60 protein-coding genes (1 of these 60 only partly in view) are annotated in these 55733 nt (G+C 58.8%); 13 read left to right on the forward strand and 47 right to left on the reverse strand.

Annotated elements, in window-relative coordinates; genetic code table 11:
- Positions 1 to 36 precede the first annotated feature (36 nt).
- From PA598K_RS07715 to PA598K_RS07775, 13 genes are all read right to left on the reverse strand, one after another.
- Positions 37 to 744 carry a Cthe_2314 family HEPN domain-containing protein gene (locus PA598K_RS07715; protein ID WP_128656376.1) on the reverse strand — a complete coding sequence of 236 codons (708 nt, stop codon included), beginning with the start codon at positions 742 to 744 and terminating at the stop codon, positions 37 to 39.
- A 125-nt stretch (positions 745 to 869) separates the two neighbouring features.
- A complete protein-coding gene (locus PA598K_RS07720; RefSeq protein WP_307719871.1) occupies positions 870 to 1796 on the reverse strand; it encodes a COX15/CtaA family protein in 927 nt (308 codons plus the stop codon).
- Positions 1797 to 1966: 170 nt separating this feature from the next.
- The gene (locus PA598K_RS07725; protein ID WP_128656378.1) at positions 1967 to 2311 is read right to left on the reverse strand and encodes a thioredoxin family protein; all 345 of its coding nucleotides are present in this window, start codon (positions 2309 to 2311) and stop codon (positions 1967 to 1969) included.
- A 26-nt stretch (positions 2312 to 2337) separates the two neighbouring features.
- On the reverse strand, positions 2338 to 3936 hold the full coding sequence (locus PA598K_RS07730; RefSeq protein ID WP_128656379.1) for a copper amine oxidase N-terminal domain-containing protein: 1599 nt from the start codon (positions 3934 to 3936) through the stop codon (positions 2338 to 2340).
- Between the two features lie 243 nt (positions 3937 to 4179).
- On the reverse strand, positions 4180 to 5829 hold the full coding sequence (locus PA598K_RS07735; protein ID WP_128656380.1) for a putative polysaccharide biosynthesis protein: 1650 nt from the start codon (positions 5827 to 5829) through the stop codon (positions 4180 to 4182).
- Between the two features lie 26 nt (positions 5830 to 5855).
- The gene (locus tag PA598K_RS07740; protein WP_128656381.1) at positions 5856 to 6338 is read right to left on the reverse strand and encodes a DUF456 domain-containing protein; all 483 of its coding nucleotides are present in this window, start codon (positions 6336 to 6338) and stop codon (positions 5856 to 5858) included.
- 32 nt (positions 6339 to 6370) lie between these two features.
- Complete coding sequence (locus tag PA598K_RS07745; RefSeq protein WP_128656382.1) at positions 6371 to 7135, reverse strand: Cof-type HAD-IIB family hydrolase; 765 nt, start codon at positions 7133 to 7135, stop codon at positions 6371 to 6373.
- A 200-nt stretch (positions 7136 to 7335) separates the two neighbouring features.
- Entirely contained in the window at positions 7336 to 8316 is a 981-nt protein-coding gene (locus tag PA598K_RS07750; RefSeq protein ID WP_128656383.1) for a metal ABC transporter substrate-binding protein, read from the reverse strand.
- A 30-nt stretch (positions 8317 to 8346) separates the two neighbouring features.
- Positions 8347 to 9222, reverse strand: coding sequence for a metal ABC transporter permease (locus PA598K_RS07755; protein WP_128656384.1), 876 nt, complete (start codon positions 9220 to 9222; stop codon positions 8347 to 8349).
- Positions 9222 to 9986 (reverse strand): metal ABC transporter ATP-binding protein, encoded by a 765-nt coding sequence (locus tag PA598K_RS07760; protein ID WP_260405308.1) that lies wholly within the window; start codon positions 9984 to 9986, stop codon positions 9222 to 9224. The genes PA598K_RS07755 and PA598K_RS07760 overlap by 1 nt, the downstream gene beginning before the upstream one ends.
- Before the next feature lie 339 nt (positions 9987 to 10325).
- Positions 10326 to 12359, reverse strand: a complete 2034-nt coding sequence (locus tag PA598K_RS07765; protein WP_128656385.1) for a peptidoglycan D,D-transpeptidase FtsI family protein — start codon at positions 12357 to 12359, stop codon at positions 10326 to 10328.
- A gap of 25 nt (positions 12360 to 12384) precedes the next feature.
- Positions 12385 to 13527, reverse strand: a complete 1143-nt coding sequence (locus PA598K_RS07770; protein WP_128656386.1) for a transglutaminase domain-containing protein — start codon at positions 13525 to 13527, stop codon at positions 12385 to 12387.
- A gap of 72 nt (positions 13528 to 13599) precedes the next feature.
- Positions 13600 to 14052 (reverse strand): hypothetical protein, encoded by a 453-nt coding sequence (locus PA598K_RS07775; protein ID WP_128656387.1) that lies wholly within the window; start codon positions 14050 to 14052, stop codon positions 13600 to 13602.
- 220 nt (positions 14053 to 14272) lie between these two features.
- On the opposite strand from PA598K_RS07775, the gene PA598K_RS07780 reads away from it, so the two are divergent.
- Positions 14273 to 15418: an MFS transporter gene (locus PA598K_RS07780; protein ID WP_128656388.1), complete on the forward strand. Its 1146-nt coding sequence runs from the start codon at positions 14273 to 14275 to the stop codon at positions 15416 to 15418.
- Between the two features lie 78 nt (positions 15419 to 15496).
- Positions 15497 to 15871, forward strand: coding sequence for a toprim domain-containing protein (locus PA598K_RS07785; RefSeq protein WP_128656389.1), 375 nt, complete (start codon positions 15497 to 15499; stop codon positions 15869 to 15871).
- Here the strand turns inward: PA598K_RS07785 and PA598K_RS07790 are convergent.
- On the reverse strand, positions 15862 to 16788 hold the full coding sequence (locus PA598K_RS07790; protein ID WP_128656390.1) for an AEC family transporter: 927 nt from the start codon (positions 16786 to 16788) through the stop codon (positions 15862 to 15864). The two genes, PA598K_RS07785 and PA598K_RS07790, sit on opposite strands and share 10 nt — an antisense overlap.
- Before the next feature lie 22 nt (positions 16789 to 16810).
- Complete coding sequence (cyoE, locus tag PA598K_RS07795) at positions 16811 to 17671, reverse strand: heme o synthase (protein WP_128656391.1); 861 nt, start codon at positions 17669 to 17671, stop codon at positions 16811 to 16813.
- A gap of 300 nt (positions 17672 to 17971) precedes the next feature.
- Between cyoE and PA598K_RS07800 the strand changes: the two genes are divergently transcribed.
- Together PA598K_RS07800 and gerQ are read left to right on the forward strand one after the other, a co-directional pair.
- On the forward strand, positions 17972 to 18394 hold the full coding sequence (locus PA598K_RS07800) for a cell wall hydrolase (protein ID WP_128656392.1): 423 nt from the start codon (positions 17972 to 17974) through the stop codon (positions 18392 to 18394).
- A gap of 30 nt (positions 18395 to 18424) precedes the next feature.
- A complete protein-coding gene (gene gerQ, locus PA598K_RS07805) occupies positions 18425 to 18937 on the forward strand; it encodes a spore coat protein GerQ (RefSeq protein WP_128656393.1) in 513 nt (170 codons plus the stop codon).
- Here gerQ and PA598K_RS07810 read toward each other — a convergent pair.
- Positions 18929 to 19201 (reverse strand): hypothetical protein, encoded by a 273-nt coding sequence (locus PA598K_RS07810; RefSeq protein WP_128656394.1) that lies wholly within the window; start codon positions 19199 to 19201, stop codon positions 18929 to 18931. The genes gerQ and PA598K_RS07810 overlap by 9 nt on opposite strands.
- Positions 19202 to 19362: 161 nt before the next feature.
- On the opposite strand from PA598K_RS07810, the gene PA598K_RS07815 reads away from it, so the two are divergent.
- Positions 19363 to 20352 (forward strand): metal-dependent hydrolase, encoded by a 990-nt coding sequence (locus PA598K_RS07815; RefSeq protein ID WP_128656395.1) that lies wholly within the window; start codon positions 19363 to 19365, stop codon positions 20350 to 20352.
- A 103-nt stretch (positions 20353 to 20455) separates the two neighbouring features.
- On the opposite strand, the gene PA598K_RS07820 is transcribed toward PA598K_RS07815, so the two are convergent.
- Entirely contained in the window at positions 20456 to 20677 is a 222-nt protein-coding gene (locus tag PA598K_RS07820; protein ID WP_128656396.1) for an alpha/beta-type small acid-soluble spore protein, read from the reverse strand.
- A 143-nt stretch (positions 20678 to 20820) separates the two neighbouring features.
- Between PA598K_RS07820 and PA598K_RS36025 the strand changes: the two genes are divergently transcribed.
- Positions 20821 to 20997, forward strand: a complete 177-nt coding sequence (locus tag PA598K_RS36025) for a DUF5325 family protein (RefSeq protein ID WP_185601686.1) — start codon at positions 20821 to 20823, stop codon at positions 20995 to 20997.
- Between the two features lie 11 nt (positions 20998 to 21008).
- On the opposite strand, the gene trpS is transcribed toward PA598K_RS36025, so the two are convergent.
- Entirely contained in the window at positions 21009 to 21995 is a 987-nt protein-coding gene (gene trpS, locus PA598K_RS07825; RefSeq protein WP_128656397.1) for a tryptophan--tRNA ligase, read from the reverse strand.
- Positions 21996 to 22452: 457 nt separating this feature from the next.
- Between trpS and PA598K_RS07830 the strand changes: the two genes are divergently transcribed.
- The 4 genes from PA598K_RS07830 to PA598K_RS07845 all read left to right on the forward strand — a co-directional run bounded on the left by PA598K_RS07830 (position 22453) and on the right by PA598K_RS07845 (position 25463).
- Positions 22453 to 22857: a hypothetical protein gene (locus tag PA598K_RS07830; RefSeq protein ID WP_128656398.1), complete on the forward strand. Its 405-nt coding sequence runs from the start codon at positions 22453 to 22455 to the stop codon at positions 22855 to 22857.
- Between the two features lie 233 nt (positions 22858 to 23090).
- On the forward strand, positions 23091 to 24188 hold the full coding sequence (locus PA598K_RS07835) for a permease (RefSeq protein ID WP_128656399.1): 1098 nt from the start codon (positions 23091 to 23093) through the stop codon (positions 24186 to 24188).
- A gap of 23 nt (positions 24189 to 24211) precedes the next feature.
- Positions 24212 to 25147 (forward strand): TIGR03943 family putative permease subunit, encoded by a 936-nt coding sequence (locus PA598K_RS07840; protein ID WP_128656400.1) that lies wholly within the window; start codon positions 24212 to 24214, stop codon positions 25145 to 25147.
- A 91-nt stretch (positions 25148 to 25238) separates the two neighbouring features.
- Positions 25239 to 25463, forward strand: a complete 225-nt coding sequence (locus tag PA598K_RS07845; RefSeq protein ID WP_128656401.1) for an alpha/beta-type small acid-soluble spore protein — start codon at positions 25239 to 25241, stop codon at positions 25461 to 25463.
- 220 nt (positions 25464 to 25683) lie between these two features.
- On the opposite strand, the gene PA598K_RS07850 is transcribed toward PA598K_RS07845, so the two are convergent.
- The gene (locus PA598K_RS07850) at positions 25684 to 26094 is read right to left on the reverse strand and encodes an O-methyltransferase (RefSeq protein ID WP_128656402.1); all 411 of its coding nucleotides are present in this window, start codon (positions 26092 to 26094) and stop codon (positions 25684 to 25686) included.
- A 232-nt stretch (positions 26095 to 26326) separates the two neighbouring features.
- On the opposite strand from PA598K_RS07850, the gene PA598K_RS07855 reads away from it, so the two are divergent.
- Positions 26327 to 27580, forward strand: a complete 1254-nt coding sequence (locus tag PA598K_RS07855) for a methyl-accepting chemotaxis protein (RefSeq protein ID WP_128656403.1) — start codon at positions 26327 to 26329, stop codon at positions 27578 to 27580.
- 174 nt (positions 27581 to 27754) lie between these two features.
- On the opposite strand, the gene PA598K_RS07860 is transcribed toward PA598K_RS07855, so the two are convergent.
- The 20 genes from PA598K_RS07860 to PA598K_RS07955 form a co-directional block, all read right to left on the reverse strand.
- On the reverse strand, positions 27755 to 28405 hold the full coding sequence (locus PA598K_RS07860) for an SGNH/GDSL hydrolase family protein (protein WP_128656404.1): 651 nt from the start codon (positions 28403 to 28405) through the stop codon (positions 27755 to 27757).
- Positions 28406 to 28443: 38 nt separating this feature from the next.
- Positions 28444 to 29400 (reverse strand): alpha/beta fold hydrolase, encoded by a 957-nt coding sequence (locus tag PA598K_RS07865; RefSeq protein ID WP_128656405.1) that lies wholly within the window; start codon positions 29398 to 29400, stop codon positions 28444 to 28446.
- 134 nt (positions 29401 to 29534) lie between these two features.
- Complete coding sequence (locus tag PA598K_RS07870; protein WP_128656406.1) at positions 29535 to 30287, reverse strand: CAP domain-containing protein; 753 nt, start codon at positions 30285 to 30287, stop codon at positions 29535 to 29537.
- A gap of 186 nt (positions 30288 to 30473) precedes the next feature.
- Positions 30474 to 30995, reverse strand: coding sequence for a DUF2179 domain-containing protein (locus PA598K_RS07875; RefSeq protein WP_128656407.1), 522 nt, complete (start codon positions 30993 to 30995; stop codon positions 30474 to 30476).
- A complete protein-coding gene (gene thpD, locus PA598K_RS07880) occupies positions 30992 to 31891 on the reverse strand; it encodes an ectoine hydroxylase (protein ID WP_128656408.1) in 900 nt (299 codons plus the stop codon). Before thpD ends, PA598K_RS07875 begins: the two co-directional genes overlap by 4 nt.
- 62 nt (positions 31892 to 31953) lie before the next feature.
- Positions 31954 to 32337 (reverse strand): ectoine synthase, encoded by a 384-nt coding sequence (locus tag PA598K_RS07885; RefSeq protein ID WP_128656409.1) that lies wholly within the window; start codon positions 32335 to 32337, stop codon positions 31954 to 31956.
- Between the two features lie 30 nt (positions 32338 to 32367).
- The gene (gene ectB, locus PA598K_RS07890; protein ID WP_128656410.1) at positions 32368 to 33675 is read right to left on the reverse strand and encodes a diaminobutyrate--2-oxoglutarate transaminase; all 1308 of its coding nucleotides are present in this window, start codon (positions 33673 to 33675) and stop codon (positions 32368 to 32370) included.
- Between the two features lie 68 nt (positions 33676 to 33743).
- Positions 33744 to 34247 carry a diaminobutyrate acetyltransferase gene (ectA, locus tag PA598K_RS07895; protein ID WP_128656411.1) on the reverse strand — a complete coding sequence of 168 codons (504 nt, stop codon included), beginning with the start codon at positions 34245 to 34247 and terminating at the stop codon, positions 33744 to 33746.
- Positions 34248 to 34272: 25 nt separating this feature from the next.
- Entirely contained in the window at positions 34273 to 35028 is a 756-nt protein-coding gene (ehuA, locus tag PA598K_RS07900) for an ectoine/hydroxyectoine ABC transporter ATP-binding protein EhuA (protein WP_128656455.1), read from the reverse strand.
- A 179-nt stretch (positions 35029 to 35207) separates the two neighbouring features.
- A complete protein-coding gene (gene ehuD, locus PA598K_RS07905) occupies positions 35208 to 35873 on the reverse strand; it encodes an ectoine/hydroxyectoine ABC transporter permease subunit EhuD (RefSeq protein ID WP_221414106.1) in 666 nt (221 codons plus the stop codon).
- Between the two features lie 3 nt (positions 35874 to 35876).
- A complete protein-coding gene (gene ehuC, locus PA598K_RS07910; protein WP_128656412.1) occupies positions 35877 to 36530 on the reverse strand; it encodes an ectoine/hydroxyectoine ABC transporter permease subunit EhuC in 654 nt (217 codons plus the stop codon).
- A 3-nt stretch (positions 36531 to 36533) separates the two neighbouring features.
- Positions 36534 to 37430, reverse strand: coding sequence for an ectoine/hydroxyectoine ABC transporter substrate-binding protein EhuB (ehuB, locus tag PA598K_RS07915; protein WP_128656457.1), 897 nt, complete (start codon positions 37428 to 37430; stop codon positions 36534 to 36536).
- Between the two features lie 564 nt (positions 37431 to 37994).
- The gene (locus PA598K_RS07920; RefSeq protein ID WP_128656413.1) at positions 37995 to 38807 is read right to left on the reverse strand and encodes an alpha/beta hydrolase; all 813 of its coding nucleotides are present in this window, start codon (positions 38805 to 38807) and stop codon (positions 37995 to 37997) included.
- Positions 38786 to 39715 carry an aldo/keto reductase gene (locus PA598K_RS07925; RefSeq protein ID WP_128656458.1) on the reverse strand — a complete coding sequence of 310 codons (930 nt, stop codon included), beginning with the start codon at positions 39713 to 39715 and terminating at the stop codon, positions 38786 to 38788. Before PA598K_RS07925 ends, PA598K_RS07920 begins: the two co-directional genes overlap by 22 nt.
- A 21-nt stretch (positions 39716 to 39736) precedes the next feature.
- Entirely contained in the window at positions 39737 to 40729 is a 993-nt protein-coding gene (locus PA598K_RS07930; protein ID WP_260405310.1) for a Gfo/Idh/MocA family protein, read from the reverse strand.
- Positions 40730 to 40844: 115 nt separating this feature from the next.
- Positions 40845 to 41966: a TolB family protein gene (locus PA598K_RS07935; protein ID WP_128656414.1), complete on the reverse strand. Its 1122-nt coding sequence runs from the start codon at positions 41964 to 41966 to the stop codon at positions 40845 to 40847.
- Positions 41953 to 43473 (reverse strand): sensor histidine kinase, encoded by a 1521-nt coding sequence (locus tag PA598K_RS07940; protein ID WP_260405311.1) that lies wholly within the window; start codon positions 43471 to 43473, stop codon positions 41953 to 41955. The genes PA598K_RS07935 and PA598K_RS07940 overlap by 14 nt, the downstream gene beginning before the upstream one ends.
- Positions 43470 to 44156: a response regulator transcription factor gene (locus PA598K_RS07945; RefSeq protein WP_128656415.1), complete on the reverse strand. Its 687-nt coding sequence runs from the start codon at positions 44154 to 44156 to the stop codon at positions 43470 to 43472. Before PA598K_RS07945 ends, PA598K_RS07940 begins: the two co-directional genes overlap by 4 nt.
- Positions 44157 to 44263: 107 nt before the next feature.
- Positions 44264 to 45676, reverse strand: coding sequence for a histidine kinase dimerization/phospho-acceptor domain-containing protein (locus tag PA598K_RS07950; RefSeq protein ID WP_185601690.1), 1413 nt, complete (start codon positions 45674 to 45676; stop codon positions 44264 to 44266).
- A gap of 98 nt (positions 45677 to 45774) precedes the next feature.
- Positions 45775 to 46356, reverse strand: coding sequence for a thioredoxin family protein (locus tag PA598K_RS07955; protein WP_128656461.1), 582 nt, complete (start codon positions 46354 to 46356; stop codon positions 45775 to 45777).
- Between the two features lie 162 nt (positions 46357 to 46518).
- Here PA598K_RS07955 and PA598K_RS07960 point away from each other — a divergent pair, with 162 nt between their 5' ends.
- Positions 46519 to 47502: an aldose 1-epimerase gene (locus PA598K_RS07960; RefSeq protein WP_185601692.1), complete on the forward strand. Its 984-nt coding sequence runs from the start codon at positions 46519 to 46521 to the stop codon at positions 47500 to 47502.
- Positions 47503 to 47528: 26 nt separating this feature from the next.
- Here PA598K_RS07960 and PA598K_RS07965 read toward each other — a convergent pair whose 3' ends face one another.
- From PA598K_RS07965 to PA598K_RS07990, 6 genes are all read right to left on the reverse strand, one after another.
- Positions 47529 to 48260, reverse strand: coding sequence for a nucleoside phosphorylase (locus PA598K_RS07965; RefSeq protein WP_128656418.1), 732 nt, complete (start codon positions 48258 to 48260; stop codon positions 47529 to 47531).
- Between the two features lie 4 nt (positions 48261 to 48264).
- Complete coding sequence (locus PA598K_RS07970) at positions 48265 to 48945, reverse strand: sulfite oxidase-like oxidoreductase (protein ID WP_128656419.1); 681 nt, start codon at positions 48943 to 48945, stop codon at positions 48265 to 48267.
- Between the two features lie 18 nt (positions 48946 to 48963).
- A complete protein-coding gene (locus PA598K_RS07975; RefSeq protein ID WP_128656420.1) occupies positions 48964 to 49887 on the reverse strand; it encodes an ABC transporter permease in 924 nt (307 codons plus the stop codon).
- Positions 49871 to 50941 carry an ABC transporter permease gene (locus PA598K_RS07980; protein ID WP_128656421.1) on the reverse strand — a complete coding sequence of 357 codons (1071 nt, stop codon included), beginning with the start codon at positions 50939 to 50941 and terminating at the stop codon, positions 49871 to 49873. Before PA598K_RS07980 ends, PA598K_RS07975 begins: the two co-directional genes overlap by 17 nt.
- Positions 50934 to 52433: an ABC transporter ATP-binding protein gene (locus PA598K_RS07985; protein WP_128656422.1), complete on the reverse strand. Its 1500-nt coding sequence runs from the start codon at positions 52431 to 52433 to the stop codon at positions 50934 to 50936. The genes PA598K_RS07980 and PA598K_RS07985 overlap by 8 nt, the downstream gene beginning before the upstream one ends.
- Before the next feature lie 78 nt (positions 52434 to 52511).
- Entirely contained in the window at positions 52512 to 53591 is a 1080-nt protein-coding gene (locus tag PA598K_RS07990; protein ID WP_128656423.1) for a BMP family lipoprotein, read from the reverse strand.
- Between the two features lie 398 nt (positions 53592 to 53989).
- Here PA598K_RS07990 and PA598K_RS07995 point away from each other — a divergent pair, with 398 nt between their 5' ends.
- A complete protein-coding gene (locus tag PA598K_RS07995) occupies positions 53990 to 54217 on the forward strand; it encodes a 3-dehydroquinate dehydratase (RefSeq protein ID WP_128656424.1) in 228 nt (75 codons plus the stop codon).
- Positions 54218 to 54351: 134 nt separating this feature from the next.
- Here PA598K_RS07995 and PA598K_RS08000 read toward each other — a convergent pair whose 3' ends face one another.
- Positions 54352 to 55365 (reverse strand): zinc-binding alcohol dehydrogenase family protein, encoded by a 1014-nt coding sequence (locus tag PA598K_RS08000; RefSeq protein WP_128656425.1) that lies wholly within the window; start codon positions 55363 to 55365, stop codon positions 54352 to 54354.
- A protein-coding gene (locus PA598K_RS08005; protein WP_128656426.1) for an aldo/keto reductase crosses the window boundary here: on the reverse strand, positions 55362 to 55733 show its 3' end. Its footprint extends 582 nt past the window's final position; the window shows 372 of its 954 coding nt (coding positions 583–954); its start codon lies beyond the right edge, outside the window; it ends in the stop codon at positions 55362 to 55364. The genes PA598K_RS08000 and PA598K_RS08005 overlap by 4 nt, the downstream gene beginning before the upstream one ends.

The following is a 55733-nucleotide window of genomic DNA, read 5'->3' on the forward strand; positions in this document are numbered from 1 at the left end:
TCGGAGTACGCAGACACGCCCTAGTATACCATAGTTTCAACGCTTCCTCATAACGGCTGCAGCCTGTCTGTAGACCGCATCGAGCGTGCGCATGACCATCTCGCAGCCCTGATCGAGATCAGCCAGCTGAGCCCGGATATCCTCGAGCGGGATGTCCTGGCCATAAGCGGCGCTGCTCTGCCGCAGATCGTCCTGCAGCTCCGAGTTCATGTAATGAATCTCCGTGTTGCGTCGCTTTCGCAGCCGCGACATCGGCTCACGGTATCGCTCCTTGATCCGGGTCAGCTGCTCCGTCAGACGAGGTTCGCTGCGCCGCTCCTGCATGACGCGCAGGACAGTAAAGTAAGAATAGTGCTTTTTGATATCTCCTGTTCCCAGCTTCAGCCATTCATTGAGGAAGGTGCCGAGCTTGTCCAACAGCGCAAAGACGCGGATGAATGCATTTTTGTCGAAATAGATGTGCCGATAGTAATCCATCGTCTCCTCTGTGCTCATCCCGCTCAAATAGCGGGAGGTCACGCGCTCGCCGTAACGCCGGGCGGCATATTGGCTCTGCTCCAGCTCATCGAGCGAGCCGAGCAGTCCAGCGGTCCAGATCTCCAGCTTGCGGTAGAGATGCTGGTCAGCATCGCCCGTGGCGATGCGCTTCTGCAGCTGCGACAGATACAGCTCCATCTGAGTAATCGCTTCGAGCAGCAGACCGCCCGTGTGGCGCGGCTCCTCGCCAAATAAAAATCGCAGCACTTCTGCTCCCCCTCGTCGTCAATAGTGGCCTTTGATGCGCATGGTATAGGATACCCTGCTCCAGCTTATACAAAACCGCCACGCCTGTGAAGGGTGACGGTTCGAGGGGAGCAGGCAACCCTGCCCTATCTGCGGCGCAGCTTCCAGGTGCGGATCGCCAGCTCCGCCAGCAACGCAAACAAAATCGAGATGATGACGTTGTGCAGCAGACTGGTGAAGATATACACCTGATCATAGCCAAGCGTAGCGGTGACGAGCGCACCGCTCAGCACCTGAGTCAGCACTAGCCCGAAAGTCCAGGCGGCAGTGCGCTTGAGCCCGGCGTGCGCTGCTGGCTCCCTATAGATGCGATAGGCGAGCACGGCAATCAGCAGGAAGATGATCAGCGCCGCTACCCGGTGGACAAAGACGAGACCGGCAGCACCGCTCATCTCGGGGATCAGCTCGCCGTTGCAGAGTGGCCAGCCCGAGCAGCCGCCGGCTGATTTGGTATGGCGGATATAAGCGCCGATATAGACGACGATATAGATATAGCCGAAGATCGCCCAGGTAAGCTTGTACAACGATCGCGGCAGCTCTGCCCGATGATAGGCAACAGCGCTCCCCCGCTTCATCCGGTACGCCCAGATGACCAGCAGCATCGTGCTCGCGAAGGCCAGCAGCGAGAAGCCGAAGTGAAGCGCCATGACCGGCGGCGATTGCGGCCACTTGACGGCAGCTGCGCCGAGCAGCGCCTGCAGGATCGTGAAGAACAAGGCGCTCGAGGCATAGAAGACCGGCTCGCCTTCGCGACGATGCTTCGTCAGCGTGATGATAAAGACCGCCAGCACCAGGAAGCCAACGATCGCGCTGACGACCCGATGAGAGTATTCCAGCATCGATTCCAGTGTATATGCAGGGATAAATTTGCCATGACATAATGGCCAATCATCACCGCAGCCCCGTCCTGAGTCTGTGTTGGTCACCAGCGCTCCGGCCAAGAGAACAATCAGCATGCCGATGCATGCGGCGATGATAAGCACGCGAAAGCGCTTTGATACCAAAACTATCACCACTTCTTGTCGAATTGAATCCTAAACTATTATAGCGATAAGCGCCGCCAAAAGCCATGTTGAAAATGTGACAATCCGCATTAAAGCAGCGAAGAAGGGCGTCCCCTGGTCACCTGGTGACCTGGAGTCGCCCCTCTGTCATGCCTTATCGATTGGCCTGTTCCCTAACCTTAGTTCGGCAGCGCTTCGGCAACCTGCAGCGCGCGGTCGACGAATTGCTCGATCTCCTCACGCGACTTGCGCAGCTTGTTGACGAAGCGGACGACCTCCTGCCCCTTGCGGAAGGCGATAAAGCTCGGGATGCCGAGGATATTGAGCTCGCTGCACAGCGCCTCCAGATCGTCCCGGTCCAGCTCTACGAAGTCGACCCGTCCCGCATAGTGCGCCTCGACCTCCGGCATGAACGGTTCGATGTAATGGCAGTCCTTGCACCAGGTCGTCTTGAAGACGGCGACGGTCAGGCCCTCTTGGGCGATTTGCTCGCGGAATGCGGCCTCTGTATCAATCTTTCGCATGTTCGCTTGCCTCCTGTTCGTTGTAACTAAAATTCGCGTTCAAGGACCAGATACTTCTCGTCCTCGGCGAAGCTGAATTGGTCCCAGTAGACGGTGCCGCCGAGCGCAGTCATATATTGACGGGCAGGTACGTACAGCGTGCCGCCGATGACCGTCGCGGGGAACGACCACGTCTGATCCTCACCATTAACCGTCACGCGGTTACTCCCCTTGCGGAATTTCAAGTATGCCCCGGTGGCTGGATCAAATACGTCATAGGTGCCGCTCTCCTCCAGATACGCCATCCGCGCTCCCAGCAGATTCGTCGTATCTCGCAGCGGGATGAGCGTCAGCCCCTCCGGCGTCAGGATCGGCGGATTCGCATCATAGCCCGGGTACAGCTCGACCGTCTGCACCGCCATTCCCATCTGGCGCATCAGATCGTTCATGAGCGAACCTTCCTCGAACTGCTTCACCAGCTCGTAGGATGGCATCTCGAACAGCGTCTCGAGCGACAGATCGTTGCGCGCCGTCTTCAGCGGCTCCGGCTTCACGGCGCCGTTCACATTCCATTGCTCGCCGCTCGTTCGGATGACGATGCCCTCGAACGGGAAGTCCGTTCCCCACTCGTCCTCCGCCGGGAACGAAGGCTTGAACACGAGCTCCGTCGCTGTCTTGCGGATGTCCAGCTTGCTGTCGACGTACAGCTCGGTCTTGAAGGTCGACTCCGGACCGAGCAGCTGCTCGATCGACTCCGGTTCTTCCTCCTGCGCCGTACGCAGCTCCGTCTGCAGCTCGCCAAGGAAGCCCAGTACATCCGCTACCGTTTCCTGGATCAGCTCCTCCTGGGACTGCTCCGTGTCCAGCTCCTCCGCGAACGGCGTGGCCAGACCTGCAGCCTCCCATACCTCCGCATCGTCGGCGAACAACGTCATGATCGCTGTCACCAGCTCAGTCAGACCATCCTCATCGGCGATCAGCGCATCGAGGTAAGCGTGGATAAGCGGCAGCACCTCGTCGCCGCCGATCTCGGCCTGGACGCGCATCGTCTGCAGCGTCTCGCCATTGACCTCGGCTTGTGCGGGAGCGACGGACAGCTTGGTTGGATTCGGGAGATTATCGATCGTATAATTGCCTATGTAATCCAACAGCTGTGTCCCGCGCTCCATCAAGGAAGCCTGTGTCTCTTCATCCAGCTCCTCCAGCTCGCTGCTCTCGGACAGCTCTAGCTCGGCTAGGTCAAAGTAAAACGCCCGCTTCGAGCCCTCCAGTTGGAGCCGCGCACGATCGCCAGCAGAGACCAGATCAAACGTCATGCTCTTGTCGCCCATCGACAGCTCGCCCTTCACGGACAGATTGTCCGAATCCTGCATGCGGATGTCCGAGAACTCCAGCTTCATCTGGCTGAGCAGCTCGGCCATCGCCGCTTCGTCCTCACCCATCTGCTCCAGTGCCGCTTCGCGGAACAGCAGCTGCACCTCGATCTGCTGCTTGCCCTCCATCGACGTTACCTTCATCGTCTGCTTGAGTACGGCATTCAGTTCCAGTCCGCCTACCGCCTGGCAGCCAGCGACGATGACCAGGATCGCCGATAGACATAACGCAGTCCAGGTTCGCTTGCTCCAGCTCTTCCTTGTTCTCCCCATCCTCTTCCTCCTTTGGGCGTTTGCCTGTTTTGGGATCCTCGTAACACAGAATGAAATAATGGTTGTGCTGTCATTTTACCACGGCACGGGGCGCCAATGAAAGGACGAACCGCGTACCGACAGCCAATCTGCCCCGCCACTGTCTTTACAAGGCCTATACACGGCCTTTTCAGCCCCGTCCTGCGCTTGTCTAGGCGCGGCCTTCATGCCGCTTGCACACAACCATGGTGGTACAGCCAAAGCTCAGCGGCCGCTTGCCCCCCGCACGCGAGCGGGCACGAGCCGCAGCAACCGGCCGAACACCTTGCGCAGCGGGCCAGGGAAGCTCTCGACATCACTCTCCCTGACGACACGCAGGACGATCAGGAGCAGCAGATAGAGCCCCATCATAGCGAGTCCGGCTACCGCTGCCGTCGTCAGATAGGCCAGACGGTCCGGCCATCCGCGCAGCAGCTCGCGCCCGGCCCAATCGAGGCCGTAGCCTGCCACCCCGGTGAACGCGATGACCGCGAGATAGGGCAGCCAGCGGCTGCCGAGCACCTGGAGCTTGACGACGCCTCTGATCGTGCGCAGATTAAGCATGCCGATCACGATGAAGCAGAGCGTCGAAGCAAGGATCAGCCCATAGACGCCGAGCAGCGGCGCGAGCGCGATGCTGCCGACGACCTTGACCGCGATGCCGAGCAGCGTATGCTTCATCGGCGCCCTCGCATTGCCCATGCCGAACAAGGTCGAGTTGCTCGTCATCATCGTAATCTGGAAGATCGTACCCGCCGTCAACGCGGCGACGATGCCGCCGCCGCTTGCATTCTCGAAGATCGTGCCGGTGACCGAAGTCGCCGCCGCAGTCAGCGCCAGCGCTGCCGGCACGCCGGTGAACAGGACGATCCGCATGACGAGCGAGGTCTGGCGCTGCACCTCCTGCAGATTGCCCACCGCATAAGCCGAGGAGATGACCGGGATGATCGACGTGCTGAGAGCGATCGCCAGGATCGGCGGGATGCCGGCCAGCGCCTGCGCCTTGATCGTCAGTGCCTTGAGCGCGGCATCGGCTGCCTCCGCCGTGTAGTAGCCGCCGGTGAGCGGGATGAATAAAAAGGAATCCAGCGTATAGATGAGCTGAACGACCATCGCGGTCAGAACGATCGGGATCGACATCCGGAACATCTCGCGATAGATGGCCCGGTACTTCAGCGAACGCTGCGGCGTCGACGGCTTGGCGGCGCGCGCGCCGGCCTCGGCAGCATCCTGACGCTTCAGCTTGTAGCCGTACCACAGCATGACGGCAAAGGCGCCGACGCTGCCGAAGACGCTGCCGAAGGTAGCGGCGGCGGCGATCCATTCCTGATCGTAGCCAAACGAGACGAGGATAAGCGCCAGACCGACGCCTGTGACGACGCGCAGGATCTGCTCGATAATCTGCGAGATACCGCCAGCGGTCATCATCTGTCTCCCCTGGAAATACCCGCGCATCATCGCGATCACCGGGAACAGCAGCAGCGCCGGCGCGATCGCCTGGACTGCCAGCGTCGCGCCGGGGTTCTGGGCGAATCGCTCCATGACGAACGGCGCGGCCGCGAACAGACCGAGCGACATGACGAGCCCCGCGCCGATCCCGAACGCCAGCGCCGCCCGGTAGATCTGCTTGGCCTCGTCCACCCGGCCTTGGGCATAGCGCTCCGACACCATCTTGCTAATCGTGCTCGGCAGACCGGCTGTCGCGATCGCCAGCAGCAGCAGATACGTATTGTTGGCTTGTCCGAAGTAACCGCCGCCGGCATCGTCAAAAATAAAATCGAACGGTATCCGCTGGAACAGCCCGAGAAACCGGGCCACGAGCGCTGCGGCCGCCAGCACAATCGTGCCTTTGATCAATGAATCCTTCTTTAACATAGCTGTTTGACTCCCGCTTTCTTATCTCAGATCACCAACCAAATAATAAACAGCGCAATCATGACCGTCTGCAGCAAAATCTTGACGACCGTGCTAGTGAACAGGCCAACAACCGAGCCGAAGCCGACGCGCAACGAATGGTCAAATGTGGCCCGGACCATTAACTCGCCGATCACCGCTCCGATGAAAGGACCAAGCAGCAGGCCGATCCCCGGAATAACGAACGGCCCGATCAGCACGCCGATCGTACTGCCGATCACCGAGGCCCGCGAACCGCCGAACCGTTTGACGCCCCAGGCATTAACCGCATAATCGGCGATGAACAGCGCCACCACGATCAACGTCTGCAGCGCCCAGAACACCCAGTTGAACGGCTCGAAGCTGACCATCAAGCCGTAGACGAAAAAAGCGCCGTAAATAGCCAGCGCCCCGGGCAGGATCGGGAATATCGCTCCCGCCATGCCGACGACAAATAATAGGATGACCAACACCCATGCGACGATCTCCACGATATGACCTCCGATACCAGACTACAAAACCGTTACTCCGCGCGACTGTCGCCGAAGATGTACGTCTCGATGACGCGTGCGATCGCATGCTCATTGTTGGAGACAGTCACCGCATCCGCTGCGGCCTTGATCGTCTCCTGTGCATTGCCCATCGCGATGCCAAGCCCAACCTCGCGGATGACGGCCAGATCGTTCAGGCTGTCGCCGACAGCGATCACCTCCGACATCTCGATGCCGAGCATCCCGCACACCTCGCGGACGCCGTTCGCCTTCGAGACACCCTCGGGATTGATCTCCAGATTAGTCTCCGACGAGTTGGTGATCTCCAGCCCGCCCCAGCGCTCGACCTCGCGGCGGATCGCCGCCCGCGCCTCGTCGTCCGGCGTATCGAAGCCGAACTTCAGCCAATGCTTGTCTTCGATCGTCTCGCCCGGCGCCAGCCAGCGCTCGGCATTGTAGATATCCTCGACGGCATAGGCCCAGTACCAGGCATCATGCGTCTGAGCCAGCTCGCGCAGCCTGCCGACGATGCTCTCGGCCAGGTAGGTTCGTCTGTACAGCACATGCGGGCGATGCCAGATCTCGCCGCCGTTGATCGTCACCATCGGCGTCGTCAGCTCGAGCTGCTCGGCATACGGCAGCGCGCTTCGGAAGCCTCTTCCCGTGGAGAAGATGACCGTGACGCCAGCATCCAGCGCCTTGCGTATCCATTTGGCATTCTCCTCGCTGATCTCGCTTCGATCATTGAGCAGCGTACCGTCCATGTCCAATGCTAACAGTTTGTACTTGTGATTCATCAGGCGCCTCCTTAACAACACAATAGCCTAAGTTTATCACATTCCGCCTCTTTTCCATATAGCGGACGGCCCGAGCGGCGCTTAACCCAAAGGCCGGACATCGTCATTGCCGCACCCCCGACCAAACGACGGAGGCGAGGAGCTTGATCGCTCCCCGCCTCCAGTGTCCGTCACCTTTACATTAATCCCTCGGAACGCCGTTACTTCAACCCTTCGACGATCGTCTCGATATTATGACGCATCATGCCCACGTACGTATCGCCCGCTTCGCCCGGCTTGCCGAGCGAGTCGGTGTACACCTCGCCGACGATCGGCACCCCCGAATCGCGCGACACCGACTCCATGCTGCGCGGATCGACGCTCGTCTCGACGAACAGCCCTTTGACCTCACGCGACTTGATCTGATCGACGATGCGCTGCACCTGGGACGGCGTGCCCTGGCTCTCTGAGTTGATCTCCCAGATATAGCCCGCCTCGATGCCGTAAGCGTCGCTGAAGTACTTGAACGCCCCTTCGCTCGTCACCAGGAAGCGCTGGTTCTCCGGAATTTCCCGGAATGTCTCCACAGCCTTGTCATGCAGCTGCTGCAGCTCGGCGACATACCTCTCCGTATTCGCCGCATAGTCTGCGCTGTTGTCAGGGTCCAGCTCGCTGAGCGCAGCCTGTGCGTTCTCGGCATAGCGGATGCCGTTGCGCAGATCGAGCCACGCGTGCGGGTCGCTCTCCCCTTCATTGCCAGCCTCGGTCAGGTACTTGACCTCCACGCCTTCGCTGATCAGGTACACCGGCGCATCATCGCTGTCCTTGCCTGCCGTCTCCAGCAGCTTCTCGAACCAGGAGTTGCCGGCTTCGAGGTTCATCCCATTGTAGAACACCGCATCTGCGTCCGCAGTGTTCGTCACATCGGCCGGACGCGGGTCGAACTCATGCGGATTGGAGCCGACCGGCGCCAGCGAGATCACCTCGACATGGTCGCCGCCCACCTGCTTGACGATATCGTAGACGATCGAATAGGTCGTTACGACCTTCAGCTTGCCCTCTCCCTCTGGCTGGTTTGTTCCCCCGCCTTCCGAGCCGGTCGCTGCCGGACCATTGTTGGCGCAGCCGGCCAACAACAGCGCCGTCAGCAGTCCGGCCCATAGGAGGCCCCCTCTTTTTTTCGTATGCGTGCGTTGCTTCATCTTTTCCTCGCTCCTTGTCTTGAGTAGATATTATTGGCCAAGCGCCTGTCCTCTCACCCGTTCCCGCTGCCGCCGCTTGCGCAGCGACTTCATGAGCACCCCCTGCTTCGGCGAGAGCACGAAGACGGCGAAGAACATCGCGGTCGAGGCGACGACGATCGTCGCGCCGGAGGCCAGATTGTAGACGTAGCTGAAGTACAGTCCGGCTACCGCCGCCAGCGTACCGAACAGCGCCGATAGGTAGAGCATGACCCATAGCCGATCCGTCAGCAGGTAGGCCGTCGCCGCCGGGGTGATCAGCATCGCGACGACGAGGATGATCCCTACCGTCTGTAGAGATGCGACCGTCACCATCGTCAGCAGCGTCATCAGCAAGTAATGGATCAGCTTGACTGGCAACCCGTACGCCGCCGACATCGTCGCGTCGAACGTGCTGATGAGCAGCTCCTTGTAGAACAGCACGATAGCGCCGACGACGATCACCCCGATGGCGAGCGTAAACCACATCTCGGACGGACGGACCGCCAGCACATTGCCGAAGAGGATATGGTACAGGTCGGTGCTGCTCTTCATCATCGTGATCAGGATAATGCCGATCGCGAAAGCAAAGGTGAACAGGATGCCGATCGAGACGTCATGCTTGATGCGGCTGTTCTGACTGACGAAGCCGATGCCGACCGCAGTCAGCACCCCGGTAATAACGGCGCCGATGAAGAAGTTGATGCCGAGCATATAGGAGAGCGCGACGCCTGGCAGCACCGCATGCGAGATCGCATCGCCCATCAGCGCCATCCCCCGCAGGATGATAAAGCAGCCGATAACGCCGCAGATGATGCCGACCATGACTGCTGTTATAAGCGCCTTCTGCATGAAGCCGTAGTTCAATAACGCCTGGATAAATTCCATCAGATGCTCACCCCCAGCTCACGCATAAAGGAAAACTCGCCCCGGTACGCCTGCGACATTACTTCCGGGCGGAATACCTCGTCGACCTCGCCAAAGCCGACCAGCTCGCGATTGATCAGCAGCAGCTTGTTGAAATAATCGTTTGCCTTGCTCAAGTCATGGTGCACGACGACAATCGTCTTGCCACGCGCTTGCTGCTCCTTGAGGATCTGTACGATCGTCTGCTCGCTCACCAGGTCGACGCCGACGAACGGCTCATCGAGGAAAAATAACTCTGGCTGCTGCGCTAGCGCCCGCGCCAGAAAGACGCGCTGCTGCTGGCCGCCGGACAGCTCGCCGATCTGGCGGTTGCGGAAGTCGGCCATGCCGACCTGCTCGAGGCAGTCGGCCGCCCAGTCGCGCTCCCGCTTGCCCGGACGACGGAACCAGCCGAGCATCGGATAGGTGCCTAGCAGCACCGTATCGAGCACCGTGATCGGGAAGTGCCAGTCAATCTCGCTGCGTTGCGGGACATAGGCGATCCGCTGGCGCAGCTCGCGGATCGGTCGGCCGAGGAAGGCGATCTCGCCGCGATCGCGCGGGATCAGATGCAGCAGCGCCTTCAGCAAGGTCGACTTGCCGGCGCCATTGGGTCCGATGATGCCGACCAGATTGCCGGCGTCCAGCTCGAAGCTGACGTCGCGGATCGCTTCTACGCCGTTGTAGGAGACATGTAGATGCTCAACAGATATCGCTATGGTAGTCGCTGTTGTATTCATCGTCATTGGATTTCATCCTTCTTTCATGGGTTGTGCCTGCGTTCAGGACAGTAGCAGTGTGCCGATCAGGCTTGCAGCAGCATGAGCAGCACGAACAAAATCGTCATTATTCCGCGTTGCAGCGGCGCCGGGAGCTGGAGCTTCATCGATCGTCCCTCCTTCTTCCACGAACCTGATATTTTTGCCCAAGAGAATAAAAGTTACCCCAAGCTATGATTATTAACCTTATGCCTCTTTTTTTATATTATACAAAAAAGTTTCTTTAGTGCAACATTTATTTTAAAAAAAAGGTCGATAGCCCGTCAAATCGGCTATCGACAACTGGTTCATATCTGGTTGTCCTATCTATTGCTCTGTCTGCCCCGTCTCTTGTCCGGTCTGCTGCTGCAGCTTCGGCACGCCGGACAGTCCGTAATAGTCGTCGTACGCATCGAAGATCTGACGAGCGATTGGCGCAGCGCCATAGCCGCCGGAGCCGCCCTCCGGGACGACAACGGCGACGGCGAGCACCGGATCCTTAGCCGGCGCATAGGCGATGAACACGGCGTTCTCGACCTTCTTTCCCGCCACCTGCTGCTCGGAGGTGCCTGTCTTGCGCAGATACGTATAGTCGACGCCCTCGAACCCTTGCGAGTTGACCTTGCTCATGCCGCGCTCGATGATATTCCAGTAGGCGTCAGGGATGTCGATCGTGTTCAGCACCTCCGGCTCGAAGTCTTGCACGACATTGCCGTCGCTGTCGGTGATCTTCTCCACGAACTGCGGCTTCATCCGCTGGCCCCGACTCGCCAGCGTCGCAGTATACTGTGCGAGCTGCAGCGCGGTATATCGCCCCTGCTGGCCAAACGAGGCGCGGATGAGCGCCGACTGCGAGCTGGCCGTCTCCGCCTCATGGAAGTAGTCGACGACGCCCTTCGATTCGCCCGGCAGCCCGCTGCCGGTCAGCTCGCCGAGGCCGAATTGCTTCATGTAGCGATCCCATAGCTCGACGCCCTTGGAGCCGTCGCGTGCGTTAAGCCGGTTGCCGATCATCTCGGCCATAAACGTATTGGATGATTTCTCGATGGCCCGAGCGCCGTCCATCGCGCCGTAAGCTCGACGTCCCGCATTCTGGATCGAGGTGCGGTGCGTGCCCTCGCGGCCAAAGTAGAAGACGCCGCGGTCGTTATACGTCGTGCCCGGACCGAACAGCTTCTCGTTGAGGCCGATCAGCACGGTGAGCGGCTTCATCGTCGAGCCGAGCGGCACGAGCGAGGACGGATGCTTGGCCCTCTCATCCGGGTCCTGATAGTTCGCGTATACCTGGCGGATCGCTCCATTCAGGTAGACATACTCGATGTCGCGGAAGTCGTCGCTGCTGATGCTGCCGCCCTGCCATACGTTAGGGTCATAATCGGGCATGCTCGCCATCGCGACGATCTTGCCGGTCTTGACCTCCATCGCCACCGCTAGCCCTGACTTGGCATGCTGCGCCCGCTCCTGACGGCGCGACGAGGTGCGCAGTTTCTCCAGGTGATTCATGATCGCCTCTTCTGTGCGGAGCTGTACCTCGCGATGGATCGTCAGATGGAGGTTATTGCCCTTCTCCGGACTCGTCGTCTCCATTGGACCGACGATATGGCCTCTCGCGTCGATCGGGTATTCCTTCAACCCGTTGCGGCCACGCAGCACATCCTGATACATGTACTCCAGGCCATCCATGCCGACGTCCTCGATGTCCTGGTATACGTCACGCGCGTCCACAGCCTTGTCGCTGTCCTTGTAGCGCTCGACCGATTCCTTGACGCCTTTATACTTCTTCAGGTAGCCGACCAGTTGCACAGCGATTGTATCGGTATCGTAATGGCGTATGCTGTCCTCCATAATATCTATGCCGGGGAACTGATCGCGATTTTCCGAGAAGTAGGCGATCTCCTCCTTGGTCAGGCCAGACTTGATCCGGCGCGGGGTCGAAGCATTGTTCATCCGGTAATTCAGATCCAGCTGCTTGATGATCTCGTCGAGCTCCATCCGATACTCGGGATCGCCGAAGCGCTCGAAGACGTCGTACAGCTTCTCGGCAAAGGCCTGGCCCTGCTTGGCGTCGATCCCCGTCTGCACCTGATAATAGAGCGACAGCATCGACGTCGAGTAGGCGATCTCCTTGCCCGAGGCATCATAGATATTGCCGCGGATCGGCGGGATCGTGTATTTGCCGTTCGTCAACCGCGCCTTCTCCGCCGCATAGTCCGGCCCCTCCACGAACTGCAGCACCGCAAGCCGGATGATCAATATGCAGAACAACAGAAACGTACTAAAGAAAAAGATGTTCAGCCGAAACGAGAATCCCCGTCGCTTGGCGGCTTCCCGCTTATGCGGATCATCGGTATACCCATTCACTTGCGTTCCCTCCCAAAAACCATTGCTAAGCGTCGCGAATATGCGTGGCGTCAAAGTCCGGCGGGTTAAACCAATCCCCCGAACGCGCCCATGTCGCATCGAGCGGAATCCAGCCATACGCCACCCGCACCTCATTCCAAGCATGAGGGCCGAGGTTGCCGCCCTCTCCGCCCATCCCGGTGACGACGCGCACATCCAGCCCGATCGAGCGCGCCATTACAGCATACAATCTGGCGACGTCGATGCAGACGCCCATTCGCGTGTCGAACGTATCCTGAGGCGTCTGCTCCCGCCATCTGCCGTGGTCGATATAGTCGTTCGCCTTGTCCCAGTCATAAGCGATCCGGGTGCCGACCCAGTCATAGAGCGCTCGCGCTCGCGCCTCCTCATCCGTCAGCCCTGCCGTGACGTGACGGGCGGCCTCGCCGATCTCCTCTGGCACCGCATGGTCGACAATCTCATAGCGGCGCTGCAGCATCTGGCGGAACTCGGTCTCCACCGCCTTGGTGATGACCGGGCCATGTCTCATCAGCAATGGCCCTGCGAACGGCGCGATCAGCCGATCCGTCGCTTCCCGATAAGTCGGCGAGTCCTGGATCTGCGCTGCCAGCGGCCCCGTCGGCAGCAGCGTCACATAGATGAAGAGCAGCGCCAGCACGACGAAGGCTCGGCCTACGCCATGCACGGCGCCGATCGCCGCTCCGGTGAGCCGGCTCGCGAATCGCGCCAGCGCCCCGGTAGCTGCCAGCCCCTCCACCCGGTCGTCTTGACGGCGCAGGACGATCGGCGTCAAGAGCGAGAACAAGCCGCGCAGCACGACATACGCCAGCAGGAACAGCACGCCGAAGCGCAGCAGCGCGAAGTCGCGCAGCCCGGTGACGAAGGCGTACCACAGCTGCTGCAGCGTATTCATCGCTTCATCGGGGATCCGGATATTGCGGTCGATCAGCCAGCGCTGCAGCCGCGGAGAGGCCAGGCTCGCAGCCTGGGCTGCGAGCAGCAGCGAGACGGCGATCCATACCGCCTCCCAGAGGAAGCGGAACAGCCGCTTCGCCGAGCCGGACGCGCCATAGTACAGCCCCTGGACGAGCGAGCTGGCCATGACGAGCAGCAGCAAGACAACGACCCATTCCAGTCTCGACAGCAGCTTGTACAGCACATAGTCCATTTCCGTCCATCTCTCTCCTCTGCTTGCCCTCTTAATTGCGCTGACGAGCTTTAATCGCGCCGTTAGCCAGTGTTAGCTCTGCTGCTTGGCTTGCTCGATCAGATTGCGCACCGTCTCATCGATCTTCCACTTGCCGAGCGAGGTGCCCCGATAGGTGACGCCTACTTCCTCCGCGCCATTGGTCCACTCAAGCGTCAGCGTCGGCGTCGCTACCGTATGCGTTCCGTCGCCGTTATTCGTATAGACGGCCTTGTCGGCCTCCCCGGCCATCGCCTGGAGCGCCTCTTGCTTTACGGTGTCGGCGACCTGCGAGCCGATCGTGCGCAGATCGTCGAGGCTCTTGTTCAGATCCTGCAGATTGTAGCCGCTGTATGCGATGACGGCGATGATGATGACCGCGACGATCGCCCACTTGATGACGGTGCGGACCACCTTGACGACGATCAGCAGCACCAGCAGCGCGATGAGCAGCATGAGCCAGTTCTCCTGGAAAAATAAAGACCATGTTTCCCAATCATACTTCATTGTTAATTTCCCCCTCTAGATCGCCATTCTGTTGCGCAATTTTTTGCTCCTTCTCTATACGTCGTTCTTCCGATGACGTTGCACTATCCTTCATTATACCTTACGGGGCAGACAGCGTAAACGCGGGCTGCTTTTCATCGGGCGGTTGGCATATCCGCTCGTCCGCAGGCGTACAAGTTATATGAGGTTGATCAAAACGTCGGTTTGGAGGCTTCGGTGTATGAAAACGGCCATCTGGCTTTACTTGTTTCTGTTCGTCGCTTTTTTCGACCTGCATGCGCAGTACCCGATCCTGACGCCGTTCGCCATCTCGATCGGCGCAGCGCCTTCTTTTATCGGGCTAATGATGGGCATCTACTCGCTCACACATCTGCCGGGCAACTGGATCGCCGGGTTCAGCGTCGACCGCTACGGCAGCCGCATCTTCATCGTCTTCAGCCTGATGACGGCCGGCATCATCCTGCTGCTGCAAGCGCGCGTCACCGACCCGTGGCAGCTGCTGGCGCTCCGCTCGCTTAGCGGCTTCGTGCTCGCCTTTCTCTCGCCCGCTTGCATGGCGCTGCTGGCGCGTCTGGCGACCAACCAGACCGAGCAGGGCAAGCTGATGGCCGGCAACTCGCTCGTCCATACGCTTGCCTCGGTCGTCTCGCCGGCGGCCGGCGCCTTCCTGGTCGCCAAGATCGGCTTCCACATCGCGTTCTTCCTGCTCGGCGTCCTGCTGATCGTCATCTCGCTGTGCGCGCTCTTCTTCATTCGCGACGTGCCTGCCTCAGAGACACCCTCTACCGATGCCCTCCTGGCCGCCGACGCGCCGACCGGTCCGTCTGTCCCTGTGCCCTTGGTCGTCTATTTGCTGCCGATCGCCATGGCGTGCGCCCAAGGCATCCTCTCCTTCGAGCTGCCGCTGCTCGCAACCAACGCCAACGCCATGATGACGACCGGACTGCTGTTCTCCGTCGTCAGCTTGGGCGCGCTCATCACGCTCAGCATGCTGTTCCTGAATCGCTACTCCGCTTATCAACGCTCGCTCTGGGGCGCGCTGATGCTGGCGATCACCTACTTTGCGCTGGCCATGCAAGCGCCGCTGCCGGTCTGGTCGCTGCTGCTCGCGCTCGGGATGGCCAAGGGCATCATCTTCCCGGCCCTCTCGACGCTGCTCATCCAGCTTAGCGGCGGCACTCGCTACGGACGCACATTTTCGCTGCTGTCCATCGCCTTCTCGATCGGCGCCTTCCTCGGGCCGATGCTGGCCGGGCAGCTGCGGGAACAGGTGTCTCCTTACCTCCTCGCCTTTGCAGTGCTGATGCTGGCCGTCGCGCTGCTCCCCTTCTACGCCATCCGTCCACCCCGCCCGATCCAGGCCTGAGCTGCTGCCGCTCCTCGCGAGCGGCAGGGTGTACCTCCGCGCCTCCTCCGGGTACAATAAGGGATGAGGTGAGTATCCATGGCTGTCGCAATCATCGTAGAAGGCAAAAACGACCGGCGGCGACTGCGCCGCTTGCTCGCCGAGGAGGTGGACATCCACTGCTCCTTCGGCACCCCCGGCACAGATCAGATCGAGCGGCTGCTCCAGCAGACCGAATACCGCGACGTCTTCCTGTTTATGGACAATGACGCCTCTGGCAAGCGGATCCGGGGCAAGCTGCGGGACGCCTTCCCCGATGCCGAGCATATCTACACTCGGCGCAGCTACCCCGGGGTTGAGCATACGCCGGTCGAATACCTGATCGAGCAACTCGAAAAGGCGGGACTCGGCGAGTACATCGTGTACCCGGATGCCGGTCCCGCCCCAAGATGGAGCAAAGAGGATCAGATCTGAAGCATGAAAATAACGAGCGTCACGCTGACAACGCTGAGCAGCGTCGACAGAAAAACCGCCTGCGAGGAAAACTCGGGCTCGTTGTCAAACTCGACAGCGAGCAACACGCTGCTCAGCGAGGTCGGCACCGCCGAAGAGACGATCAGCGCCGCCGCCATTAACCCATCAATGCCAAGCGCCCAGACGACCAGCGCGGCCAACGCCGGACCGGCCAGCAGCCGCAAACAGCAAGAGAGGCCAACATCGGTGAGGAGCGAGCGGTTGATCCGCCACTTCATGCTGCCGAGCTGGACGCCCAGCGTCAGCAGTGCCGTGCCGATGAAGGCGTCGGCCATATAGTCGATCGGCGTCTCCACGAACTGGGGCACCGGCACCGCGAAACCGCGCATGAGCAGCGCGATCGGGATGACGTACAGGATCGGCATCGACAGGATCGTCCGCCAGACGGCCCGCAGGTCGCTGCGATGCGCATTGACGCTATAGATGCCATAAGTATTGGGCAGCAGCGACTGCATCATCATGACGATGACCTGAATCGCCAGCGTATCCGGATTGCCGCTGAAGGCAAGCTGGTTGATCGGGATGCCGTAGTTGGCGCTGTTGTAGAACAGCACGCTGTTGCGCATCGCTGCCCGCATCCCGCCCTGATAGCGCCTCAGTCTTACGACGACCTCCAGCACGGCGTACTGCAGCGCCATGAACAGGACGAAGAACAGCAGCACCTTGCCCATGACGCCGAGCGTAATGTTCGTCGTATACAGCAACTTGAAGATAATCGCTGGGGAGAATACATAAAAGTTCAGCTTGGACAACGTCTTGATGTCCAAATGAAAAGCCCGCATCATTACGACGCCGATGGCGATCATAACCGATAGCGGGAGCACATTGTTCATAAGAATATGCCAAAAAATAGTCATGCAAGCTTCTCTACTTTCTGAATTATGCCGATCCGTTCGTCGTTATAATCATCACGATGAAGGTCAGCATCAGATAATTAATGGAAATGATGAAATTGGTCTTGGCCCAGCGCTCATGGTTCTGCTCTCGTAATCCGACGAGTGTATGCCAGAGCCAGACCGCCCCGCCGAGTAGCGTAACGACCAGATAGACCAGATTCACGTACCCGTAATGATACAATGCAAAACCGGCCGGCAACAGCAGCAGCACGTAAGGAATCATCTGCAGCTTGGTGCGGTGAATCCCCTTCACAACCGGCAACAGCGGAAAGCCTGCCGCCCGATACTCCTCTACTCGGCGAATCGCCAGCGACCAGAAGTGAGCAGGCTGCCACAGGAACAGCAAGGCAAATAAAATCCATGCGCCAGCATCTACCTCGCCCGACACTGCGCAATAACCAATGACCGGCGGCATCGCGCCCGACACCCCGCCAACCGAGGTGCTCCAGGTCGAGGTCCGCTTTAGCCACATCGTATAGATGACGATATAGACGAACATCCCCAATAGCGACAGCCATCCTGCCAACGGATTTACCAGCAGGAACAGGATGAGCGCTCCCGCGATACCAAGGAAAATGCCGTAACCCAGCACAAAGCCCGGCCGCATCCTGCCAGCAGGCAGCGCACGGTCTCGGGTACGAGCCATTTTGGTATCCAGCTCCCGGTCCCAGTAGTTGTTAATCACGCATGAGCTGGCCATCGTAAGCGCAGAGCCCAACAGCATCCACATCAGCAGCCACCAGTCGATACTCCAGTTGGATGCCACCCAAAAACCGCCAAAAGCGGCAACCAGGTTGAGACGAATAATGCGCGGCTTCGTCAAGGCCACTAAATCCTTTAACACGGCGAGCCTCCCAATTCATATCCATCCAGCGCAGCAGACACGCTATCCAGTAAGTCAATCGTTCTTAATCATACCGAAAAAACAACCCTTTGACAATGTTTGCGGCTGCTGTTCATTAGATTGCCATGAGTGTGTCCTTTCACTCCAAGTTTGATGCGAGGGCTTTTTTTCAAATTGCTGGAACCTTTTCACAGACGGCCCAATACTATGTCACTATAGGTTGCCGCCTAGGGTCGGACGATCGGCGATCGGCAGCCTCTAAGCAATCAAGTCCGAAGTGGGGATGGGAGTGACGAATCCATGGCCGTGATCAAGACCAATGAGGCAGAGATCAAAATGCTGGCGCGGCTCATGCGCGCCGAAGCGGAAGGGGAAGGCGAGCTGGGCATGCTTATGGTAGGCAATGTCGGCGTCAATCGGGTCCTAGGCAACTGCATCGACTTCCGCAACATCCGCTCCATTCCTCAGATGGTGTTCCAGAATCCCGGCGGCTTTGAAGCGACGCAGAAGGGATACTTTTACCAAAACGCCCGAGAAAGAGAGATCCGCCTGGCCCGCCGCGTAGTCAACGGCGAGCGGCAGCATCCCGCCTCCAACGCCTTGTGGTTTTTCAGGCCGGCCGGCGATTGTCCGGCAACCTGGTACGACCAGGCCAATACCGGTCGATTCAAGGCGCATTGCTTTTTTGCGCCGACCTATGATGACTGCCCGGATGTGTACTAGAAACAAACAAATGAAAGCGAGGAATGGAAGATGTCAACACCTTACGGTTACCCCTCCGCCTATGGAAGCTACGGCCAACAAGGCGGATACGGCTACCCGATGCATGGCGCAATGCCAGGTTCGGCAATGATGCCGGTTAACATGAATGCAGGTGGCATGCCGCCCAATGTGCCGAGCGGCGCCGTCGTCACGCCTAGCGGTGGCAATATCGTCACTACGCCGCTCGTCGAGGAGTCCTATGTCGAGAACATCCTGCGGCTGAATCGCGGCAAAATCGCCACGGTCTACATGACCTATGAGAACAACCGCGAGTGGAATGCCAAAGTGTTCAAGGGCGTCATCCTCGCTGCCGGACGCGATCACATTATTCTGAGCGATCCGGTGACCGGCATGCGTTTCCTGCTGCTGACGCTTAATCTCGATTACATTACCTTCGACGAGCCGATCAACTATGAGTATCCGTTCCATGGCACGGTCGTCACGAACAGCACGCCAATCCAGGCCGATATGACGTCGACAGGGACTGCCGCAGGATCACGTTAAGCGGCGAAACGACCAGGCATTGATTTTGCCGCCGGTCCATACCGTCAGCTCTCTCCAGGGCGCCGCCCCCGCACGGGCAGCGTCCTGGATGCGTTGCGCTTCTTCGGCTGTAGACGCAGGCCACACCTCCACGAACAGGCCGTGCTGATCTGTTCCTTCATATAATATAGCTTGCGGATGCGTCTCCGCCAATTGCCTTAGCCAGTCGAGATACTCCTCCCGATGCTTGTCCTCGATGCGATACTCCATCATGCATGCGTACATAACGATTCCCCTCTCATAATGTAGGCTCTTTTTGAGGATACTGAACCTAACCCAAGCATCAAGTATACCCCATCCTTTGCATTGCAGATAGGATCTTTATCACTTTAAAGGTTGTTCAATAAGCCCGCTTTTGATCACGAACTATTGAGGAGGCTTGTCTTATGGATAGCGGTACGCATCTAGTCATGGGACTGGGGCTGGCCGGACTGGCCTGCGTCGATCCCGTCATCGGCTCGAACACAACCTTTTTTACAGCAGCGCTGATCGGCACGATCATCGGCTCGTCGGCGCCAGACCTCGATACGCTGCTGCGGCTCAAAAGCAATGCGGCCTATATTCGCAACCATCGCGGATCGTCGCACTCGCTGCCAGCGATCCTGCTCTGGACCGTACTGATTACGGGTGCGCTGCAGATCGGTTACCGGGGGACGCTGCCCTGGCTGCATATCGGAGGCTGGGTACTGCTCGCCGTTGCGCTGCATGTCCTCACCGACCTGCTCAACACTTACGGGACGCAAGCGCTCTGGCCATTCTCGAAGCGGTGGATCTCCTGGAACATCCTGCCGATCTTCGATTCGGTTATCTTCACTACGCATTTGCTGGCGATCCTGCTCTGGGCGCTGGGCGGCGTCGATCCGGCCGTCGTCTTCCCCATCCTGTATTTGTTCCTTGCCGTCTATACGCTCTGGCGCAGCTGGCTGCACCGCACGACCTGGACGAGACTGCTGCGATTGGACGGCGGGCTGCAGGAGGACGTCGCCACCTACCATCTCATCCCGACCCTCTCGATTTACGACTGGCATGTCCTGAAGGAGATGCGCGACAGCAGCTACCATGTGGGCACGCTGAAGCACGGACGACTGGAGTGGCTCGATCATGTCGCCTGCTCCGACCATCCGGCGGTCGCGCAGTCCAAGAGCGATCCGTCGATCGCCGCCTTTTTGTCCTTTACCTCCTTTGCCTGTGCCGAGGCGATCGAGCATGACTGGGGTATCGAGGTGCGCTGGTCCGATATTCGCTACCGTCATCGCAAGCAGTATCCTTTCGTAGCGGTGCTGCTCATGGATCATCAGAGCCATACGCTGGGTTCCTTTGTCGGGTGGCTCAGCGACGACCGTCTTCAGAAGCGGCTTCAGATGAATACCTATTGACGGAATCACAGCCCTTCCTGCACAATGAGGAAGGGCTGTTTTTTGTGAGGCAAAGAATAATAAAAAACTCCGCCCTCATTCGAGGGCGGAGCGGTTCTGGCGATTAACGGGATTGACCAGCCAGTTGTTGTTCAGCGATTTGGACAAGCTTTCTGGTGATGTAACCGCCCAGAGAACCTGCGTCGCGAGTTGCGACGTTGCCATAGTAGCCGTCTGCAGGAATTTGGATGCCCAGCTCTTGAGCTGCTTCCAATTTCATTTGTTGCAGCGCTTGAGTTGCTTGCGGTACTACCAGAGTGTTACTGTTACGGGATTGTCCTGCCATAGTAATTCTCCTTTCATCCTCTGCAAATGTTTGTTGGTGCAAGCTTAGTATGCGCGGGATGTTGAAGAATATGCTTGAAGCTAAAAAATATTTTTTTCGTCATTACTAAAGACCTGAATCCCCGGTCGGAAAGGAGCCGCTCATTGTCCAAGCCACTTTCTCTCTTCTATGCTGTCGTAGCGGTAGCTTTTATGTTCGCGACAGCGATCGCGATTAGCCATAACGGCTGGCTGGCCGTCTCGCTCGCCCTGCTGACCCTCGTCTGGATCGGTTCAGGCTTTATCGTACGCGCTCGCCTGCGCCGACGCAGCCAGCAATAGCCGACTGGGGGTTAGTTCGGGAGTACGAAGCCCATCCGTTCCTTGACGTCCCGGAGCGTCTGATTGGCGATTATGGCTGCCTCCTCTGCGCCTTGTCTGAGGATCGAGGCGAGCTCGCCCGAGCTGCGGATCTCGCGGTATCTTGCCTGGAGCGGCTCCAGCAGCGCGACGACATGCTCGGCGAGATTTTTTTTGAAGGCGCCGTAGCCCTGCCCCTCATATTCGGCCTCGACCTGCTCGACCGTCATACCGGCGCAGTGCGCGTAGATGCCCATCAGGTTGCTGATCTCCGGCTTCTGGGCCGGGTCGTACTTCACTTCCCGGCCGGAATCGGTTGTCGCCCGGCTCAGCTTTTTGCGGATCACATCGGGAGTGTCCAGCAGAGCGATGTAGCTGCCCGGATTTGGGTTGCTTTTGCTCATTTTTTTGCTGGCATCGTCTAGCGACATGACCCGTGCGCCGACCTTCGGCATGTAAGGCTCCGGCACCTGGAAGTACTCGCCATACTTGGCATTGAAGCGTTGTGCGAGATTGCGCGTCAGTTCGAGATGCTGCTTTTGATCGTCGCCTACCGGCACCAGATCGGCGTTATAGAGCATGATGTCCGCCGCCATCAGCGACGGGTAGACGAACAGCCCGGCGCCTACCGATTCCTTGCCCTCCGATTTGTCCTTGAATTGCGTCATCCGCTCCAGCTCGCCCATATAGGAGAGCGTCGTGAACAACCAGCCCAGCTCGGCATGCGCAGGCACATGCGATTGCAGGAATATGCTTGACTTTGTCGGATCGATGCCTGAGGCCAGGAACAAGGCCGCGACCGCCTCCGTCTGCTCGCGCAGCGCCTCCGGCTCCTGCGGCACGGTTACGGCATGCAGGTCTACGACCATAAAAAAGCATTGATGACTTTCTTGCAGCTTCACGAAATTCTGAATCGCGCCGATGTAATTGCCCAGCGTCAGCTGACCGCTTGGCTGAATACCCGATAATACTCGCTTCATCGTTATACCCCTCCTCTTAATTGACCCCCAACAGGTCCCTGAAACGACAAAAAGCCCTCGCCGCAAAGGGACGAGAGACCGTGGTGCCACCCTAATTCGCTCCTCGCTTCCCGGGATAGGAAAGAGAAAAGCCTCCATGTCCTCTAACGCAGGACCAAACGTAACCCCCTACTCAGCTTTCCGTATTCAATCCGGCGCAGCCTTCAGGCATTCGACTCGGGGATCCATTCCGCAACGCCGCTGCTCCGGTTTGCACCAACCACCGGTTCTCTGGGCCAGCCTGCCGCGCGTACTACTTCCCGTCTTTGTCATTACAGACGATTATACGGCTCCTACGCGTTTTGTCAAGCACATTTATAGCTGGACTACCCTTGGAAAAACAGGTGTCAATCGAACTAGTCCTGTGCTATAATTAGTCCAATAGAACTATACGGATATGTGACAGGGGGCATGGCGCATGTTGGCCGAACTGAAGGTTGCTTATTGTTCCGAATGTGGTCAGATCTACCAAAAAAATCTGCGCGGCCTCTGTCAACGCTGTGCGCTGGAGTCGGATGAGCAGCTCCTGGCTGTCGATCGGTATATGGCTTATCACCCATCCGCCGACACGGACAAGGTAGCTACGGAGGTCGGCATTGCCCCTTCTCGCATCCGGGGATGGCTGCGGCAGGGCAAGCTGCGTAATGACAGCTATCCCAACCTGTGCGATACGTGCGACCTCTGTCAGGAGCCGATCCGTAGCGGCAAGCTGTGCCATAGCTGTTCCACCCGGATCCAGACGGATATCTATCGCATGCTCAGTCAGGAGCAACAGGAGCGCGAACGGACGCGTACCGCCGTCAGCTACCGCATCCGCGCTTAGAGGTTTATTGTATGCGCCTGAGCGATCCGTCGCTTGCGCCTTAGCAATTCGGCGATTTTTCTTGCTTGCTACCAACAGACAACGGCCCAGATTATGACCTGGAGCCGTTTTTTTGCGTCAACTCGTCTTCTCCTCGGCTTCATTTTCATATCAAGGTTGTCCTATAGACGGGTATTAACGCATAAGCTATACTATTATTCGTAATGTTTACTAGGAAAAGAGGCGGAATTATTGTGACCACGTTGCTGCTACGCGTTCTACCCCCGCTGCTTACTCTCGGTTGTCTCGGATTGGCCGCCATGGTGTTCACGGGCACCAGCTTTTCAGAGCTGGCAGCCTGGCAGCCCGACACCACGCATTTGCAAGCCTTCAAGATAATGTTCATCAGCCTCATTCTGGAGGCCTTCCCATTTATCCTGCTCGGTGTGCTCTTCTCCTCGCTGCTGCAGGTATTCGTCTCCGACGAGATGATCCGCCGCCTGACGCCGCGTCACGCGATCGGCGGCGTTCTGTTCGGCAGCCTGCTTGGCATCTTGTTCCCGCTCTGCGAGTGCGGCATGATTCCGGTCGTCCGCCGGCTGATCCGCAAGGGCATGCCCGCTTATATCGGCATCGTCTTTATTCTTGCCGGTCCGATCCTCAATCCGATCGTCTACACCGCTACATTCACCGCCTTCCGCTCCCGCCCCGAGATTGCCTATGCGCGGATGGGCTTGGCTTTTGCCGTGACGGTGACGATCGGGCTGCTGCTCTACCGGTTCATGAAGACGAGCCCGCTCCGCGAATCCGCATCCGGCGGCTCCGGCGTACCGGTGGCAGCGCTGACCCTGCATGCCGGACATCATGCGCATGCTCACGGACACGATCATGATCATCACGGGCATCATCATGGACATAATCATGAAAGTGCGGGCGGCAGTCGTTCCCGATTCAGTTCGACGCTGGCTCATGCTTCAGACGAATTTTTTGAGATGGGCAAGTATCTGATCTTCGGGGCATTGCTCACGGCGCTCATCCAGACCGGCCTCTCGCGCGAGGTGCTGACCGGCATCGGTGAGCATCCCTGGTTCGGCCACATTTTCATGATGGGCTTTGCCTTCATTTTATCGATCTGCTCGACATCGGATGCCTTCGTAGCGGCTTCGTTCGCCGGCTCCTTTGGCGGCGGCTCGCTGTTGGCCTTCCTCGTCTTCGGACCGATGATCGACCTCAAGAACACGCTGATGCTGCTCTCTGTCTTCAAGACGAAGGTGGTGCTCTGGCTGATCGCCTTGACCTTCGTGCTGGTGCTGGCCGGCTCGATCCTGACCGAACGTTTATTTCTGAACTAGGCTACTGATAGGAGGAATATTGGATGAACCGTGTGACTGTAGACCGACGATTGCTAGCGCATCAGCTGCTGCGGGCCGCGATCCTGGCAGGCTTCGCCTTCCTCATCGTCCAGCTCGACCGGAGCGGCAATCTGACCTTGTACATCGCTCCTCGCATGAGCATCTACGTCAAGCTGTCGGCGCTTGGCCTGTATGCCACGGCTGTGTATCAGCTCTACGCAGCGCTCCAGACCTGGATCGGACGCCGCGCCTCCGATTGCGGCTGCGACCATGCCCCCTCGCCCTCGCTGATCAAGAACATGCTCATCTACGGGCTCTTCCTCTTGCCGTTGCTGCTCGGCTTCCTGCTACCGGATACGCTGATGGGCAGCACGCTGGCTGCCAAGAAGGGGATGAGCCTAGGCGGGTCGGAGAGCATCAGCCGTCAGGTCCCTGCCCCGCAGCAGCCTGTTACACCGCCGCCTGCTGCCGAGAAGCCGTCGACCGAGCCCGCAGCCCCGTTGGATCCGCTGGATGCGATGTTCCCGGCGGACATCTATACCGAATCGTATGCGCGTCACGCCAAAAAGCTTTATGGTCAGGAGCTGATCGAGGTACCCGAAAAGCAGTTTATCGAGACATTGACGACGCTGGACTTGTACCGGGAGCATTATGTAGGCAAGACCATACGGATCAGCGGCTTCGTCTATCGGGACGGCGCGACGCCGGAGGGTCAGTTCGTCGTCAGCCGCTTTGCGATGAATTGCTGCTCCGCCGATTCGATGCCTTACGGACTGATGATCCGTTCTGACGAAGCCGCCAAGTATGCCAACGACAGCTGGCTTGAAGTGACCGGCACCCTTGGTCTGACGCATCACGGCGACCAAGAGATCATGATCCTGCAAGCGACCGGCGCTATTCCGATCGAGCCATCCGATACGCCTTACGTCTACCCGGACTACGATTTCGGCTTGGATTAAATTTCCATCCATTTTCCTCCTCCTATTTACGCAGGTCACCGCATATAAATTGTCGCCGTGACCATACTAAGGGACGAAGGAGGTGACTGATATGGCAAACCAATCCCGCAGCAGCAACTCTCTGGTCGTTCCGCAAGCAAGCGCGGCGCTGGACCAAATGAAATTCGAAATCTGCCAAGAGCTGGGCATCCAAATCCCGCAAGACGGCTACTATGGCAACATGACGACTCGCGACACCGGCACGATCGGCGGATACATCACTCGTCGTCTCGTCCAAATGGCCGAGGAACAGCTGGCTGGCCGTTTCTCGCGATAAGCTCGATTCTTCCATGAACATACCTTTTATCGGGACGCTGCTCCCCTCTGCTGCTCCCGATCATGAAAAACGCTTGCCCGCGGGCAAGCGTTTTTTGCTTGAAATAACAGCCTTTATAGCTGCTAAATTGGCTCTTATTTCAACCGAATGAAACTTAGAATGCCGCCAAAAGACTACGTACCCTTGGCTCATCGCTCTGAAATGAGCCGTTTCACCTTGATCAATTGGTCTCGCGCAGATGCTTGTGTTTGCCGGGCGACTGGTATCTGAACATGCCGCTGGCCATATTATAATTCGATTCGTACTGTACACTGGCGGTCCAGGACTTGGCGTGCGGGCGGACGGAGAAGTCATACATAATCTCGCCATGCGTCCAGCTTCGCTTGTAGCGGAGCGCATCGATCGCCATTTGTCGGAACGCCATCACCTGAGCAGCTGTGAGTCCCCTCTCCGTATGTTCTGCCATACCGTTGCGGAATTCAATCGGGTTATGTCGAATTCCGTATTTGCCGATTGCATTATTGCGGATATGTATGGTCACCGTTCCTGCAACCGCATTCGTCAGTTCGTCTTCCAACTGACGAAATACATAATCAATCTGTCGGGCTAATGGAAGTTCCTCCAAATTCATCTTTATTCACTTCCTTTCAACCTTAATTACATGATGTTTCCATCTAGTTCTTAAGACTCATTATAAGACCGACCTATCTATAAAGCAATGGTTTTTTGAATCAAAAGTCTTGCTTTTTCAGCAAATTTCATCGTTTTTCATGCGTCCAAAAGATTATAATCCACAATTATAGACCTATTCCAACGGGAGGTGCTATAATATGGCTATTCTATACAAAAGAGGAGCAACGATTATGACGTGGGTAAAAGACTTGTCCATCCGCAACAAGATTCTACTGGGGAGTTATCTCATTGCCGCTTTGTTCTCGCTTGCCATTATTATCGTTACGCTAGCTGGCGGCGGCAGCCTGTGGGTCGCCTTGCTCGTCATTGCGATCGTTGCAGGTCTCACCTTTCCTATCACTCGGCTCATTGAGAGAGCGCTTACAGAAACGATCGATGAGATGACCTCGGTTGCCTTCCGTATTGCCAAGGGCGATTTTTCCCAACGGGTCGAGGTTACGTCGTCTGTAGGCGAGCTTGGTCATTCGTTCAACAGCATGATCGACAAGCTCAAGGAAATCCTCAACGAAACGTCGGGCATCACCCGTCATGTCTCGGATACCAGCCGCAGCATCTATGAGAAAAACCAGTCGCTCAAGGAAGTGATGGAGCAGGTCGGCCAATCGTCCAACGAGCTCGCCACCGGCGCCAACCAGATCTCCGAGGATGTCTCGGGCATGAGCGAGTCGATCGGCCAGATCGAGACGATGGTCGCGAGCTACGCGCAATCGACCAAGCAGATGAACGAGCGTTCGGAGCAGACGCTCGAGCTCGTAGCCAAAGGCAAGCGGGCCGTCGAAAGCCAGTCCGAAGGGATGCGTCGAAACGTCGAGGCGACGGCTGTCGTGGCGCAGACGATCGAGGAGCTGGCCAAGCAAGCCAATGGAATCACCCAGATTACCCGTTCGATCTCGGACATCGCTGAGCAGACCAACCTGCTCTCGCTTAATGCCTCGATCGAGGCGGCGCGTGCCGGCGAGCATGGCCGCGGCTTCGCCGTCGTCGCGCAAGAGGTGCGCAAGCTCGCCGAGGAAGCCGGCAGCTCAACCAAGGAAGTATTCGGACTCGTACGCAGCATCGAGCAAGGCGTCCGGCAAGCAATCGAGAACATCGCCGCCAACGAAGAGGTCGTCCGCCAGCAAAACGAGATGATCCGGGAGTCGGAGATGATCTTCCAGGAAATCGTACATAGCGTAGAGTTCATCAGCGCCCAGATCGCCGCCTTTACGCGGGAGAGCGATGCAATGGTACAATCCGCGCAAAAGATCTCTGGCGCGATCCAGAGTATCTCAGCGATTACCGAGCAATCGGCAGCCGGCACCGAGCAAGTGTCCGCCTCCATGAACGAGCAGATTGCCTCGGTACAAGCCGTCGTCGACGAAACATCGAAGATGCAGCAGATGGTCAGCCAACTGCAGCGCACGATCTCCGTATTCAAGCTGTAGTCGGGTAATCCATCAAAAGAGCCTTCGCTCCGCCAACAGGCGGGGCGAAGGCTCTTGCTGCCTAGCCTCCTCGTCAATCACCTAACGTCGTGCTATCCAGAGAGTCAGGTGTCCAGCGAACAATAGTCTGAGCGAAGGCAAGACAACCGCTACCAGCTCGCTCGGACTCCATAGCTACTGCTTGGCGTAGTCGTAGTCGATCGCCTGCAGGAATGCGCGCGCCAGCACCGTATGGCCAGGCATCGATGGATGGACGCGGTCCCAAGCAAGGGTCGCTGGGTAGATATGCTCCAGCACCCGGTCAAAAGCCGCCTGCGTGTCGACGAACAACGTATGATGACGTTCCGCAACCTCGCGGACGATCGCTCCGTACTCGTCCATCCGCTCGCGCATCCAGTCCGCACGATTAGGCTCGATGTAGAACGGCGTCATCAGCACAAGCCCCTCGACCTTCGTCATCGTCACAAGCTCCTCCAGCGTCTCGCGGTACTCCTCTGGATATACATGCGATTCGGTAATCGTCGGCTGATCGAACTGCCGCCATACATCATTGATGCCGATCATGATCGACAGCCAGTCCGGCTGCTGATCGATAACATCGGTCTGCCAGCGCGCCTTCAGATCGCGGACCGTATGCCCGCTCGTCCCCTTATTGACCACACGCAGCCCCAGCTCCGGATATCCCGTTTGCAGCCAGGCATCGACCTGCGCCACATAACCTCGGCCCAGACCATCGAACAGCCCTTCGCCCTCCGGCTGCTTGCGGCCGCTATCGGTGATCGAATCGCCGATCATGATCAGCTTTTGATTCGCTTTCAATTTCATCGTCTTCGACTCCTTCTCGAATGGATAAGTAGAATAGTTTAGTCCAGGAAAAATTGTACCGTCTTGTCCATAAAACCAGGCAAGTGCTCATGACCGAAGTCCGGATAAATCTCTAGCCGCTTCTCTGCGACGATCTTGTTGTAAGCGGCAAATTGCGTCGACGGCGGGCAGATCGTATCCATCAGTCCAACTGCCATCATCACGTCTCCGCGAATCCGGTCCGCCAGATGCTGAATATCGATATAGCCAAGTCGGGTGAACCACTCGTCCTCTCGCAGATGCTGCGGATCATGGTGGCGGAAGAAGTTGCGCAGCTCCTGATACGCATCCTTGGCCAGATCCATCTGCCATACCCGCTTATAATCCGCCAGGAACGGAAACACTGGGGCAAGCTTGCGGATACGGGGCTCCAGCGCTGCACAAGCAATCGTCAGCCCTCCGCCCTGCGAGCCGCCCATCGCGTAGACGCGCTCCGGATCGACCTCCGGCAGCTCCAGCGCGATCCCGGCGAGCTGTGCGGTATCCAGAAAGATATGACAGAATAGCAGCTGATCGGGGTGGTCGTTCAGTCCCCGGATAATATGACCATTCAGCGTCGTGCCCTGTACGCCGCCCGTATCCTCGGACGAGCCGCCTTGACCGCGACAATCCATCGACAGTACGGAGAACCCTAGCGAAGCAAGCGCAAGCTTGTCGAACCAATCGCCGGCATTGGCGCTATACCCATGGAATTGGACGATTGCGGGGTGCTTCTCTGCCGCATGCTTAGGTCGCACATATTTGGCATGGATGCGCGCGCCGCGGACTCCGGTGAAGTACAGGTCGAAGCATTCGGCCTGCGGCGTCTGGAATGCGCTCGGGATCATTTCAACGTTGGCGTCAACCGCTTTCATTTCGTTCAAGGCGCGTTCCCAATACGCATCGAAATCATTCGGCTTCGGGTTTACACCTTTGTATTGCTGTAATTGCTCTAGAGGCATATCGATTAGTGGCATGCTGTCTCTCGTCCTTTCGTTACCTGCAATGTCAACTTCAAGACCATGTTACCTCCGAATGGGATCGTTTGTAAAGCAAAAAACCCGACCCCATGATGGGCCGGGATTTCTGTCATAAATCTGATGGCTGCAGCTTAGCCAGTAAACATTTGCACCCATTGATTGTTGTAAAAGCCAACGCCGATTTTGGTGTAATTGGCGTTCAGAATGTTCGCTTTGTGTCCGGGGCTATTCATCCACGCAGTGACCACCTCTTGCGGCGTCCGTTGGCCGGCAGCGATGTTCTCGCCAGCATACGAATACGAGATGCCGTAGGAACGCATCATATCAAAAGGCGAGCCATACGTTGGCGATTGATGCGAAAAGTAGTTGTTGTTGTACATGTCCTTGGCCTTGTCGAGCGCAACGCGGGCAATCGCCGGATCGGATGTCAGCGGAGCCAAGCCCGCTTTGCTGCGTTCCTGATTGACCAGGTTTACCACTTCCGCCTCATAGGCGCTGTCCTGTGTTGTGCCGGTGGAAGGCTGAGTCACCGTGTTGCCGGTGTTGCCGGTGTTGCCGGTGTTGCCGGTGTTACCTGTATTGCCAGTGTTGCCGTTGTCGACAGGCGCTTTGCCGGAGTCGGTCGGCTGGTCGACCGGAGTCGTGGTCGGCTGCTCCGTCTGTCCCGGGTTTTGCAGATAGCCTTGGAGCAGCTGTTGCAGATCGATGCCATATTGCTGCGTGATTTGATTTATGAGATCTTGGTTAATTTGCTGATTGTAAGAATACGTTGGAAGCGTATTGCCTGCGGCTTGTGCCGCCCCTCCGCCTGCGGCCGCACCTGCGAATAATACGCCCGCTGCTACGGCGCCTGCGACAGATCGGCGCAATGTACGTCTATTCATCGATGTATTGCCTCCTCTGTGAAAGTTTCGGATACGTCAACTACCCGACGCCATTCATGGTAACATGGATTCGCAGAGGTTTCATGCCATAATTATTGGGAAGAGAGGAAACGACTCGCCCCTCGCACCCACCATCAACAACAGGCTCATGGTCGGATATTCCGCCCATGAGCCCGTTTCACGTCATTATTTGTTCGTCAGACGCACCCAGAAACCGCCCTTAAACTCCTTCGGCTCATGCGAGATGACGAAGGCCTTGGGCGACAGATTGCGGATGCTCTGCATGAGCCGCTTCTCGTTGCTGCGCTTGACGAGCACCTGCATGACCAGACGTTTGCCGTCCCGGCCATCCGCTGCCCAGGAGGAGACGCCGTAGCCGAGATCGCGCAGCTTGTTAGGCAGTCCGACCTCCAGCTCGTCCACGATCACCTGGACGACCAGATAGCCGAGCGCCAGATACTCCTCGATCCGACTGCCCAGATAGACCCCGATGCCAAATCCGATACAATAAGCCGCCATATTAACGGGATTGTCCAGATTGGACAACACGAGGTTCAAGCCGGTCAGATAGACGAATACTTCTGCCATCGCCAAAAACGAGGCTGCGCCTCTTCGGCCTTTGATGACCAGAATGAGACGCAGCGTAAATATGGAGACGTATACCATATTGATGACGATGATGGTAGCAACAAGCGTCCAGGATATCATGGCTCCTCGCGGGTTGCGATAAACTCGGGTCTTGGCTTCTGCCCGGAAAACGGCTCGACGACCCGGTTGCTGACATGATTGTAGACGAGGAACACATTGCTGCGCGGCAGTGGCGTAATGTTGCTGTTGGAGCCGTGCATCGTGTTGCAATCGAAGAGCAGGATCGATCCGGCCTTGCCGACAGCGGTATCGATGCCGCCCTCCTGGACAAGCTTGGTCAGGCTGTCCGGGTCCGGCACGCCGTATTCCTGACGGCGCAACGAGGCTTTGTAATGATCGTCAGGCGTCTTGCCGACGCAGGTGACGAACTTCTTGTGAGAGCCCGGTACGACCATCAAGGCGCCGTTGTAATCGTAGTTGTCCTCGAGCGCGATCGAGCAGCTAAGCGCCCGCATGCTCGGCATGCCGTCCTCGACATGCCAGGTCTCGAAGTCGGAGTGCCAGTAGAACTCCTTGCCGTTGAACCCAGGCTTGTAATTGATCCGCGACTGGTGGATATAGGTCTCGCCGCCGAGCAGGTAGGAGACGATCGCCTGTAGGCGCGGATGCTTGGCGACCAGCCGGAACACCGCGTTGCTCTTGTGGATCGCGAAGATCGAGCGCACCTCCTGGCTCTCCGGCTCGAGGATGACCTCGTCGACAGGATTGTCCTTGAATTGCTCCTGCAGCCTTCGCAGCTCCGCCCGCCAATCGGCGATCTCCTCTTCATTGAAGAAGCTATCGAGCAGCAAATAACCATTTTGCTCGTAAAAATCGGATTGCTCCCTGGTAAGCGGGCTATCTGACGTCCACTCGGAATAGACGACGGGGTCCTTGCGCTCCAGCAACTCCGGCTTGTCGCTCACTCGGGAAGGGTACTTGTCGACCTGATTGGGGGTTTGCACCGTTGAACTCATCGTAGATCATCCTCCTCTTAATTATCTTTAAGAATTCCATCGGAAACATTCGTTAAGTACCGTTAGTCGACAGCTACGGGGTAGACGCCTTCGGCGTCATGGACCTCCTGGCCACTCAGCGGCGGGTTGAAGACGCAGACCATACGCATCGTCTTGGTCGCCCGCAGCAGATGCTTCTCATGGCCGTCGAGTGCATAGATCGTGCCGGGGCGGATCGGGTAGACCGGGCCGCCCTCCGGCTCGATTTCGCCCTCGCCTTCGATGCAGTACACCGCTTCGACATGGTTTTTGTACCAGATTAGCGTTTCCGTGCCCGCTTTAATCAGCGTATCATGCATGGAGAAGCCCATGCCGTCTTTTTTGAGCAGCAGTCGCCGCGAGTTCCACGTTTCTGTATCGACATCGTCCTTCGTGCCGAGGACATCCTCCAGATGTTTGACGATCATGATGACTCACACTCCATTTCTTGGTTTGATTTATTGCAGCACCGGCTGCTTGGCTTCGCTCATAATGTCGTCCATCGCTTCGGCTACCAGGTCGAGGCCGCGCGCGAGCAGCTCGGTTTCGATCGTCAGCGGCGGCATCAGCTTCGCCACCTCATCGTTGGGACCCGACGTTTCCATGATGATGCCCCGCTCGAAAGCTGCTTTGCACAGTCGAGCCGCCTGCTCCGGCACATCAAAGGAAATGCCGAGGATCAACCCTTTGCCTTTGAGGCGCGCGCCGCTTTGGGGATGGCCGTCAATCATCGCTTGCAGCGCATTTTCGATCATCGCCGATTTGACCTTGAGCTCTTGCTCCATTCGGCCATCCTCCCAGTAGCTGAGCGCTTCGGTAGCCGCGATGAAGCTCAGATTGTTGCCGCGGAACGTGCCGTTATGCTCGCCCGGATTCCACTGGTCGTACTCCGGCTTGATCAGTGTCAGCGCGAACGGCAAGCCGAAGCCTCCGATCGACTTGGACAGGCAGACGATATCCGGCTCGATACCGATATGATCAAAGCTGAAGAAGCTGCCTGTGCGGCCGCAGCCCATCTGCACATCGTCGACGATCAGCAGGATATCGCGCTGACGGCAGATGCGGGCGATCTCCTTGAGCCAGCCTGCGCTGGCAGCATTCAAGCCGCCCTCGCCCTGTACCGTCTCGAGGATGACAGCCGCCGGCGTCTCGACGCCGCTGCCGGGATCGTCGAGCATCTTTTCCATGATCAAGGCTGTGTTCATCTCCTCGCCAAGATAGCCGTCATAAGGCATGAAGGTTGCGTGATCGAGCGGTACGCCGGCGCCGCCGCGCTTGAACTTGTTGCCCGTGACCGCTAGCGAGCCGAGCGACATGCCGTGGAAGGCATTGGTGAAGGCGATGATGCCCGTCCGTCCGGTCACCTTGCGGGCGATCTTGAGCGCGCTCTCGACGGAGTTGGTGCCTGTTGGTCCTGGGAACATCACCTTATAGTTCAGGTCGCGCGGACGCAGGATTTTGTCGTTGAACTGTTGCAGGAATTGCTCCTTGGCATGGGTAGCCATGTCCAGGCTATGTGTAATTCCGTCGTCAAGCATATATTCGATCAGCTTTTGCTTGATTTTCGGATTATTATGTCCATAATTGAGCGCCCCGGCGCCGGCAAAAAAATCGATGTATTCATTGCCGTTCGTATCCCATAGTCTGGCGTTTTTGGCTTTGTGAAATACAGTCGTGAAGCTCCGGCAATAGCTGCGCACTTCGGATTCCATATCCTCAAACACCTGCATGGACGGTTTGTCTTCACTCTGGTTCAAATAAGTCATCCAATCACTCCTTTTTTTGGGATAAAGCATGTTTATGGGTTATACGTTATGTGTTTTGAGTTCGGTGGTTAGACTAATGGTCCGATACGCAACGACGGCTCCGCCTCGTGGGCATGACCGGCCGGGAACATCGAGGGACTGTAGCCGTCAGCCGTCCGCTCGCTTATCGGGACTCCGCAAGCATCGGCGAACGACTGGAAGAGGCGGCGTGACGCGGTATTGGAAGGGCTGACGGTTGCCTCGACGTAACGCAGCGACTGCGGATGCTCGCGACCGAGCAGCTCCTTCAGCATCGAGGTGGCCAGCCCGCGTCCTCGCATCGCCGGGTCGACAGCGGCTTGCCAGACGAACAGCGTCTCCGGGTCGTCCGGGCGGTAAAAGGCGGAGAGGAAGCCAACGACGCGCTCCTCCTCCTCCGCGATGACGCAGGTGCCGCTAAACATGTCGCAGAGCAGGATATAACAATAAGCCGAATTGAGATCCAGCGTGCCTGCCCGGCGGATCAAGTCATATACCTGCGCGCCGTCATCCTTGGTCGGCTGGCGCAGGGTTAAGCTTGCTACTTGGGACATAGCTTCTAAACCTCCATTTTCGTTTTTACTTAATGCGTCTGAGGAAGGTTTGCAGGCGTTCGCTCTGCGGATTCTCGAAGATCTGCTCGGGCGGGCCTTGCTCGACGATGAGTCCGTCGGCGCCGAAGACGACGCGGTCGGCCACCTCTCTGGCGAAGTCCATCTCATGCGTGATCAGCATCATCGCCATCTCGCCTTCGTGAGCGATCTCCTTGATCACCTCAAGCACTTCGCCGACCAGCTCGGGGTCGAGCGCCGACGTCACTTCGTCGAATACCATCACCTTGGGCCGCATGACCAGCGCCCGCGCGATGGCGACCCGCTGCTTTTGGCCGCCCGACAGCTTGGAAGGATAGACATCCAGCTTCTCCTCGAGTCCGACCTTGCGGAGCATCTCCACCGCCCGCTCGTGAGCTTCTTCCTTGGAGAGGCCCAGCACCTTGATCGGCGCTTCGGTGACGTTGTTGATCACCTTCATATGTGGGAACAGGTTGAAGTGCTGGAATACCATGCCGATCTTCGTGCGCATCTTGTGCAGATGCTTCTCGCCAGCCAGCACGAGCTTGCCCTTGCGCTCGACATGCCACAAGTACTCGCCGTCAACCTCGATCGTGCCGGAGGTCGGATGATCGAGCGTCATGAGCATGCGACCGAGCGTCGTCTTGCCGGAGCCGCTTGGTCCGATGATCGCGATTTTCTCGCCGGCAGCCATCTCTAGGTTGATACCATGGAGCACCTCCAGATCGCCAAATGACTTTTTCACATCGGTATACTTAACCATTGGCTCGACGTTGCCCAAAGCAGCCGTCGATCGCACAGCGGTTGCCGTCGTCGTCTGCGGTTGGTCTTCCGTCGTTGTGCCCAACGAAGCCACCCCCTATTCTTTGGATATATAACCATGCCTTGCGCGTTATAAACGTTAAATTATTGTATCAACGGCCTTAATCGCTCAAGTGTCGTTTATCGCTTCTGGCGCTGTGCCAGCTTGTATTCGAGCAGACTGACCAGCCCCGACAGCAGCAGGCTGATGACGAGGAACAGGATGCCGACGAGCGTATACGGCTCGGTCGGACGCCAGTCCCGGGCGACGATGTTGTTGGCCCGCGAGAGCAGCTCCATAACGGTGATCGCCGCGAGCAGCGGCGTCTCCTTGAAGACGACGATCAGATAATTGCCCATGATCGGCAAGATCGGCGGCACGGCCTGGGGCAGGATAATCCGCGTCCACGTCTGCTGTTTGGTGAAGTTCAGCGCTCGCGCCGCTTCCCACTGGCCGCGGTCGACGCCATCGATGCCCGAACGGTACACCTCGGCCATATAGGTGCTGTAATGGAGCCCGAGGCCGACGATCCCGGCCGTAAATGCCGTCATTGTAAAGCCAAACGCCATCGGAACGGCATAATACAAGAAGAACAACTGTACGAGCAACGGCGTATTCCGTACAAACTGGATGAAGCCGTTGATCGTCATGCGAACAAGGGCAAAACGCGAGCGTCTCGCAATCGCCAGCACCATCCCGACTGTACAAGCGATCAGGAAGCCCCACAGCGTGGCAAGCATCGTCGTACCGATGACATCCAGCAGGATCGGCAGCACCGACCTTGCATAATCCCAACTCCATATCATGCGCTACAACCTCCCCGCGGACCATCTGCGCTCGAGCAGCCGGAAGGCATACGATATGATCGAGGCCAAGATGAAGTAAATGATGAGCAGCGTCAGATAGATCTGCGTCGTCTGCTGCAGGTACAAGCCCCTAAGTACATTGGACTGGTGGACCAGATCGGCAAGTCCGATAAAGTATAACAGGGAGGAAGCCTTCAACAGCTCGATCATCAGGTTGTTGAATGGCGGGATCATCCGGATCAGCGCCTGTGGGAAGATAATCCGGAACATACGCTCGAAGGGCCTCATGTTGAGCGCCTTGGCCGCCTCCCATTGCCCCTGGGGCACGGCCAATATCGAGCTGCGGACGATCTCCGAACCGAAGGCGCCGTAGTTCAGGCCAAGAGCCAGCACAGCTGCCATCGTCTTCGATAGCTCGATATCCATGTAAGGCAGGACATAATAAATCCAGAACAGCAGCACCAGCAGGGCGATACCGCGAAAGGTCAGCACATAGAGAAGCGCCAGCCCCCGTATCACACGAAATCTGGAGACGCGGCAGATTCCCGTCAATACCGCGAGCAGCAGAGCCAGCACTGCGGAATAGGCGGTCACCTCAACGGTGGTGACCAGCCCTTTCCACAGCAGTGGCATCCACTGGAGCCAATAGTCAAACATCCGTTACCCGCACAGCTCCGCAGCGGTCATGTCGCCCGGCAGCTCGTCTTCGGTGAAGCCGAATTTTTCCAGAATCTCGAGCAGCTGACCTGATTCCTTCAACTTCTCCAATTCGGCATTAAACGCTTCTACAAACTCGGTGTCTGCCTGACGGAAAGCAGACGCTCCATACCCTCGCACGCTCTCGCCATCGACAATCGGCTGTTCAAAATCAGCTACGCGCTCAATCGAGTCGTCTCCTGCAGCATCCAGACGGGATTGAAGCGCAGGACCGGTCATCGTCATCGCGTCGACATGTCCTGCCTGAAGCGCGCTGATCGCCGCATTTTGATCCGGTACGACCACGATCTGGTCTTCCGATACGCCGGACTTTTCCAAATATTCGATCTCAACAGCGCCGGTCATGACAGCCACCTTCGCGTCGCTGCTCGCAATCGCTTCATAGCTGTTCAGTCCGAGCGGATTGCCTTGCTTGACGGCAAGCGCTTCGCCGATGCTGTACTCGGGGTTCGCGAACGCCACCTCGGCGCACCGATTCGGATTGATGAACATGCCTGCTGTAATCATATCGAAGCGCCCAGCCTGCAGACCGCCGATCAGTCCGCCGAATTCGGTCATCTCGCCGCGCATTTCCTCGATGCCGAGATTGCTCAGGATGACCCGAGCGATTTCGACCGCTTCGCCGGTCAAGGTGCCGTCTGCTTCCTGGTACGCATAGGGGTTCTCATTAGCAAAACCAACGTTGATGTAGCCTTGCTCTCTTGCCTTTTCGAGCGTGCTCTCGCCTGCTCCGCTCTCGCCACCCTCCGCGTTGTTCGCCCCGTTCGTCTCGCCGGGCGGCGGAGGCGGCGATGTCTCCGGCAGATTGCCGTTATTGGAGCCGCAGGCCGCTAACACCATCACCAAAGCAAACAAAACTAACACTACACTCTTCTTCACGTTTTTCTCACTACCCCTCTTTATTTTTGGGGAGACAAAGGGAATTCATTCCACCCCGAATCTCCAAGCACAGCAAGGATTTCCTCGATAAACACGGTCCGATCGGAGCTTATTGCTCTTCTAACCCGACGCCCGAGGAGCCTCCGCGCTACAACACTAATAATGCTAACACGTATCGCCATGCAGGTCATTTCCAGTAAATTAGCATAATTCAAGCGATTTCAGGCTGACTTGGTAAGAGAAGGGGTCAGCTCCCTTCATTCTCCTTATTCCTCCTGTATCTTCCCGTATGTTAGCCCTTACGGCGGTTTACCCCCTTAGACAATTATGTTAATAGACAGATTGCGGACGAGCTAAACAAAGAAAAATCAACAAACAGGCTCAAATCATTGCCCATTTGTTGATTTTTCGTTTTTTTTGATGAAATTTCGGCGAATTTAGAGATTTGTCTGGCCTAAACCTCGATCAAGAGCTGGTCCTAAGGCCAGCCCTTGATCCTGTATTACCCGGATCTGCCGATCTGAATCAGCGGGAGCCGAACTTCCGGCCCTTCAGCCACAAGCCGCAGACCGCGCTCCAGTTGGCAATGTGGACATCGTCCGATGCCAGCCCCAGCCCATGCCGCCCATGGTCGTACACATGCAAGTCAAACGGTACGCCGGCACGGCTCAGCCCGGCGGCGAAGGACAAGCTGTTCTCCACCGGCACCGCCCCATCCTCAGACGTATGCCACAGGAAGGTCGGCGGCGTGTCCGCCTTCACATGCAGCTCATTGCTAAGCAGCTCGATCTGCTCCGCAGTCGGCGCTTCGCCGATCTGGTTATTGCGGGAGCCCATATGCGTATACTCGTCCTTCATCGTAATGACCGGGTAGCAGAGCACGAGCAGGTCGGGACGCGAGGAGACGCGATCGATCGGGTCCGCCGCCTCGGGGTCCCCCGCATCGTGACGAGTGCCGGCAGTCGCCGTCAGATGGCCGCCGGCCGAGAAGCCGAGCAAGCCGATCTTGGCCGTATCGAGTCCCCATGTCGAAGCATGGAAGCGCACGTAGCGGATCGCCCGCTGCGCATCCAGGTAGGCGCTCGGATACATGTATGGCGCGACCCGGTAACGCAGCACGAAGGCGGTAATACCCAGGCTGTTGAGCCATCTGGCGATCGGGTCGCCCTCGTGCTCGGCGCGCATCACATATCCGCCGCCGGGACAGACGATGACGGCCGAGGTTGCGCCGTCGACAATGTAAGGCGTCAGCGCAGGGATGTCTTCTGCGTCCTCGCCTCTGGCGCCGGGCGCTCCGCCCGGCCATAATACATGCTCTACGCTCTCAAGTCCAGCCATTGGATCTCCTCCGTTGTCAGTTCGATCTCGGTTGCTTCGCCGCAAGAGCGCATCTCGGCTTCATTGCGCGGGCCGATGAGCGCCGCCGTCGGGAACGGCTGGTTCAACACATAAGCCAGCGCGATCTGGATCGTCGTCACGCCTTTGTCAGCAGCCAGCTTCTCGGCTCTGCGATACCGTTCCCAGTTGTCGTCGTTGTAGAAGACGCGCACGGTGTCGGCATCGGAGCGGTCCTCCGGCGTATAGCGGCCCGTGAAGAAGCCGCGCGCCTGCGACGACCAGGAGAAGAGCGGCAGCTTCGTCCGCTCATGCTCGGCGAGCAGCGCTTCGTCGACGCTAATCGCATCGCGCCAGTACGGCTCGTTGGCCTTGGCCAAGCTCAGGTTAGGACTGTTGAACTCAAAGCCGCGCAGCCCGTGCTCGGCCGCATAGCGATTCGCCTCCAGGATCCGCTCCCAGGTCCAGTTGGACGCGCCGAAAGCGAGGATTCGACCAGCCTCGACATGGCTGTTGAGGATCTCCAGCACCTCCCCTACCGGTACGGCGGGATCATCGCGATGCAGCGCATACAAGTCGACGTAGTCGGTGCGCAGCCGCTCCAGCGAGATCGTCAGCTCCTCGTCGATGGCCTGTTTGTTGACGCGGTTGCCGTCCCGGTTCGGGTGGCCGCCCTTGGTCCAGATATTGATGTCCTTGCGGTTGCCCCGCTCCTCGACCCACATGCCGAGCGCCTGCTCGCTTTTGCCGCCGCAATAGATGAAGGCGGTGTCGATCGTGTTGCCGCCGATCGCGACATAGGCGTCCAGGTTCGTGCGCGCCAACTCGTACGTCTCCGGAGTAAAGTAGTCCGACCCCATGATCAGATTGGAGACGCTGTTATGCAAGCCGGGAATGTTGATCTTTTTCATCTTATTCATCACCGATCCTTTCTATTGCTGTATCTCCACGCGCTGCCGCTCGTTGGCCGAGCGCAGGCAGGCGTCGATCGCTCTCATATTGGCTACGGCGTCGGCAGGAGCGAAGCGTACGTCAGCTTGTCCCCGCGCTTCGGCTGCGAAGCTGTCCGCCTGTAGCGCGTATTGATTCAGCTCGGGGTGCTGCTCCTCGCGCCGTCCGTCCTTGGTATGCACATAGAAATGCGGCGTGCCGATAAAAGCCGACGGCACCTCGATGCGTCCCTCCGTGCCCAGCACCTCGAGCGTATTGCGGAAGGCGGCCCACATGCCGCAGTCGAACGTAAGCGCCCGGCTATCAGGGAACTCCAGCAACCCCGACGCCATCATATCGACATGATCATGCGCCGGCGAGAGCAAGGCATGCACCGTCGCCGCGACCGGCTCTGCGCCGTAGATCAGTCTGGCGGCGCTGATCGGATAGCAGCCGACATCGTAGATCGAGCCGCCGCCCCAGTCGCGCCGGAAGCGCACATTGCCGTCGGACCCGGCGCTGTTGAAGGTGAAGGTGCCATGGATGCCGCGCAGCTCGCCGATCTCGCCGGAGGCGATGATCTCCAGGATGCGATCGTAGCGTGGATGATTGCGGTACATGAAGGCTTCCGCCAGATGGACGCCATTGGCGGCAGCGCTGTCCGCCATCTCCTGCGCTTCCGCTGCGTTCAGCGCGATCGGCTTCTCGCAGAGCACATGCTTGCCGGCCTCCATCGCCCGGATCGACCATTCCTTGTGGAGATGGTTGGGGAGCGGGATATAGATCGCATCGATGGTCTCGTCCTCGAGGATCTCCTCGTAGCTGCCGTAAGCCGTAGGGATGCCCAGCTTGTCCGCCATCTGGCGAGCCTTGTCGAGATCCCGGCTGGCGATCGCGGCGGCTACGCCGGTCTCCGACGCCTGGATGCCCGGGATGACGGAGCGCTCGGCGATGCTGGCGCATCCGATGATGCCCCAGCGCATTTGGGTAGACACTAGCTTCAACTCCTTTAGTTGGTGATGACTCCTATTATAGTCGAGAGCGGGCGAGAAGGATATAAAAGTGTTTTCACGCCGATGTAACGATTTTCAGGATTAAAAAAAGCCGCGCCTACTGGCGCAGCGTAATGATGTAGGTGACGCGCTCGTTACCGTCCGCCGTGCTGATCGAGGTGGCAGCCATCAGCTGCTCGCCCGACGGACTCCATTGCAGCGGATTTGCCAAGCTCTCGATATCGACAGCCACCTGCGTCACCTTGCCGGTGACGGCATCGGCGACGAACAGGCCGCTTGCGCCTTTGTCGGCCGACATAATGTTGTAGGCGAGCCGCGTGCCGTCTCTCGACCAGGCTGCGCCGAAGATCTGCATGCCCTTGCTGAGCGTCAGCCGCTCCTTGCCATCGAGATCGGCCAGATACAACGTCATCTCGCCCTCGCGCGTCCGGCGCACGAGCGCCAGCGATTGCTGATCGGGCGAAGGGATAACCCAGTTGACCGACTCGAGCAGCACGCGCGCCGGCTGGTCGCCCTCCTTAAGGTAGAGCTTGTCGCCCGCGCCGATATAATACAGACGGTCGCCCAGCATGTGTACATTATAGAGCGCCAGATCGTCCGTCTCCGCCAGCAGCTCGCCGCTCCCTTTCGTATCTACGGCATAGATCGCGCCGGACATCGTCGGGAATACGACATGCTCGCTGTCGATCCACTCCCCTTCATAGTCGCGGATCAGTTCATCCGGCGTCTGGCGGTCCAGGACCGGCACCGCTTCGCGGGTATCCATATCGAGCATGTAGCCATAGCCCACCGACTCCTCCAGACGTTTGTAGAACAGCACCTTTTTGTCCGGCGAGAGCATCCCTGCGTACTGATCCTCATCGGCAGGCAGCAGCACATCCTCTGTCCCGTCCTTCAGCGAACGAGTCAACAGATTGATTGGATAACGCTCCTTGCCTTCGATAACTTGCGCTTGCCGGGACAGATTGGGGCGGACGGCCAGGATCGTCTCTCCGTTCACCCAGTCCATCCCCTGCAGCCCTCGCAGTTCCTGGATGCTCTCGACGATGACGTCTAGACCGGCTGGTGCCTTGCCCTCCATAACCGTGATCTGTTTGCCGTTACTGTCGATGACCTGCCGATCATCCGTCCGTTCGCCGCCGCATGCTGCCGTCGAGCCGAGCAAGGTCGTTGCCACAGCGGTCAGGATGATTTGCTTCCAGCGCTTATGTTGCATCATGGTTCTCCTCCTTTGCGAGCAACTCCCGCGCCGCTTGCAAGGGCAGCTGGATCGAAAATACTGTCCCTGGTCGCTCTGCCGGGCCCTCTCCATCCGCCAGCGTCATCTCACCTTGCAGGGAGGCGACGAGTCGGCGGACGAGCGCCAGGCCAAGTCCGCTGCCGCCCGATTGTCGCGAGCGATCCTTATTCACTGTGAAAAACGGCTCAAAGATGCGCTCCCGCGCCTCAGGCGGGATGCCGATGCCCGTGTCGGCGATTCGGATGACAGCATTGCCCCCTTCGCTCGCGCAGGAAACAGCGACGGTGCCGCCGGGCTCGTTGTATTTGATCGCATTGTCCAGCAGATTGATGAAGATCTGGATCAAGCTCTCGCGATCGGCCCAGATGACTGCGGGAGCCAGCGACGTCTCGATCGTCAGCCCGTGCCGGGAGGCCTTGCCGCTCATGCGGCCGCAAAGCTCGGCGAGCAGCTCGCTCACATCCAGCGCCTCGGCCTCCTGCTCGAACTCGTATTTCTCCAGCGAGGACAGATACAGCACCTTCTCCACCATCTCCTGCAAGCGCTCCGCCTCCTGCCCGATATGCGACTGCGCCTCGCTGATCAGCGCCGGATCGTCGCTGTACATCCCGAGCAGATCGACATACGCCTTGATTGAGGTGAGCGGCGTCTTGAACTCATGACTGATGTTGCCGATAAATTGCTTTTGCTGCCGCTCCAGCGCCTGCAGCTTGCCGACCGCGAGCCGCAGCTTGCGTTGCTCCTCCTCCATCGCCGCCATATTGCGCTCCAGCTCGCGGCTCATATAGTAGAGACTCTCGCCCAACTCGCTCAGCTCGTCCCTGCCCGGGAGCGGGGCTCGCTGCAGGAACCGTTGCTTGCGGATCTCGCCTGCCGCATCGCGCAGCCGGTAGATCCTCGCCGCGAGCCGATTGGAGAGCAAGGTGCCGCAGAGCAGTCCGCCCAGCAGCACGCCCAGCCCCGTCACCCAAAACAACCGTTCGATCCGCTGTTGAAACGCCTGCTGATCCGCTAGCGAATAATGGAACTGGACGACCCCCATCTGACCGGCTGCGCCTTGCAACGGCGCCAAATAATCCATCGTATCGCGGGAGGACTGATAGGCGATCTTGCCGTCCAGCGCGTAAGCGATCGTCTCTCGGACGTCGATATCCGTCGTGGACAGCAGCGCATTGCCAACCGCGTCGCCATTCATATCATAGATGATCACTGGCAGACCGGTCAGCAGACCGATATTGCTCGCCAGCTCCTGGCCATGCAGCCGCAGGAATCGCTGGTCGTTGATCCGTTCGCCGAGCAGATACGTCTGTCGGACGCGGAGATTGGCGATCTCGCTATGCTGGAGCAGGTCTCGCTCAAGCTCGTGAAGCTGCTGGCGCTCGATGCCTCGCATGACGAGGGCGCTTAGCAGCCAGGTGGAGAGCGCGAGCAAGATCGCCAGCCCGAGACCAAGCTGCACCTTCAGACTGACGCGTCGGCGACTCATCGCAATGCCGCAGATCGGTAGCCGACCCCATATACGGTCTGCAAGAGCTGCTGATACGGGTCGCCCAGCTTTTTGCGCAGACGCTGCATATGGATATCTACAGTCCGCGTCCCTTCGGCATAGTCGATGCTCCATACGAGCTCGAGCAGCTCATCGCGCGTGTACACCCGCTCCGGGTGCGACAGCAGCAGCGCCAGCAGATCGAACTCCTTGGGCGTCAGCTCCACCGGGCTACCCTCGATCTTCACCGTCCGCTGCGGGATTTGCACAGTCAGCCCCTCGAAGACGATCTCGGCAGGCTTCTCTTCCGCCGCGGCCCGCTCCATCCGTCGGAACAGCGCCTTCGTACGGGCCAGCAGCTCCCGCAGATCGAACGGCTTGGTCATATAGTCGTCCGCGCCAAGCTCCAGGCCGAGAATTTTATCTACGATGTCATTTTTGACAGTCAGAAGAATGATGCCGATGCCGTGACGGTCCTCCAGCTTGCGGCACACCTCGTAGCCAGTCAGCTTGGGCATCATCACATCGAGGATCAGCACCCTCGGCTTGAACTCCGCTGTCAGTCGCAGCGCCTCTTCCCCATCTCCGGCCACGGCTACCGTATAACCCTCGCGGCGCAGCGCATAGCTTACCGCGCTGGCGATGCTCGCTTCGTCATCTACCACCAAAATCCGTTTTTCCATGAGGCCGCCTTCCTTTGCCGATTTCATTCAGTATAGTGGAGCGTTGTATCTGCCTTGCATCGAACTTATTTCTAACTTGTAACGCTTGCGCCAGTTACGACTCATTTTTAGAGTGCCACACTTCGGGATGTCCATTCCGCTCGCAGCCGGATCTCGATCGCTTCGCCGTCCTCGTCCGAGCTGCAGAGCTGCATACTGCCGCCATGATCGGTCAGGATGTGATAAGCAATCATGTAGGCGAGACCGGTGCCGGAGGAGGTCGTATCGTAATAAAGCTCGCCCGCCCGAAAGGCCGGACTCGCGGCCACATTCCACATATGGCCTGGGCACGACAGTCTTAGACATACATCGTTGTCCTGGCGCCACAGCAGCAGGAGGGGCTCAACCTCCGAGGCGACGTGCTCCTGCAGCTCTTGCATGAGTCGGCCAAGCGCCCGCTGCAGCCGGACGCCGTCCGCATACACCCAGGCGACTGCATCCACACACCGATTGAGGAAGCGCCATCCCCTGCCGCCTCCTCTCTCCGGCACCGCTGCGCAGACGAGCTCGCCGAAATTCAGACGCTCCCGAACGCCAGGCTCCGATGAGGAGAGCATCATGAAGTCCTCGATGATCGCTTCGATCTGCAAGATCTCGCCAATCAACAGGTCATAGTGGATTTGCATGCCTACGCGATGACGGTTGTACTGGACCAAGCCCTTGACTACTGTCAGAGGGTTGCGGATCTCGTGAGCGATCCCTGCCGCCATGCGGGCGAGCGCAGCCAGCTTGTCCGCCTCCATACGCAGCTCCCGCTCCTGCTGCTCGGCCGACATGCTCATCCCTAGCGAATGCACGCCCTGGAACCGGCCACGGCGAATCCGCGGCAGCAACGTTGTATAGAAGCGGATCGTCTCGCCATCCTTGGACAACAACTGCATATGGAGCTGTTGCGGGATGCCGGACCTCAGCAGCTCGCGACAGGATTCGTACGCCTCCCGGCAATTGGGAGCGACCAATGCCGCCATCGGGCGCTCCAACAGATCTTGCCGAGTGTAGCCGAGCAGACATGGCGCATGGGAATGGACCACACGGATCCGGTCATCAGGGGAAGTAAAGAGGTTCAGATCCGAATACTGCTCCGGCATGCCGGAGTGGAAGGGCGGATATTCGTCATCGAGCAGCTCCTGCTCGTCCGCTCGCGGCTCGAGCAATCCGGCATACGACGCAGCCGCGGTGAGCGCGCCCGAGCAGAGGACGAGCAACAGCAAGCTCAGCGGCAGCAGCCAGGCATGCACGCTCTCCCGGACCTCAAGTGACGTAAAGCAGACCGACAACAACGTTCCCGTGCCGCTGATGGCCAGCAACAGTCGAACGCGAAGCATGCGCCGCCACGACAGCCTGTCCGCCACGGACTCGGCTCGCCAGCCGATCAGACAGACCGCTGCGGCCGAGACCAGGGACAAGAACAACGATAGCGCTACCAGAGGCGATTCCGAGAGGCGGGACAAATCCAGCATACACGCGCTCTGGACAACCATAAACTCCCTCCTCCCTTGGAGTATCAGCTGCCGCCCGGGGGGCGGATGACAAAAAGCCCATTTTGCTACCAGGGAGCAAAATGGGCCGATGGAACGGGCTACACGAGATCGCAGGCTTCTGCAGGCATCCAATGCGCGTCCTGTCCGTCCCATTTCACATTGCAGCCGATGGGATTCGTCAGGGGTACGCTGATCTGATGGTCCGTGACGAGCTCGCCGAGCGCGCGATCCAGATCATTCACGGTCATCTTCGAGGTATCGCGTGGATTGTCGACGCCACGTCCCGTATAGACGAGCGTGCGCTGCTGGTCAAAAACAAAAAAATGCGGTGTCCGCAGCGCCCCGTAGGCGCGGGCCGTCTCCTGGCTTTCATCGCGCAAGTACACCCAGGGGAACTGCTGCTCCTCCATCCGCTTCACCATATGCTCGAAGGAATCGTCGGGGTGTGTGTTGACGCTATTGGCGTTGATGCCGACAAAGGCAACTCCTTGGTCCTGATACTTTAGCGCAGTCGCCCGCGTCACTTCATCGGAGCCGACAACGTAAGGACAATGATTACAGGTGAAGAACACGACTAAAAACTTGGCATCCGCAAAGCTGTCCAGCGAATAGGTGTTGCCGTCAGTCGCTGGCAGCTCGAAGGCTGATGCTTGATCTCCGATCGTCAATGTAAAGGCCATCATTTATTCTCCTCCCCGCTTGTGCGTACCGCCCGTGATGACGGTTTCACTTGGAGTATAGCAGACTGTCGTTCCACTCGGCAAGACAAGGGAGGCGGCTTCATTATATAATGAGACTGGATCGCAAGCCGGTCCAATACCGTCTTGAAGGAGATGCACGCAATGACCTCACCCGTTATTGAATCTATTGACTATCTAGGGGAGCCTGCCGTACGCGTACATACGCCGGAGCTGTCCGGCATCATCGTGCCCGGCTGGGGCAGCAATCTGATCGAGCTCGCCTGGCGCGAGAGCGAGCTGGCGCTGCTGCGCTCGCCGGAGAGCGCCGAAGCGTATCATGCCAAGCCGCCGCTCTATGGGACGCCGGTTCTGTTCCCGCCCAACCGAATCGAGGATGGCAAGTTCACTTACAATAACCGCACTTATACGTTCCCGATCAATGAAGAGGCGCGCGGCAACCATATCCACGGCGTCCTCATGCGTGCCGCCTGGCAGCTGACGCGCACCGAGATCGACGGCGCGCGCGCGATCGTCGAGACCACGATCGTCTCCGAAGAGACGCCGGCGATCTATGACTGTCTGCCCCACCGCTTCACGGTGACGATGAGCTTCATCTTCGAGGGTCCGAAGGTCGAGATCCGCTTCGCCGTCGACAACCGCGATGAGCAGCCGCTGCCTTGGGGGCTCGGCTATCACACGACCTTCCGCTTCCCGCTGGCGCCGCAGGGCGACCTGTCGCGCTGCACGTTCCAGCTTCAGGCCGACCGGCGCTGGTCGCTTGATGCGCGCAATCTGCCGACCGGCGAGATTACGCCGATCGCCAATCAGGCGCAGCTTAATAGCGGCATGACGCTTGGAGATGTCCTGCTCGACGATGTGTTCTCGATCGCGGCAGACGGGGCAAACGAAGCGGTGCTCACCGACGCGGACGCGAGCCTCGCGATCGTCTATCGCGCCGACGAGCAGTTCGGCCACTGGGTCATCTACAATGCCGACGGACAATCGGGCTTCCTGTGCCCCGAGCCGTACACCTGGGTGACCAATGCGCCCAATGTCGCGCTGCCAGACGAGCTGACCGGCTTCCGGACGCTCGCGCCGGGCGAGCGGGCATCGACGAGCACAGAGATCGAGGTTCGGCGTCTGTAGTCGCAAAAAAAGCCGGGGGGCGGTCGTCAGACCGCCGCTCCGGCTAGCTTGTGCACCGCCCGCAAGGCGGCTTCGATCTCCCGCTCGACAGCGAGCGAGACGACATCGGTATGCGGATCGTACTCCGCCGCCAGGTCGGCGTCGGCGTATCCGTCGAGGGCGACGATCGCCCCCGCCCGCGCGCCTCGTAGCGACGCGATGACGTACAGCGCGGCGATCTCCATCTCCACCGCCAGCACGCCCGCTTGCTTGTACCGCGCATGCGGGATCTCCTCGACGCCTGCGAAGAACACATCCATCGTTACTGTAATCCCCTTCTTGACCGTACCGCCTCCGGCGACTGCTTCCTCGTACAGCGCCTGCACGACCTCATGATCGGCGACGGCCGGATAGCCCGGCGGCACCAGCTGATGGGTCAGGCCCTCGGCCCGCACTGCGGCGGTGCTGACGATCAGCGAGCCGGCTGGATGGTCGCTCGAGTACGAGCCCGCCGTGCCGACGCGGATCAGCGTCTGCACGCCTGCCCGGATCAGCTCCTCGAAGCATACCGCTGCGCCCGGCGAACCGACGCCGTGGCTGACGACGGCCAGCTCCGTCCCTTTATACTTGCCTACGAAGGTCCGGTACTCCCGGCTAAATGCCAGCTCCCGCGCCTCCTCCAGCTTCTCGGCAATCCGCTGCGCCCGGGCAGGGTCGCCGCAGACGATCGCGTAGGGAGGCATATCCTCACTGTTCACTTGCAAGATTGGCATCAGCATTGCGTTAATCATACTCCTTTCGTACCCACTCATCCTCGGGGATCGGCAGATCCTCGCCGGAGAATCGCTGCTCCAGGAACGGATCGGCTACGTTGTGGAAGCCGTTGCGCTCCCAGAAGCCGGGACGATCCTCGCGCATAAACTCGATCCCTCTGATCCACTTGGCGCTCTTCCAGAAATAAAGATGCGGCACGACCAGGCGCATCGGCCAGCCATGCTTGGGACTAAGCGGCTCGCCGTCGTAGTGGGTCGCCAGCAGCACATCGTCGCGCAGCAGATCGGCCAGCGGCAGGTTCGTCTCATAGTCCTGATCGGCATGGATCATCACATGCGCCGCCTCCGGCTTGACGCCGAGCAGCGGCAGCAGGTCGCGGAAGCGGACGCCCTCCCAGGCCGTGTCGAACTTGGACCAGCGGGTAACGCAGTGGATATCGTTGACCTGACGGGAGCGAGGCAGCTTCATCAAGTCGTCCCAGCTGAACACGCGCTCCTGCTCCACCTCGCCGAATACGCGCAGCGACCAGGACGCCAGATCGTATACGGGCACCTCGCCCTCATGCAAGATCGGGAACCGCTCGGTCAGCATCTGTCCGGGCGGCAGCCGGTGCGCTAGCTGCGGATCGACGTTGACGGCGGGCGAAGGCTTGGCTTTTTTCAGTCGTTCGGCCTTGTTTGGTTGTTTCATCCTTGGTACACCTCCGATTTAGCGAGAGCTTTCGTTGGAACGACGAGCATCGGCCATTTGATTTTTGTTGCGGAAGAAAAACATCGCCAGCAGCGTCACGACAAACGGCAGCATCGACGTAAACTGGGTCGGCAGCGCCATCCCTTGCAGCCGCGAGCCAAGGCTGCTCGTAAAGCCGAACAGCAGGCTGGAGGCGCCGACGCCAAGCGGATTGGCCTGACCGAGCATCGTCGCGACGAGCGCGATGAAGCCGCGCCCGCTCGACATCCCCTCGGAGAACATCGTCAGCTGTCCCAGCGAGAGCTGCGCTCCGGCCAGGCCGCAGAGCGCGCCGCAAGCCAGCATCGCGCCATACTGATAACGTGTCACCCGGATGCCAAGCGAACGCGAAGCGATCGGATTTTCTCCTGCGGCCCGCAGCCTGAAGCCCGACACCGTACGGAACATATATACATAGAGGACGCCGACCATCGCCAGCCCGAGATAGACGAGCGGCGAATGGCCGGAGACGATCTTGCCGAGCCACGGAATATCCTGCACGAGCGGGATGTCCCAGCGCGGCAAGCCGACCATATTCGTATCCCGATACGAGCCTTTGACGTTAAAGATCGCCCGCAGGCTGAAGGTCGTCAGCCCCATCGCCAGGAAGTTGATGGCGACGCCGACGACGATCACGTTGGCCTTCAGGTGAATCGTAATGTAGGCGAACATCAAGGAGAAGAGCATGACGCAGAGCATCGCGAACAGCAGCGCCAGCCAGATGTTGCCGGTCAGATGATTGCCCACGATGCCGGAAAAGGCGCCGATCAGGATCAGACCCTCCAGACCAACGTTGAACAGACCTACGCGAGCGCACAGCGCGCCGCCCAGCGCCGCCAGCAGGATCGGCGTAACCGCCCGGAGCATCGAGCTGTAGAGTGTCGGGTCAAGAAGAAGATCCATCTGCAGCCCTCGCTTTCTTCCGGTTTTTGATGAAGCTGTAGCTGATCCGTGCCGATACGAACAGGATCAGCACCGCCTGGATGAGACTGGAGATCTCCAGCGGCACGTCCGTATTGCGCTCGACGCCCATCCCCCCGGTCTGCAGCGCGGCCAGCAGCAGCGCAGCCAGCAGCGTGCCGATCGGATGCGAGCTGGCGAGCAGCGTCGCCATTATGCCGGACCAGGCATAGCCCGGAGCCGCCAGCGAGCCGTCGATAAAGCGGTATTGGGTGCCTAGCACCTCTCCGGCTCCGGCCAGACCGGCCAAGCCGCCGCTGACGAACATGCTGATCAGCATGAGCCGTCCGCGATTGACGCCGCCATAGGCGGCGAACAGCGGATTGCCGCCGAGCATTCGCACCTCGTAGCCAGAGACGGTATAGCGCATATAGAGGAATAACAGGATCGTCGAGATCGCGGCGAACAGGAAGCCGGCATGTACGCTCATCCCCTGGAACAGCTTGGGCAGCCAGGCTGCATTGTCGATCATCAGCGTCTGGGCCATCGCGGCCGAGCCCGTCCGATCCATGAACGGATGCGATACCATGTAGCTTGCAAAGAAGACAGCGATATAATTCAGCAGCAGCGTCGTAATGAGCAGGTTCATCCGGAAGCGGGTGTCCAGCCAGCCTGCGAACGCCGACCAGATGCCGCCTGCGACGATACCGGCGATTACAGCCAGCAGCAGCTTCAACCAGCCGGGCCCCGGCACATAGAGCGCCGTCATCGCTGCGCTCAAGCCCCCGAGGATGAGCTGACCCTCTGCGCCGAGGTTGAAGAATCCGGCTCGGAACGCCAGCGCTACGCCTAGTCCGATCAGGATAATCGGCGTCGCCCGGGCGAGCGTGTTGGTGAAGAAATAAAAGCTGCCAAATGCGCCGTTCCACATCTCGGCGTAGGTGTCCATGACCGAGCCGCCGACGATCAGGATCGCGATCGCGCCGACAGCCAGCCCGACCACGATAGCGAGCAGCGGCTGCAGCAGCGACTGCAGCGTCTGGCTTAACTTAGGCATCTCTCTTCCCTCCCGCCATCCACAGACTGATCTTCTCCTCGGTCGCTTCCTCTGCCGATACCTCTCCGACGATCCGCCCCTCGAACATGACGAGGATCCGGTCGGACAGCTTCATAATCTCCGTCAGCTCCGAGGAGACGAGCAGGACGGCCCCGCCCTCGTCGCGCCGCCGCAGCAGCTCGCCATGGATGACCTCCATCGCGCCGACATCGACGCCGCGCGTCGGCTCCGCCGCGATCAGGAACGACGAGTTGTGATGCAGCTCGCGAGCGACGATCAGCTTTTGCAGATTGCCCCCGGACAGATACTGCGCCTTCGTATCGAGCGAGCCCGTCTTGATCGAGAAGCGCTCGACCCAGCGCTGCACCGTCTCGCGCACTTGGCGATTGCGGACCAGACCATACTTGCGATAGCGGCCGGTATGGCCCATCAGACCATTCTCGGCCACGGTCGCGTCCTTGGCCGCCCCCCACTGGTAGCGGTCCTCGGGAATATGCGCCAGCCCCTGCTCGCGGATACGGGCGACCGATGCGCCGACGACCGACTCGCCTCCGAGACGGATCTGACCGGCATCCGGCTTCATCAGCCCGGAGATGACCTGGAGCAGCTCGGACTGGCCATTGCCCGAGATGCCGGCGATGCCGACGATCTCGCCGCTGCGCACCTGCATCGAGATGTCGGCGAGCAGCGGCTTGGTCCGCTTGCCGCCCAGCGTTATGCCCGATAGCTCGAGCACTGGCGCGCCCGGCGCCTGCTCGCTTCGCTTCAGCTGTACCAGCTCGCGGCCGACCATCAGGCGCGACAGCTCGTCCACGCTGGTCGCCGATGCGTCGACCGCTCCGGTGACCGCCCCGTCGCGCAGCACCGTGATCCGATCGGCCACATCCATCACCTCCTGTAGCTTGTGCGTGATGATGATGAAGCTTTTGCCGCTGCGCGCCAGCCGCTTGACCGACTCGAGCAGCTCCTTGACCTCCAGCGGCGTCAGCACGCCCGTCGGCTCGTCCAGGATGATGATCTCGGCTCCCTGATGCAGCACCTTGAGGATCTCCACCCGCTGCTGGATGCCGAGCGAGCAGTCGCCGATGATCGCATCCGGCTCGACCGGCATCCCGTAGCGGCGGGAGAGATTAGCGACCTCGGCTTGCGCCCGGCGGCGGTTGATGAAGCCCAGATGCTGCGGCTCCCTGCCGATGACGATATTCTCAGCGACAGAGAAGGACGGATAGAGCATGAAATGCTGATGCACCATACCGATCCCGCTTGCGATCGCATCGGCCGGCGATGCGAAATGTCTGGCCTGGCCGTCCAGCTCGATCGTCCCATCCGTCGGACTCTCCATTCCGTACAGGATGCGCATGAGCGTCGTCTTGCCCGCGCCGTTCTCGCCCACCAGCGCGTGAACCTCGCCCTTGCGCAGCGAGAAATCGACCTGCTTGTTGGCGATGACGCTTCCGTATGCTTTGGTGATGCCCTTCATTTGCAGCAACATCGGCCGGCCTCTCTCCTTTCATGGTTAGCAACACGAAACCGGCTGCCGATAATCCGCAGCCGGTAAGGTCAGGATATATTATTGCGCCGACGGGTTTTCGACAACCAGCTCGCCCGACTTGATCTTCTCGGCCATCTCCTTCAGTTGGTCGATAGTCGCTTGACCGATGAAGTCGCTCAGCGGAGATTCCGTATCATGGGTCACGAACGTCAGGCCTACGCCGCCTTCTGCCAAGCCGTACTCAACAGTGTCGAAGCTAAAGTTGCCTTCGGCAAACGACTTGAGTGTCTCGTAAGCTACCGCATCCGTGCCTTTGAGCTGAGCCAGCACGATATGCTCGGGATCTTTAACAGTCCGGTCGGTATCTTGTCCAGCCGTATAGAAGCCTTGCTCCTTCGCTGCCTCGAACACCCCTTCGTCGCCTACCGCAGCCATGCCTGCGATGAAGTCCGCGCCCTGCGAGTGCTGCTGCAGCGCCAGCTCCTTCGCTTGCGCCGGATCGGTGAAGCCGCCGACATAGTTTACCAGGAACTTCGCGTCCGGATTCGTTGCCTTCAAGCCTTGCTCGAAGCCGCCAGTGTATTTCTTCAACAGCGGCGTGTCCATCGCAACAACCGCGCCGACCGTATTCGTCTTCGTCGACAGTCCGGCAGCAGCGCCCATCAGATAGGCAGCTTCATATTCCCGGAAGCCAACACTGCGAACATTCGGCTGTTTGACAGCTACAGTATCGATAATCGCGAAGGTTTTGTCCGGGTTCTCCTGAGATACTTTGTTCAGCGCGTCCTCCGCCTGGAAGGTAGCCGTTACGATCAGATCGTAGTTCTCGGCTACAGCCGCGCGCAGATTTTGCTCGAATGCTGCAGGGTCGGACGATTCGATCGTTTTCACCTCGAGGCCGAACTCCTCGCCGCCGCGCTTGAAGCCTTCATCCATCAATTGAAAGAACGGATTAACGCCGATCTCTTCAGGCAAGACCAATACGGCCCGCTGCTTCGGTTTGCTGTCGTCGCCGTTGTTGTTGCCCTCGGCTGCGCCGCTATTGTTTGGCGTGTTCCCGCCGTTGCTCGGCGTGTTGCCGCCCGAGTTGCCGCCGCAAGCAGCTACCATAACAGCTACGAGCAACAGGGACACGATGACTAGTAATTGTTTTTTCATAAGTTTCTCTCCCGCTCCTTTGATAAGCTCTTTTTTATATCCCAGCAGAACGATCGGAATATGTCGATTTGTTTTTTTATACGGAATGAAGCCAGCTGCTTGTCCGAATGCGGACGGTTAGCCCCTTCACCTCGTTCGACATCATTCGCTATTCTTCGCCATCAGCAATTATAAAACATTTTGCACGCAAATACTATCTTTGATTCAATTTTGCTTTTCAATCGGGGCACAGCGGTTTAATAGTGCGTAAGGCCTTGCCCCGCATCGGTCTGCTACCACATATGGTTTGCAAAAAAGTCTGAAAGATCACAATTTTGTAAACCCTTTTTAAGAATCTTTTAACAATCGTAATGTATACTGTTTACACACTAGAACAAAAAGGATTGGAGTGACTGCCCGTGAGAACCATGATTCTGTTCCAGAACAAAGCCGTCCCTGTCTATCTTACCGAAACAAACAAAAAAGCGCTGGACAAGTTGGCCGATACCCTCAACCGCAAATGGACCACCGGCAAAAATGCGCTCAAGCATTGTCTACGTTCCCTGATCAGCGTTGAAATTGTCGGCAGCGAGGCTACCCTGCACGCCATTAACGAAAAAGATACGCTCACCATTTCATTATACTAGATGAACTCTCGCCAGGACAAACCGTCTCGTAACACGCGGTCTCAACCAAATCAAACAAGCCCTATTCATGCCCCTACCAGAGACATGAATAGGGCTATTGCCCGTGATATGCGGCCCAAGAGTTATCCATTGACCTACAGCTCGACCATCGCCTTGATGACGCCGCTCTCGGGCTTGAGCCACCCCTCGAAGCGATCGATCATCTCCTCGAAGCCGGCGCGATGGGTGATGTAGCGCTCGATGTTGACGCGGCCGTCCGCGATTGCCCGCCGCACCTCGTCGAAATCCTCGCGCGTCGCATTGCGACTGCCCATCAAGGTCAGCTCGCGCTTGTGAAACTCCGGATCGTGGAAGCTGATGTCCGACTTGACGAGCCCGACATAGACCAAGGTGCCGCCGTGCGACGTATATCCAAACGCCTGGGTCATCGAGCCGGCATGCCCCGTCGCGTCGAATACCGTGTCGGGATAAGCGCCATCCGTCAGCTCGGCCAGGTCTGCTGCCGCCTGCGGTCCGGCGACGACTACTGCATCTGCTCCGGCCCACGACTGACAGAAGCGCAGCCGCTCCTCCTGCAGATCCATGGCGATCACGCGCGCGCCGCGCGCCTTGGCCATCGCCATCGCGCCGAGACCGATCGGCCCGGCGCCGATGACGAGCGCCGTCTCGCCGGCGACTAGTCCCGAGCGTCTGACCGCATGCGCGCCGATCGCGAGCGGCTCGAGCATCGCCGCCTGATCCAGCGTCAAGTCTGTCGCTGACAGCAGCTGGGCCGCCGGGACGACGATGCGCTCGCGCATACCGCCATCGATATGGACGCCGAGCACCCGCATCGAGGTACAGCAGTTCGTCTTGCCCTTGCGACAGGCGATGCAGGCTCCGCAAGCGAGATACGGGATGACGCTGACCCGTTCGCCGACGGCAAGTCCGGATACCTCGGAGCCGAGCGACTCAATCTCGCCGGACAGCTCATGCCCGAGGATGCGCGGATAGGTGAAAAACGGCTGATTGCCTTTGTACGCATGCAGGTCGGTGCCGCAAATACCGATGCGGCGCACCCGCACGACAGCATCTCCAGGGCCGCAAGGCGGCAGCTCCCCCTCAGTCAGCACCATACGGTCCGGCGCTTCGCAGACGATCTGTCTCACTTCGCATCTCCTCCTTCCTCGTACTCCGCAAGCCCGCTAGGCCACGTCCGTCCCTCGACCGGCGCAAGGATGGCCAGCACCTCGTCCAGCAGCTCGCGGTCGATCGGCTCCTCGATCCATGCTGCGTTGCGCCGGATATTGTCCGGACTCGCCGAGCTGACCAGCGTCGTCGGGATGCGCGCATCCGCTGTCGCATACTGCACCGCCAGCTTGGCGATGTCGGTCCCCTTGGCTGCGCAATGGTTGGCCGCCTCGAGACATACCCGCTTCAGCTCGTCATCTGCCGGATGCCAGGCCGCTGTGCCGCGCTCGCTGAGCAGCCCCATCGAGAGCGGAGAAGCGCTGATCAGGCCGACCTGCCGTTCTTC

Source organism: Paenibacillus sp. 598K (genome assembly GCF_003851045.1).
Lineage (GTDB): Bacteria > Bacillota > Bacilli > Paenibacillales > Paenibacillaceae > Paenibacillus_D.

Excerpts from the sequence above, each read along its gene's own strand:
- ehuA (WP_128656455.1), bottom strand. The coding sequence starts at position 35,028 with ATGGTTAAGTATACCGATGTGAAAAAGTCATTTGGCGATCTGGAGGTG.
- PA598K_RS07730 (WP_128656379.1), bottom strand. The coding sequence starts at position 3,936 with ATGGGGAGAACAAGGAAGAGCTGGAGCAAGCGAACCTGGACTGCGTTA.
- ehuC (WP_128656412.1), bottom strand. The coding sequence starts at position 36,530 with ATGTTTGACTATTGGCTCCAGTGGATGCCACTGCTGTGGAAAGGGCTG.
- PA598K_RS07735 (WP_128656380.1), bottom strand. The coding sequence starts at position 5,829 with ATGTTAAAGAAGGATTCATTGATCAAAGGCACGATTGTGCTGGCGGCC.
- trpS (WP_128656397.1), bottom strand. The coding sequence starts at position 21,995 with ATGAAGCGAGTATTATCGGGTATTCAGCCAAGCGGTCAGCTGACGCTG.
- PA598K_RS07755 (WP_128656384.1), bottom strand. The coding sequence starts at position 9,222 with ATGGAATTTATCCAGGCGTTATTGAACTACGGCTTCATGCAGAAGGCG.
- ectA (WP_128656411.1), bottom strand. The coding sequence starts at position 34,247 with ATGTCCCAAGTAGCAAGCTTAACCCTGCGCCAGCCGACCAAGGATGAC.
- PA598K_RS07780 (WP_128656388.1), top strand. The coding sequence starts at position 14,273 with ATGAAAACGGCCATCTGGCTTTACTTGTTTCTGTTCGTCGCTTTTTTC.
- gerQ (WP_128656393.1), top strand. The coding sequence starts at position 18,425 with ATGTCAACACCTTACGGTTACCCCTCCGCCTATGGAAGCTACGGCCAA.
- PA598K_RS07815 (WP_128656395.1), top strand. The coding sequence starts at position 19,363 with ATGGATAGCGGTACGCATCTAGTCATGGGACTGGGGCTGGCCGGACTG.
- PA598K_RS07785 (WP_128656389.1), top strand. The coding sequence starts at position 15,497 with ATGGCTGTCGCAATCATCGTAGAAGGCAAAAACGACCGGCGGCGACTG.
- PA598K_RS07945 (WP_128656415.1), bottom strand. The coding sequence starts at position 44,156 with ATGGAAAAACGGATTTTGGTGGTAGATGACGAAGCGAGCATCGCCAGC.
- PA598K_RS07770 (WP_128656386.1), bottom strand. The coding sequence starts at position 13,527 with ATGGACTATGTGCTGTACAAGCTGCTGTCGAGACTGGAATGGGTCGTT.
- PA598K_RS07860 (WP_128656404.1), bottom strand. The coding sequence starts at position 28,405 with ATGAAATTGAAAGCGAATCAAAAGCTGATCATGATCGGCGATTCGATC.
- PA598K_RS07950 (WP_185601690.1), bottom strand. The coding sequence starts at position 45,676 with ATGGTTGTCCAGAGCGCGTGTATGCTGGATTTGTCCCGCCTCTCGGAA.
- PA598K_RS07970 (WP_128656419.1), bottom strand. The coding sequence starts at position 48,945 with ATGAAACAACCAAACAAGGCCGAACGACTGAAAAAAGCCAAGCCTTCG.
- PA598K_RS07850 (WP_128656402.1), bottom strand. The coding sequence starts at position 26,094 with ATGAATTTGGAGGAACTTCCATTAGCCCGACAGATTGATTATGTATTT.
- PA598K_RS07725 (WP_128656378.1), bottom strand. The coding sequence starts at position 2,311 with ATGCGAAAGATTGATACAGAGGCCGCATTCCGCGAGCAAATCGCCCAA.
- PA598K_RS07875 (WP_128656407.1), bottom strand. The coding sequence starts at position 30,995 with ATGATATCCTGGACGCTTGTTGCTACCATCATCGTCATCAATATGGTA.
- PA598K_RS07990 (WP_128656423.1), bottom strand. The coding sequence starts at position 53,591 with ATGAAAAAACAATTACTAGTCATCGTGTCCCTGTTGCTCGTAGCTGTT.
- PA598K_RS07820 (WP_128656396.1), bottom strand. The coding sequence starts at position 20,677 with ATGGCAGGACAATCCCGTAACAGTAACACTCTGGTAGTACCGCAAGCA.
- PA598K_RS07745 (WP_128656382.1), bottom strand. The coding sequence starts at position 7,135 with ATGAATCACAAGTACAAACTGTTAGCATTGGACATGGACGGTACGCTG.
- PA598K_RS07935 (WP_128656414.1), bottom strand. The coding sequence starts at position 41,966 with ATGATGCAACATAAGCGCTGGAAGCAAATCATCCTGACCGCTGTGGCA.
- PA598K_RS07955 (WP_128656461.1), bottom strand. The coding sequence starts at position 46,356 with ATGGCCTTTACATTGACGATCGGAGATCAAGCATCAGCCTTCGAGCTG.
- PA598K_RS07865 (WP_128656405.1), bottom strand. The coding sequence starts at position 29,400 with ATGCCACTAATCGATATGCCTCTAGAGCAATTACAGCAATACAAAGGT.
- PA598K_RS07810 (WP_128656394.1), bottom strand. The coding sequence starts at position 19,201 with ATGTACGCATGCATGATGGAGTATCGCATCGAGGACAAGCATCGGGAG.
- PA598K_RS07870 (WP_128656406.1), bottom strand. The coding sequence starts at position 30,287 with ATGAATAGACGTACATTGCGCCGATCTGTCGCAGGCGCCGTAGCAGCG.
- ehuD (WP_221414106.1), bottom strand. The coding sequence starts at position 35,873 with ATGATATGGAGTTGGGATTATGCAAGGTCGGTGCTGCCGATCCTGCTG.
- PA598K_RS07965 (WP_128656418.1), bottom strand. The coding sequence starts at position 48,260 with ATGCTGATGCCAATCTTGCAAGTGAACAGTGAGGATATGCCTCCCTAC.
- PA598K_RS07845 (WP_128656401.1), top strand. The coding sequence starts at position 25,239 with ATGGCAAACCAATCCCGCAGCAGCAACTCTCTGGTCGTTCCGCAAGCA.
- PA598K_RS07800 (WP_128656392.1), top strand. The coding sequence starts at position 17,972 with ATGGCCGTGATCAAGACCAATGAGGCAGAGATCAAAATGCTGGCGCGG.
- PA598K_RS07925 (WP_128656458.1), bottom strand. The coding sequence starts at position 39,715 with ATGAAAAAGATCAACATTCCCGGCTTGCATAACAGCGTCTCCAATCTG.
- PA598K_RS07960 (WP_185601692.1), top strand. The coding sequence starts at position 46,519 with ATGACCTCACCCGTTATTGAATCTATTGACTATCTAGGGGAGCCTGCC.
- PA598K_RS07750 (WP_128656383.1), bottom strand. The coding sequence starts at position 8,316 with ATGAAGCAACGCACGCATACGAAAAAAAGAGGGGGCCTCCTATGGGCC.
- PA598K_RS07775 (WP_128656387.1), bottom strand. The coding sequence starts at position 14,052 with ATGAAGTATGATTGGGAAACATGGTCTTTATTTTTCCAGGAGAACTGG.
- PA598K_RS07940 (WP_260405311.1), bottom strand. The coding sequence starts at position 43,473 with ATGAGTCGCCGACGCGTCAGTCTGAAGGTGCAGCTTGGTCTCGGGCTG.
- PA598K_RS07830 (WP_128656398.1), top strand. The coding sequence starts at position 22,453 with ATGTTGGCCGAACTGAAGGTTGCTTATTGTTCCGAATGTGGTCAGATC.
- PA598K_RS07840 (WP_128656400.1), top strand. The coding sequence starts at position 24,212 with ATGAACCGTGTGACTGTAGACCGACGATTGCTAGCGCATCAGCTGCTG.
- PA598K_RS07985 (WP_128656422.1), bottom strand. The coding sequence starts at position 52,433 with ATGTTGCTGCAAATGAAGGGCATCACCAAAGCATACGGAAGCGTCATC.
- PA598K_RS07980 (WP_128656421.1), bottom strand. The coding sequence starts at position 50,941 with ATGCCTAAGTTAAGCCAGACGCTGCAGTCGCTGCTGCAGCCGCTGCTC.
- PA598K_RS07760 (WP_260405308.1), bottom strand. The coding sequence starts at position 9,986 with ATGACGATGAATACAACAGCGACTACCATAGCGATATCTGTTGAGCAT.
- PA598K_RS07975 (WP_128656420.1), bottom strand. The coding sequence starts at position 49,887 with ATGGATCTTCTTCTTGACCCGACACTCTACAGCTCGATGCTCCGGGCG.
- ectB (WP_128656410.1), bottom strand. The coding sequence starts at position 33,675 with ATGACTTATTTGAACCAGAGTGAAGACAAACCGTCCATGCAGGTGTTT.
- thpD (WP_128656408.1), bottom strand. The coding sequence starts at position 31,891 with ATGAGTTCAACGGTGCAAACCCCCAATCAGGTCGACAAGTACCCTTCC.
- ehuB (WP_128656457.1), bottom strand. The coding sequence starts at position 37,430 with ATGGTGTTAGCGGCCTGCGGCTCCAATAACGGCAATCTGCCGGAGACA.
- PA598K_RS07790 (WP_128656390.1), bottom strand. The coding sequence starts at position 16,788 with ATGACTATTTTTTGGCATATTCTTATGAACAATGTGCTCCCGCTATCG.
- PA598K_RS07855 (WP_128656403.1), top strand. The coding sequence starts at position 26,327 with ATGACGTGGGTAAAAGACTTGTCCATCCGCAACAAGATTCTACTGGGG.
- PA598K_RS07920 (WP_128656413.1), bottom strand. The coding sequence starts at position 38,807 with ATGGCTGGACTTGAGAGCGTAGAGCATGTATTATGGCCGGGCGGAGCG.
- PA598K_RS07885 (WP_128656409.1), bottom strand. The coding sequence starts at position 32,337 with ATGATCGTCAAACATCTGGAGGATGTCCTCGGCACGAAGGACGATGTC.